Genomic DNA, 57671 nt, shown 5'->3' on the forward strand with positions numbered 1-57671 from the left:
ACTTTGGGCAGCTTCAGGTCCAGCAGCATCACTGCCGGATTACCGGCGACACGGTCGTGGTGATGGTTGCGGCGCAGCAGGTAATCAAGCGCCTCGGCACCGTCACGCAGCACGATCACTTCATTGGCCAACTGGCTACGTTCAAGGGCGACAAGGGTCAGCTCCAGATCGTTTGGATTATCTTCCACCAGAAGAATGGGTTTCAGCACTGGGCGTCTCCTTCGACACTCAAAGAGTAACGGTCAACCGCGCTTGGGCAGCGCAAAGTAAAAAGTGGCGCCATGGCCCAACTGGCTATGGGCCCAGACGGTGCCGTCATGGCGTTCGATGATCCGTCGGACACTGGCCAGGCCAATGCCGGTGCCTTCGAATTCTTCCATGCGGTGCAGGCGCTGGAACACGCCAAACAGCTTGCCGGCGTAGGCCATGTCGAAGCCTACGCCGTTGTCGCGGATGTACACCACGACCTTGCCGTCTTCCTCGTAACTGCCCACCTCGATCACTGCCGGGTTCTGGTTGCGGGTGTACTTGATCGCGTTGGACAGCAGGTTGCGCATCGCCAGGTGCAGGAACGCCGCGTCGGCAATGACCACGGGCAACGGCTGGGAGACTTTCCACTCCAGCGCGCGGCTTTCGTAATCGGGCAGCATTTCCCGGCGTATCGATTCGACCATGGCGTTGAGGTCAACATCAGAGAAACGCATCGCCGAACGGCCCATCTGCGAAAAGCTCAGCAGGTTGTCGACCAGCGTGCCGGCAAAGCGCGCCGACTCGCTGATGTTTTCCAGAAAGCGCACCCCCCGGTCGGACAACTTGCTGCCTTCAATGTCGCTCAACAACTCAGCGTAGCCGGCAATGTGTCGCAACGGCGCGCGCAGATCGTGGGACACGCTGTAGGAAAATGCTTCAAGCTCTTTGTTGGATTTCTTCAATTCATCGGCCAGTGCGGCCATTTCTTCAGCCTTGCGCAGGACGATGCCCAGCACGGCCGCACGCAGCTCGACCACCGCTTCGCAGTCCATGTCGTCCCAGGGTCTGGAGAACCCGCGCACGGTCTCCTCCCATAAGGCGAAGCTGTTGCGCGGGCTCAGCGAGCCGCTCGGGCTGACACTTTTCTCGGGTTTGCCGGCCCAGTTGACCACGCGGGTCTGCTCGGGCCGGAACCAGATGATGAAGTTGGAATGCAGTTCGGAGATCGCCGTCGCCAGCACGCCGCTGACCGAGCTGGCCAGCAAGGGCAGCTCTGGGATGTCGCGACTGATGTTGTCGGAGCGGAAGACCTCGTGGGGATCGCGGCCGCTCAACCAGTCGGCGAGCTTGACGATCTGCTCGCGTTCGGGGGTTTCGCCGTAGACATCGACGCTGGCGCCGGAAATCACTGCCGCGCCAGTGGCACCGACAAAACCCAGCAACACTTCGGGCATCGTGCGCAGGCCACCGGTGACGCTGTCGAGGTCAGCCATGGCTGCGAGCATCTGCACGATCTGCCGGCGCAGGCTCAGCATGCGCTGGTTGGCGGCATGGGCTTCCTTGCTCTCGATCTGCAGCGACAACACGCTGCCCAACAGTTCACAGGCAGTGCGGGACTGGAAGGTGACCCTGCGTGGCGTGGCGTGGTGGCAGGAAATCAGGCCCCATAACTGCCCGCGCACCACGATGGAGATCGACATCGAGGCCAGCGTCTGCATGTTGCGCATGTACTGCAGATGCACGGGCGACACGCTGCGCAAGGTGGCAAAAGTCAGGTCCAGGGGCGCGCCGGTCATGGGGTTGTTGCCGGGTACCAGCGGCGATGGCTGGTAATTGGCGTTTTCGATGACGCGAATGCGGTTGGCCAAGTACAGCGCCCGGGCCTGGGCAGGCACGTCAGACGCCGGGAAGCTCAGGCCGAGCAGGCTTTCGTAATCTTCATCCAGTGCTTCGGCGCTGACCAGCCCGTTGCCATCGGCATCGAAGTGATACGCCTTGACCCGGCCGAAACCGGTGATGCGCTTGACCTCGGCCACCGAGCGCTGACACAGCGCTTCGATGCTTTCTTCCACATTCATCTGGCTGATGAAGCCGCGCATCAGCGGGTAGACGTTGCCGTACGCGCCACTCATGTCCCCGGCCGGCTCGAACTCGGCGATCAGCACCTGATCGTGACGATGGACCATCATGGTCATCGGCTGGCCGGCACTCGAACCTGGCAGAAAACGCACCTCACCGATGTGAAAAGGATTTTGTTCTTCGTCAGGCAAAGCGTGCACGCGCTGGAGCAGGCGCTCAGGCTCGGCGAACACACTGGACAGGGTTGCGCCGATCAGCGCCTGCGGATCCAGCCCAAGCCAGTCGCTGACGTTGGCGCTGACTTGAATGACCGTAGAAGCGGCTTCGTCGATGACCAGCAGAAATCCCTGGGGCTGAATGCTGCCGGGGATCTGAATCGGTTCACGCGCGCAGTGCTCGATCGCGCCCTTGAGGGCGTCGTCGCTAAGGGTCAAGGTCTTGCTCCTTTACCTTCAACGTTTGGGCAAACGGCGTCGGCAATGTGTGCCGCAAAAGCGGCACGGATGGGAATGCCGCACACGTTAACAAAAACCGTCCTGCTCAAATACTCCGAACTCACTGATTGGCGAGAAAAAAACCATCCATTCGCATCAGCTGTCGAGCATGGCCCTCACCTTCGACAGAAATTCAACCAACTGGAAGGGCTTCAGGATCATGTCCATCCGTTCGCCCAGAAAATCCTGTCGGTTGAGCGCGTTCTCCGCGTAGCCGGTCATGAACAGCACTGGCAGGTCGGGCCGCCACCCTCGGCCGCGCTGGGCAACTTCGCGGCCGTTCATTTCCGGCATGCCCACGTCGGTGAGCAACAGGTCAATGGTGCCGTCATGCTCCAGGCACGACAGCGCCGTGCCGACATCGGCCACCTGGGTGCAGCGGTAACCGGCATCGGTGAGGACCTCATTGACGAACATGCGCACCGACGCCGTGTCTTCGACGATCAACACGTGCTCCCCCGCGCCCTGCGCGGCGACGGCGGAAGGCTGCGGCGGCTCGACACTCTGCTCGTCCGCCGCCGGCAACAGCAGCGTGACCTCGGTGCCGTGACCGACCACGCTGCGAATCTGCACGTCGCCGCCCGACTGCCGGGCGAAACCGTAGATCGTCGACAGGCCCAGGCCGGTGCCCTGGCCGATCGGCTTGGTGGTGAAGAACGGGTCGAATACCTTGTCGATCAAGTGGTGTTCGATGCCGACGCCGTCATCGCGCACGGTCAGGGCGATGTACGCGCCATCTGCCATGCGTGAGTGGCCCTGGGAGTAGGTCTCGAAGGTGCTGATCCAGATATTGCCGCCCGATGGCAATGCGTCCCGGGCATTGATCACCAGATTGAGCACGGCGCTTTCGAGCTGGCCGGCGTCGACCATCGCCACGGCACTGCGTGAAGTCAGCTCCAGCGTCAGGCAAATGCCTTTGCCGATGGTGCGACCCAGCAGGTCCTCAAGGGAACGCACGTACTGATTGACGTCGGATGCGCGGGTATCGAGGGGCTGCTGGCGGGCGAAGGCCAACAGACGATGGGTCAGTGCCGACGCGCTCTTCGCCGACGCCAACGCGGCATCGGCATACACCATGACTTTTTCAGGGCGGCCGTCTTCGGTGCGTTTCTTGACCAGCTCAAGCCCGGTGACGATACCCGTCAGCAGGTTGTTGAAATCGTGGGCGATGCCGCCGGTGAGCTTGCCGATAGCGTCCATCTTCTGCGCTTGCAACAGCTGTTCTTCGGTCCGGGCGCGCTCGGCGACTTCATGGGCGAGCCGGCTGTTGACCGAGTCCAGTTGCTGCAGATGCGACTGTTCGCGACGGCGGTGCTCGGTGACGTCTTCGATGAACACCAGGCTCATGCCGCTCTCCCGGTACGGCGAAACCTGCCATTCGGTTTCGCGCAGTTCACCCTTGACCCGCATGCTCAGCGTGCCCATCCAGCGCTCCCCTGCGCCCAGCGCTTCGCGCAGGCCGTCGAGGGCCGAGCCCTGATCTTCGCTGAAGCTGCGCAGCACCGCCCCCTCATCGGCGCCTTGACCCAGCAGTTGGGCAAAGGCGTGGTTGGCTTCGTGAACGTTCAGGCTGCCGTCCATGACCGCAATCGGCGCCGAGACGTTGGCAAAAATTTCGCGGAAACGCTCTTCGCTGTCACGCAATGCGTATTCGGTATCACGCACCCGCAACAGCGTGCGCAGCGTGGCAAGCAGCACGTCGGGGTCGACCGGGTGCACCAGATAGGCGTCCGCACCTGCTTCCAGGCCGGTGACGATGTCGCCGGTCTGGATCGACGCCGCCGACACGTGCACCACTGGCAACAGCGCCGTGCGGGGCGCAGCGCGCAGCTGACGAACGATGTCGAAGCCGCTCATGTCGGGCAGATTGACGTCGAGAATCAGCGCGTCGGGCAAGCGCTCGGCAATCAGCGCCAGACCTTCGGTGCCGGTGCCGGCCTCCGCCACCTTGAACCCCTGGCGCTCCATCCGACGCCGCAAGGCGTACCGGGTCGCGGCATTGTCGTCGACGATCAGCAGCCGGGTTTCAGGCTTCATTGGCAGGCTCCTGGGCCAGCGCCAACGGGATCACCACGTAGAACGTCGAGCCTACGCCGGGTTCGCTCTCCACGCCGACATGCCCGCCCAGCAATTCGGCAAAACGCTTGCACAGCGACAGGCCAAGACCGGTGCCGCGCAAGCGTTTCTGCAGGGGCGAATCGACCTGAGTGAAGTCCTCGAACAGCGCACCATGAAGCTCCTGGGGAATGCCAATACCGGTGTCGGTCACTGCAAAGCGAACCGAGTCCTCGGATTCCAGCCGTGCCGAGACGCGCACTTCACCGCGCTGGGTGAATTTCAGCGAGTTGGAGATAAAGTTGCGCAGAATCTGCCCCAGTTTTTGATCGTCGGTGTACAGCCGGGGCAAGCCGACGGGCGCTTCGAAGATCAGGTCGACGGTGGAGGCATCGACGATGGGACGGAACATGCCCCGTAGTGCCGAAAACAGATCGAACATGTCAAACCATGCCGGCGAGATGCTGATGCGGCCGGCTTCGATCTTCGCCAGGTCCAGCAGGTCGTCGACCATGTCGCTCAACTCCCGCGCGGCGGTGCTGACAAATGCGACCTGCTTGTGCTGTTCCTCGCTCAGGGGACCGTCCAGTTCATCGGTCAGCAGACTGGCGATGCTGAGGATCGACCCCAGCGGCGTGCGAAATTCATGGCTCATGTAGGACAGGAAACGGCTCTTGAGGTCGGAAGCCTGACGCAATTGGTCGGCTTGATTCTCAAGTTCGGCGTACAGCGCGAGAACGCCCTGGTTGGTCTCGTCAAGCTCGGTGCGCAGGGCAACGGCTTCGGCGCGCGAGCGTTCCAGCTCAAGTTCAATAGACCCCTGAGGCGTTACGCGGGCGTTGTGGTCAGTCATCGAGCGTCTCCAGAGCCATCACCAATACCGTTACATCGTCCCTGCCCCGGCAATAATCGCGGTGCAAGACCGCTGCGATGATTGCCGGATGTCGGTATACCAGGCCAGGGCAATCGCGAAGATTCCATCGCGATTGCAGGCCATCGCTGAACATGATCAACAACTGCCCGGTGCAATCGTCATAGTCCATCGGCGGTATTTTGCGGTACTGCAGGCCGACGATGCCGGGGTGCGAAGGAATGCCGCGGGTTTTCTCGTCGCCAATCAGCGTCGCGCCGATGTTACCGATGCCAATGAAACGCAGCTTGCCTGTCGCGCCGTCGAACCGCACCAGTGCTGCCGCGCCGCCGCGGCTGCCTTGCATGTCGACGTGCAGGTCCTCCAGCAACACGCCCGGATCGGCGAACGGATTGCGAATGAACGCACGTGCGCCGGCCATTCCCGCCGCTTCGGCTTCAGGGCCGTGACCGAGGCCGTCGATCATCATGATCGACATCTGCTGCCCCTTGACCGCGACTTCCCACACATCGCCGCAGGCCGGGTCATCGTGCAGCGAATGCTGGGTGATGCCCATGCGCAGGTCTTTGACCGTGGCTTTGCGCGGGAAGAAACGCGCCAGTAACACACTGCCGCGCGCGTCGCTGTGCACATCGAAGACTTGCGCCTGGCGCAGCACGGCGCCCAGGCCGATGCCTTGGGTACCGCGGGTGGAAAAACCATCGGCCATGCAGCTTTGCACGTCGAACCCCTTGCCCCGGTCGATCGCGATGATCTCGACGCCCGGCGCTGAACGCGAGGCATCGCCCGAGGCATCACCCGGCAGCGCGCGAACATGCAACTCGCCGCTTTGCGCATGTTTGAGAATATTGCTGGCCAGTTCGGTGACGACCAGGGCCACACGGCCGCAATCGGCCTCGTCAAACCCCGCCTGTTCGGCCAGTCGTTGCACCGTGCGCCGTGCGTGCCCGACCTGACTGATGTCTTCGATCGACAACACCTGGGTCAGATGACTGTGCAGATTCACGTCCATTTGCAGATCATCACGCGCGTACCTGCGCCGGGTGCGGTGTCCAGCTCGAAGTCGTCCACCAGGCGCTTGGCGCCCGTCAGGCCAAGACCGAGGCCGCCTCCGGACGTCCAGCCGTCGGTCATCGCCAGCTTGAGGTCGGGAATGCCCGGGCCTTCGTCGCGAAAGGTCAGGCGCACGCCGACGCGCAGGCCGTCTTCGACAATCTGCCAGTCCATGTCACCGCCGCCGCCATAGACCATCGTGTTGCGCGCCAGCTCGCTGACCGCCGTGACCAGCTTGGTCAGGTCGATCAGGCGCATGCCGCAGTCCTGCGCCAGCTTGCGCGCGGTCTGCCGCGCCAGCACGACATCTTGCTCGATGCGAATGGGCTGAGTGCCGCTGCTGCGCTCGTTCATTGAGAATAGGCCCGCTCGCGCAACAGCTTCATGCCCCGTTCAACGTTCAGCGCGGTGCTCACGCCGGGCAGGGTCATGCCCAGTTCCACCAGGGTAATGGCGACGGCAGGCTGCATGCCGACCAACACGGTTTCGGCGTCCATGATTCGCGACAGGCCGGAGATCATGCCGATCATCCGACCGATGAACGAATCGACCATGTCCAGCGCGGAGATGTCGATGAGCACGCCGCGCGCCGACGTGCGACTGATGCGTTCGGACAGGTCATCCTGCAGCGTCAGCGCCAGTTGGTCGTGCATGTCTACCTGAATGGTCACGAGCAGAAAGTCGCCCATCTGCAGAATCGGAATGCGCTCCATGGCTCATACCGCCTTGGTGAGGGTGACGCCCAGACGGCGCAGCGCCAATGCCAGCGCATCGGCCAGATTGGCTTTGGTCACCACGCCTTGCAGGTCCAGACCCAGGTGCACGATGGTCTGGGCAATCTGCGGACGCACGCCGCTGATGATGCAATCGGCGCCCATCAGGCGGATCGCTGTCACGGTCTTGAGCAGGTGTTGGGCCACCAGGGTGTCGACGGTCGGCACGCCAGTGATGTCGATGATGGCGATTTCCGCGCCGGTGTCGACGATGCGTTGCAACAGCGACTCCATGACCACCTGGGTGCGCTGCGAATCCAGCGTGCCGATCATCGGCAGTGCCAGGACGCCATCCCACAATTTGACCACCGGCGTGGACAGCTCAAGCAGTTCTTCCTGCTGACGCTTGATCACCGCTTCACGGGATTTCTGGTAGGTGCGGATCGTGTGCAGACCCAGACCGTCGAGCAGCTCCGACATCTGCAGCACCTGTTCGGCGATCAGCAACGGCTGGTCAGCGAAAGCGTTTTGCAGTTGGGTGAACAGCGGGCCCTTGAGGGCGAAGATGAAACTGGCCGTTTGCTGAGAATCCTGACCGGCCAGAGCGCGCTGGCTGGACAGTTTTTCGAGGAAGTGACGAACGTCGTCCCATTCGGCGGTGGTGATGTTGGCAGAGCCGCCCTTCTCCAGCGTCAACGTCAAAAGGCGCAGAAAATCGGCTACCTGCTGCCGGATTTCCTCAGGCTTGAGGTTACGCGTCGCGCCGCTGGCTTCCAGATCAGCGTGCCATTGGGCAGCCAGTTGCGATTCGGAGCGTTTAAGGGCGTCAACGGTGATTTGTTGTAATGCTGCCATGAGGTGGCTCCAGTGAGTGCAGGTCGAGGATTGGAATGGGTCGACGTAAGCAGGCCTGTGAAATATGCGAAAGGGTCAAAAAAACAGCGCGGGGCGTTGCGCGGCAGGTTGCTGCAAGGTGTGGACCAGGAAGCTATCGGGTCCACGAGGGCACCGCGGCTGCAACCAGCGTGACCGCGCACACGAAATACGCCTGCCGCCGGTAGGTGTCAAGGTAACATCACCCGGTTTTCATTGTTTATTTATCAATGGAGTCGTCGCCGGCTTAAAACACGCTGTCGACCAACTGAACATAGATGGAAAACGCGCCCAGCAAAAACCAGAACGCCGTAAACAGCCACGGTGTGCGCATTGAAAACATCAGCGACTTGCGGTAGCCCTTTTCGCTGGATTCGTGCTCGCTGAACAACGGCGAATCGTCATAGGCCAGGCCCATGGCCGGTTGACTGCTCAGCAACTGGGCCTGTTTGAAATGCCAGTGGTCGATGATTTCGTACGCCGCGCGGATGCCCGGCCAGGCGTGCATGGAGCTGATCAGTCCGAGCAATGTCAGAAAAGGCGGCACCACCAGCGTGAACATCTTGCCCCATTCGGGATTGAGGTTGGCCATCGACGAGGCGAAGGCGATCACCAGAAAAGACTGCGCGGACAAATAGGCGTTGGTGCGGTTGGACAGGATCGCTGTCTCGTACTGGATCTCCTTGCGGTAGAAGTCCAGCCGGTCCTTCGGCGACCCGAACAGCATGGCGTCTGCCACTTGAGCGTTAGCGGACTGCTCCGCGGCGATCGGATTGCTGCTGGTAATGATGGTGGGTGTTTCCATGTCACGACTCACAAGCGGGGCTCCTGCCTATAAAACGGCGGCGCAGTCGGTCCTGCGTCACCCATCGATATTTGATTGAAGGATCTGGGTCGGGTGCCCGCAAGCGGACGAACGGCGTTCAGTTTCAGCAGGAAGCAAGGCAGCGGCGAAGACACGCTCACTTCAGTGAGCCCGACGCCCTCGACATGCAGCGTACGCGCCGCTCTTCCACCCGCTGGGCAAACCAGGCGGTGGTCAGCTTGCGGGTGATTTTCGGGCTTTCCAGCACGATGCCCGGCAGGATTGCCCTCGGCAGCGGTTTACCGGCGGCCTTGTCGGCCATGGCGAAGATCTTCGCGTACAGCTCGGTGTCTTCGAAGGCCAGCGTTTCGCCCTTCTCCAGCTGGCTGCGGATGGTCGTATTACGCATGTCCAGCTGAGGGTAGAGGCTGCGCACGGCCAGTTCGGTCTGCCCCAGCGCCGGGCCGAACCCGTAGCTGATCAGGTCGCCGTCCAGCGCCAGACGCTTGCCGGACACCCGCGCCACTGCGCTCTGAAATGCTGCATTGCGGCTGGCGTACCAGCCAGCGTTGAAGTCGGCGAAGCGGTACAGCGGTGTGTCGTAGCTCACCGGATAACCGAGCAGATGGGCGATGCCGAAGTACATGCCGCCACGGCGGCCGAATACCTCATGGCGAATCGAACCCTCGACCGGATAGGGATAATCCCGGGCCTGCCGCTCGGCGAACTCAATACTGACCTGCATGGGCCCGGCGGTGTGCACTGGATTAAAGTTGCCGAACAACGTGCGGCCCAGGGGGACCATGCCGATGAAGTCATCGAAAATCGCGCTCAGGTCTTTTTCAGTCCGCGCGGCGCTGAGGCGTTCGCTGTAGGTCTTGCCGGTCGAAGAGCGGATGTCCAGCGCGCTGCGCACCAGCAGATTGGGGATGTGCGCCTTGCTGGCTCGACGGTCGATTTCGTCCTGGGCGATCTTGCCCATGCCGGGAACGGCCGGGTCGACCTGAAAGTTTGATTCCTGCTCGGTCACCGCCAGCACGGAACAGAGGTTTTCCAGGCTGGGGTCGATTTTCTGCACTTCGAACGCGCGTTGAATGTCCTGGGCCCAACCCTGGCGGTCGGCGACATTGGCAGGCAACAACCGCACAATCTCACTGCGGACCACTGAGGGCTCCGGCGCGGGTTCCTGGCTGCGTTGCGAGCTGCAACCCGCGAGCAGCGTCAGCAGGATGAGGCTGGCCAGGGTGTGCAGGTGGCGACTGATTCCATTCACGGGCATGACTTCTCGCTGGTTACTTCAAACGGGGTGGCGGGCTATGGACAGCGGAGGACGCAGCTGATTCAAAAAGCGCCGGATACGGTCTTCATAGTGGGATTGGCTTTAGCCGGGAAAGCGTCGGACGTCACGCCGCAAAATCGATGTTGTACGCACTGGCCCCTTCCCGGCTGAAGCCGGTCCCACACTCACACCGCGCGCCCGGTAGGACCGGCTTTAGCCGGGAAGACGCCGCTTGGGCGCTCGACGCTGTCGTTGCTCGCCACTCCATTCAGGTGGTAATACTCTGCCCACATCCGACAACCTATGAACAAGGAAGGCCCATGCCCACCACAGCGCTCATCGTAGTCGATATTCAGAACGACTATTTCCCCGGCGGCAAATGGCCCCTCGCAGGTGCGGATGCCGCCGCCGAGAACGCCGCCAGGGTCATTCAGGCCACTCGGGACGCCGGGGATCTGGTCGTGTATATCCGCCATGAATCAGGCGCCGATGCCCCCTTCTTCACCCCCGGGTCCGATGGCGCCAAATTGCACCCCAAGGTCCTGAATCTGGAAAGCGAACCGGTGGTGCTCAAGCACTTCCCCAACTCGTTTCGTGAAACCGGGCTGCAGGCGCTGCTCGAAGACAAGGGCATCAAACACTTGGTGATCATCGGTTCCATGAGCCACATGTGCATCGACGCCACCACCCGGGCTGCGGCGGACATGGGCTACACCGTCAAAGTCATCCACGACGCCTGCGCCAGCCGCGACCTGGAATTCGAAGGCACCGTGGTGCCTGCCGCTCAGGTCCACGCCGCCTTCATGTCAGCCCTGGGCTTTGCCTATGCCGAGGTGCTGAGTACCGACACGTATCTGGTTTGAACAAGGAGAAAACAATGAGCGAGCAAAAAACCGACATTCTGGTCTGGGGCCCGATGCATGCATCGCTGATGCAAAATCTAGAGCGCGATTACAGCGTGCACAAACTCGCCGCCATTAACGACATCGAGGCCTGGGCCGACCAGCACGGGACCCGGGTGCGCGGCGTCGTCACCAGCGGTGTGTTCGGCACCGACAATGCCATTCTTGACCAGCTGCCGAATCTGGAAGTGGTCAACAGCTTCGGCGTCGGCTACGACGCGGTCGACACCCAATACCTGTCGCGCAGGGGCATCAAGCTGAGCAACACCCCAGACGTGCTCAACAACGCCGTCGCGGAAACCGCCATGGCGCTGATGCTGTGCGTCTCCCGACGCATCAGCGAAGCCGAACGCTTCGTGCGTGCGGGCCAGTGGCCCAACGGCAAATTCCCCCTCGGCAACGACCTGTGCGGCAAGACCTGCGGCATCGTCGGCCTGGGCAAGATCGGCAAGACCATCGCCAAACGCGCCGCCGCGTTCGAGATGAACATCGCCTACTTCCGCCGTGGCCGCCCCTACGACGATGTGTCCTACCGGCATTACGGTGACCTTCGGGAACTGGCGCAGGACTCGGACTACCTGATCGTCATCGTCCCCGGTGGCCCGGACACCCAGCACCTGATCGACGCCGACGTGCTTCGGGCCCTCGGACCCAAGTCATTTCTGATCAACGTTGCGCGCGGCACCGTTGTCGATGAAAAGGCACTGGTGGCCTCGTTGCTGGCCTCGGAAATCGCCGGCGCAGGTCTTGATGTGTTCGACGACGAGCCCAATGTGCCCGCCGAACTGTTGAAGCTGGACAACGTGGTACTCACGCCGCACATCGGCTCGGGGACCTACGAAACGCGCCAGGCCATGGCCGACCTGGTCTTCGCCAACGTCAAGGGATACTTCGATAAGGGTACGCTGGTCACGCCGGTCGAGTTGTAACCGGCGCTTCACGTGCAGGTCTGACGATGAAGCCGTCGGCCTGCTCGCAATGACGTTCAAACGCCTGTCGGCCGGAGCATGGACTGAAGAGGCCGTACCGTAAGTCAGTGCTCGAACATTGATGCCAACTTTTCAGGATAATGCCGGTCGAAGTGCCCCTACCCGGATTCCAGACATCTGCACATGCATTCCGATCAAGCAACCTGATCGAGAAAAGAAGGAGAACCCTGTTTGAATATTGCCGGTGTCATTTTTGACTGCGACGGAACCCTGGTTGACAGCGAACGGCTGGCCGCCGGGTTGCTGCGAGAGATCCTTCACCAGCATCAGGTGTTGCTGAGCGTCGAGGAGGTGCTGCAACGCTTTCGTGGCGTGCAGTTTGCGCTATGCCTGGAAGGCCTCTGCCGCGATTATCCATGGCTGCCGAGCGACGAGATCGAAACCGAATTCCGAGCGCGCACTCTGCCGCTGCTGCGGGAGCGACTGGAAGAAATGCCCGGCGCGGTCGACTTCGTGCGCAATCTGGCGCTGCCCAAGTGCGTAGCGTCCAACGGCCCGCGCAACAAGATCGAAACGTGCCTGAGCACGGTCGGCTTGCTTGACGTGTTCCACGGCTTGATCGTCAGCGCTTATGAAGTGCAGTCGTGGAAACCGTCCCCGGTGCTGATCGAACACGCCGCAGAATTGCTGGGCCTGCCGCCCACTCAGTGTCTGCTGGTGGAAGACAGCGTTCCGGGCGTTGAAGCCGGGCTCGGTGCCGGTGCGCAAGTGGCGGGCTACGGCGACACCGATTTCTCGGCCTTCGTGGGCAATGCCAACTTCCATCGCGTCAAGGATTTCGGCGAATTGAAGGAATTGGTACAGCGCATCAGTTGATCGACCGGCCATCCATCCGATCGGCCCTTGTTCATCCCCGACCAACTCGATACTGTACATAAAAACAGTATCGAGAAAATCCATGCAGCTGATCGACAAGCTGAGCATCCTCGCCGACGCCGCCAAGTACGACGCCTCCTGCGCCAGCAGCGCCGCCCCCAAACGCAGTTCCGAGGGCAAATCCGGCCTTGGTTCAAGCACCGGCATGGGCATCTGCCACAGCTATACCCCCGATGGGCGCTGCGTCTCGCTGCTGAAAATTCTGCTGACCAACTTCTGTCTGTACGACTGCCAGTACTGCGTGAACCGCCGGTCCAGCGACGTGCCCCGCGCACGATTCAGTCCGGAGGAAGTGGTGACGTTGACCATGGATTTCTACCGTCGCAACTGCGTCAGCGGCCTGTTTCTCAGCTCCGGGATCATCCGCTCGGCGGACTACACCATGGAACAGCTGATTCGCGTGGCCAAACTGCTCCGTGAAGACCACGAATTCCGTGGCTACATCCACCTCAAGACCATCCCCGAAGCGGACCCCGCGCTGATCGAAGAGGCCGGCCGTTACGCCGATCGCCTGAGCGTCAATATCGAATTGCCGACCCAGCTGGGCCTGCAGACCCTGGCCCCGGAAAAAGAAATGGGTTCGATTAAGCAGGCCATGCAGACCATCTACACCGGTCAGCAAACCGTGCTGAATGAACCGCGTGCGCCAAAATTTACCCCGGCCGGGCAAAGCACGCAGATGATTGTCGGTGCTGACGAAACCGATGACAGCACCATCCTGCACACCGCCGAATCGTTGTACGGCGATTTCCGCCTCAAGCGTGTCTACTACTCGGCGTTCAGCCCGATTCCCAACAGCCCGAAAAGCGTGCCCCATGCCGCGCCGCCGCTGATGCGCGAGCACCGCTTGTACCAGGCAGACTTTCTGCTGCGCAGTTACGGCTACAGTGCCAACGAATTGCTGCAAGGCCCGGGGCATCTGGCCCTGGACATCGACCCCAAGCTGGCCTGGGCGCTGGAGCATCGCGACATCTTCCCGCTGGACCTCAACCGCGCGGAGCCGGCCATGATCGCGCGGATCCCCGGCATCGGCATTCGCACCACCAAGCGCCTGGTCGAACTGCGCCGCCAGCGCCGCATTCGTTATGAAGACCTGACCCGACTGCGCTGCGTACTGGCAAAGGCCAAGCCGTTCATCATTACCAGCGACTACCATCCGCGCCAGGCCGACAGCTCAAGCATCGATCTGCGCGAGCAACTGCGCGACAAACCGCAGCCGCAGCAAATGGCACTGTGGGGATGATCATTCTCGATTGCGCCGACGCCTTCGATACCTGGCGGCAGCAGGCGCGCTGGCTGCTGAGCCATCAGATCAACCCGGATCAGGTGAGCTGGAGCGTGCAGCAGGACGCTGACCTGTTCGCCAGTGACACCGACTACCCGGACGAGCCCGGCCCGTTCCGCGCGCGCATACCCCTCGAATTGCTGGAACTGCTGCAGAACGCCGCGCAGTTCTGCGGCGACCAACGCTGGACGCTGTTGTATGAAGTGCTCTGGCGCGTCAGCCACGGTGATCGCACGGCGATGTTGGCCGGGGACAAACTGGGCAGCGAACTGCACAGGCGCCTGAAACAGGTCAGCCGCGAAGCTCATCACCTGCATGCGTTTCTGCGCTTCGTGGCCTTGCCGGTGCTCGACAATGCCGAAGACGTCGCCGCCAAAGCAGCGTTACTGGAAATGTCCTGCCTGCCGGAATACGTTGCATGGCACGAGCCGGCGCACGATATTTTGCGCACCGCCAGCGAGCACTTCATCGGGCGCATGGGCCGACACCGCTGGATGATCGCGACGCCCAAAGACGGCGTGTTTTATGACGGCAAGCAGCTGATTCATCAGCCGGTGTGCCCGGAGGCGTGGCAGTCACTGGCGCGCAATGCCGACGATCCCCATGGCAATTTGTGGCTGACCTATTACAGCCACATCTTCAATCCGGCCCGGCTGAATCCGAAAGTCATGCAGGGTCATCTGCCGGCACGGTTCTGGAAGAATCTGCCAGAGGGGCCGTTGATTCCGGCATTGATCAGCGAGGCCCGTACCGGTGGCCAGCGTGATGGTCAGGCGCGGGAGATTGCCGAGCGGCGCGGCAAAGTGATTCGTGGCAAACCGGCGGTGCCCTCACCCGCAGCGGACACAAATCAGGCTCAGTAAGAGCACCAGAAGTTTCTATGCACCGCTACTGATCGAGGCTGCCGACTGAATCAAATTCATGGTGGGCGGCGGTCTGCATGCCGGCAGTGCTGATGGGCGTGCCGAGTGCAGTACCGAAAAAGCGCACGGCCTCGCTGCTCAGGTCGCGGTGAATGCTTTCACGGTTGACGCCAATGGCGTCGGTGCACAAGCCAGGCTGGGTGGCGCGTTGCTCGTCATCGCAGGGCGCCATGAACACGAAATGCCCCGCCCCGGCGAACAGTTTGAAATCCGAGACATCGGGCAGCTTGCGCGCCAGCGCTTCGGCGTTCTTGTCGATGGCGAGCAGTTCATCGCCGTCACCGCTGTAAAGCAGTACCGGCACGTGCACATCCGCCAGCGTCTGCCGACCGAACATCAAACCCAGCGGTGCCATCAGCATCAACGCGCCTACGCGGGGATCGGCTTGGGCGTGCAGGTCTTCACGGTCTGCCACCAGTTCGCCCTGGGTTTTACAGGCGTCATGGTCCTGGGGCCGCTCGGTGCAGTAATGGCGCAGCCGCTGGAGATCAGGCTGGGCACCCGCCAGAATCAGCGCTGTCTCGCCACCCGCCGAATAACCGATCACCCCGACCCGGCGCGCGCTGATGTACGGCGAGAGCATCGGATCGATCAAAGCGGCACTGATGGCTTCGGAGATTTGCAGGGGGCGGCCGTAGAGATTGCTCAGGCTGCCCAGACGGCTGTGGTCCATGTAGTTGTCGCCCGGGTGGAACACCGCCACCACGACAAAACCCTTGCGTGCCAATGACGTCGCCAGGTCGTGCTGCGCGAGCGGTGTGCCGGTGTTGCCGTGGGACAGCATCAGCAGGGGGAAGCGGCCCATGGCAATGGTGGCGTCTTCCGACGCTTCAATGGGATACCCCTGAACGCGGGTGATGTGTTCATCGTCGGTGGAGGGGTAAAAGGCGTAGGCGTGCATGGGCCGGGAATCCAGGGGATCGAGAAACGTCAGCTCGTGAAAGCCCACGCTCCAGCTCTGCAGCTCGCTGGCTTGCACCGAAATCAGGCTGCCCAGCAGGCTGATCATCATCACTGCACAAAGACGCATCATTGCAATGCCCCTCACCTTATCAATCCATCCCTGCCGATTCAGACGTTCAAGGCCCGAGGGCCCGTAAACACGGCGTCTGTCGCTATCTGACCCCCGGGGTTCGATAACATTCCGAAACGTTTGAGGATCAATGGTGCACAAGGCGGGCCAAGCTCGACTGATTAAAGAGAATGGCCACTGCTTGACGCAGAACGGACCGAAGAGGCCGGCATTCTACGGTGCTGCAAGGAGATTACGCGCAAAGATGTCATAAAGGCTGTCGTTGGGCTGAATGACAGGACGCAAAAGCCGAGGGGACTGATTTATTTACAGCGCTTCACCGTAAATTAATCTGTCCCCTCGGCTGCTGAGGGCTTATCTCACCGGGGACCGTCGAATGTATCCCTGCGAGTGCCCGGGCTTAGGCGAACAGCGTTTCGCTAATGTTTTTCTGCGCAGCGGCCATGGCGGCGGCACGCGGCTCGTCGCCATAAGCGAGGCCTTCGGCCACGACGAACTGCAGATCGGTGACGCCGATGAAACCGAATACGACCTTGAGCAAATCATCATGGCCCGCGCCACTCGGCAGGCCCTGATGCAGACCGCCCGTCGTCGAAACGACGATCACTTTCTTGCCCTTGCACAGACCTTCCGGGCCCGCTTCGGTGTAACGGAAGGTGCGGCCGGCTACACAGATCCGGTCGATCCACGCCTTCAACTGGCTCGGGATGCTGAAGTTGTACATCGGCGCACCGATGACCACCACGTCAGCCGACAGGAACTCTTCAAGCGTGGCTTCGTTCGTCTCCACTTCCAGCTTCTGTGACGCATCACGACCTTCCACCGGCGTACCGGCAGCGGCCAGTGTCGCACCGGAGAAATGACTGAGCGGCTCATTCGCCAGGTCGCGGTAAACCACCTGAGTATCCGGGGTGATGGCGGTAAATGACTGAACAACACTGCGGCTCAACTGACGCGAAGCGGAGTGATCGCCGAGGATGCTGGAATCGATGTGCAAGAGTTTCATAAGGTGCTCCCCAAGGTGAGAATCGCCGCCTGGCGATCAAGTGGCGTCATCCTACCGTGCGAACCAATGCGTGATTAGAGGGGGTAAATGCGATAGATCGTCCCACATGCAGGACAATAAAAAGATGAAGCGCCGACGCTATTTGAGGGATCCTCGAAAACCCTGACATTCACGGCCTCCACACTGGCCCCTTCCCGGCTAAAGCCGGTCCCACTAAAAAGCAACGCGGACACCCTGTGGGACCGGCGGTGTCTCTCGTAGGACCGGCTTCAGCCGGGAAGCTGTTGCTTTGCTTTTGATCTTGATCTTGATCTTCAAACACATAACTCCCAGACGACACAAATCGCGACTTGGGTGCAGGCTGAACGCAGGTCTCGCTCCGTGGGCCGAGCCGCATGGATGCGGCGAGAGCGCCGTCAGGACATGGATGTCCGTTCGGCGCGGGCCCACGGAGCGAGACCGGAGTGAAGGAACCCTGACGAAGGAAGGGCCCAACCAGGAGCAGGCACTTTTGCTTACTTTTGGTGCTTTTCAAAAGTAAGTCGCCGAAGGCGAAACAGTCTGCCCCCAGGCAGACGCCCTTGACCTTAAAGACGTTGATCTGGATCTGGATCTTCAAAGAGCTCAAAGATGCCCCGCCAACTCACATGCCTCCCGATCCGCCTTCGCATTCACCCCAAAATCCTCCGCCAGCAAATCCACCAACCCCCGCACCGACGGCAACAACCCCCGCCGCGACGGGAACACCGCATGAATCAACCCGCTCGGCGGCCGAAACCCCGGCAACACCTCAACCAGCCGCCCCTCATGCAACGAATGCCGAATCATGATCTCCGGCATCTGCACCACCCCCACCCCCTCAACCGCCGCCCGGTGCAACGCATCCAGATCAGACGTCACAAAGCGCGGCTGATGGGGCACCTCAACCCGCTTATCGTCCGGCCCGATCAACGCCCAGCGGTGATCCCGGTTTGCCGGGGCCAGATCCATACTCGGCAGCCCCAGCAAATCCTGCGGCGTACGCAGCGACAAACCCTCCACCAACGACGGTCGCGCCACCAGCTTCTGGACACTCTCGCCCAACACCTTCATCACCAGATTCTCATCGTCCAGCGGCGGAAACCGCACCCTCAGCGCGATGTCATAGCCCTCCCCCAACACATCTACCCGACGGTTGGTGCTCTCCACCTGAACCTGCACTTTCGGGTGCAGCACCAGAAACCTGGCGATCGTGTCGCTCACCCCCATGGCCCCCAGTGCCGGCGGGCAACTGATGCGCACGATGCCCTGGGGTTCGGACCGCGATTGCTCGACCACCTTCTCGGCGGCATCGGCCTCCACCAGCATCGCCACACAGTGCCGGTAATAATCCAGCCCCACCTCGGTCACGGTGAACTTGCGCGTGGTGCGCTGGATCAGCCGCACACCCAGGCGATCCTCCAGTTGCCCGATGCGCCGACTGAGCTTGGTCTTCGGCACCTCGATCTTGCGCGCGGCGGCGGCGAACCCCTTGTTCTCGACCACCTGCACGAAGTAGTACAAATCGTTGAAGTCGTACACGGTATGCCGCTCGCCTGGCCAAAAGGGCTGAGATTGTCGCAGGTTGCAAATGGGCTGTCCTGCATGCCCCGGGCAAACGATCCGCCAGAAAAAAACCATCACGGCACGCCCCTTGACCTTGCCAGAAGGGCAAGGTTGATCCTTACTGCCATTCGACTCACCGGAGTGTCCACGATGCCCAGTCCCGCCACATTCGATCTGCCCATTACCGGCATGACCTGCGCCAGCTGCGCAGGCCGGGTCGAGCGCGCCCTGCGCAAAGTGCCGGGCGTTCAAGTCGCCACGGTCAACCTCGCCAACGAGCGCGCCCACGTCGAGGTCAGCGGGCAGATCGATCCCGCCGTGCTGTTAGCCGCCGTCGACAAGGCGGGCTACGGCGCCAGCCTCGTTCAGGATTCAGCCGTCCAGCAGGCCGACCAGCGCCAACGTCACGACACCGAGCGCTGGCAGTTGGTCGTGGCCATTATTCTCGCGCTGCCATTGGTGCTGCCGATGATCCTGCAACTGTTCGGCGTCCACGGGATGCTCCCGGCATGGCTGCAGTTCGCCCTGGCAACGCCGGTGCAATTTCTCCTCGGCGCGCGCTTTTACATAGCCGCGTGGAAAGCCGTGCGCGCCGGCGCCGGCAACATGGATTTGCTCGTCGCGCTGGGCACCAGCGCCGGTTACGGGTTGAGCGTTTACCAGTGGCTAAGCGCTGCGCCCGGTACGATGCCGCACCTGTACTTCGAGGCGTCGGCGGTGGTCATCGCCCTGGTCCTGCTCGGCAAATACCTGGAGAGCAGCGCCAAGCGCCAGACCGCCAGCGCGATTCGGGCGCTGGAAGCCTTGCGCCCCGACCGCGCGATCCGGCTGGTGAACGGGCAGGAAGTGGACGTCGCCATCAGCGAATTGAGCGTCGGCGATACGGTGGTAGTAAAACCCGGCGAGCGCTTTCCGGTGGATGGCGAGGTGATCGAAGGCCAGAGCCACGCCGATGAAGCCCTAATCAGCGGCGAGAGCCTGCCGGTGCCGAAACAGCCCGGCGACAGGGTCACTGGCGGCGCGATCAATGGCGAAGGTCGGCTGCTGATCAGCACCCGGGCGCTGGGCGCGGAAACCGTACTGGCCCGCATCATCCGTCTGGTGGAAGCCGCGCAGTCTGCCAAGGCGCCGATTCAGAAGCTGGTCGACAAAGTCAGTCAGGTGTTCGTGCCGGTGGTCTTGTTGATAGCGATCGCCACACTGGCCGGCTGGCTGATGGCCGGTGCCTCGCTGGAGAGCGCATTGATCAACGCCGTCACCGTGCTGGTCATCGCCTGCCCCTGCGCGCTGGGGCTGGCCACGCCCACCGCTATCATGGCCGGCACCGGCGTGGCCGCACGCCACGGCATCCTCATCAAGGACGCCGAAGCCCTGGAACGCGCCCATGAAGTCACCACGGTGGTGTTCGACAAGACCGGCACGCTGACCTCCGGCACGCCGCGCATTGCCCACATGGTCGCGCTCGACGGTGATGAAAACAACGTGCTCGAACTGGCCGGTGCGCTGCAGCGTGGCAGCGAACACCCATTGGCCAAAGCGGTGCTGGACGTGACCACAGAGCGCGGCCTGCAGCTGGAGACCGTCAGCAACAGCCGCGCGCTGGCCGGGCGCGGGATCGCTGGCACCCTGGGTGGCCGCGAACTGGCGCTGGGCAATCAGCGCCTGCTGCAGGAAAGCGGCTTGCTGCCAGAAAGCGGCCTGACCGGAGACGCCCTGCACGAGCGCGCTCTGGCCTGGGAGGCGGAAGGCCGCACGCTGTCCTGGCTCATCGAATTGAGCCCGCAGCGTCAGGTGCTGGGCCTGTTTGCCTTCGGCGACACGCTCAAGACCGGCGCCGTTGAGGCCATCGCGCAACTGAACGCCCGGCACATCAGCAGCCACTTGCTGACGGGTGACAATCGCGGCAGTGCGAGAATCGTCGCGCAGGCTCTGGGCATCAGCGACATGCACGCCGAGGTCTTGCCTGCCGACAAAGCCGCGACCGTCGTGTCCCTGAAGAAAACCGGCGTGGTGGCGATGGTCGGTGACGGCATCAACGACGCCCCCGCCCTGGCCGCTGCCGACATTGGCATCGCCATGGGCGGCGGCACGGACGTCGCCATGCATGCCGCCGGCATCACCCTGATGCGCGGCGACCCACGGCTGATTCCCGCCGCCCTCGACATCAGCCGCAAGACCTACGCGAAGATCCGCCAGAATCTGTTCTGGGCCTTCTTCTATAACCTGATCGGCATTCCGCTGGCCGCGTTCGGCCTGCTCAATCCGGTGCTGGCCGGCGCGGCCATGGCCTTGTCGAGTGTCAGCGTCGTGAGCAACGCCCTGCTGTTGAAAACCTGGACACCCAAAGACGACCCCAAAGACAAGCCCAACCACACGGGAGACGCGTCATGAACATCGGACAAGCCGCCAAACGCAGTGGCCTAAGCGCCAAGATGATTCGTTATTACGAATCCATCGGCCTGCTGCCTGCCGCTGCCCGCACCGACAGCGGTTACCGCCTGTACGGCCCGGACGAGTTGCACACCCTGGCGTTCATCAAACGCTCGCGGGATCTGGGGTTTTCCCTGGAAGCGGTCGGCAAACTGCTGACCCTGTGGCAGGACCGCGGCCGCGCCAGCGCCGACGTCAAGGCGCTGGCCCACCAGCACATAGCCGAACTCAATCAGAAAATCGAGGAATTGGCCGGGCTGCGCGACACGCTGCAGAACCTGGTCAGCCACTGCCAGGGCGACCGCCGCCCGGACTGCCCGATTCTGGCGGACCTGGCGTCCAATGGCGCTCGCATCCATCAGCCCGTGTAACGCCTGAAGGCCCGCGCGCCGCCGGATCATTTCGCCCCGTGCAATGCTGGATTGCGGGATTGGGTCATTCCGCTGCCTTTCAGATCGCGGGATGATCGGCGTGCGGCGATAGATCAGCTCTGAAGTCCTGCCCCCACCGCCGAAGCGCCATTCAACGCTGCGTTCACCTTTGTCTACCCACGGGAGAATCTGTGATGACCCGGAACATGCGTTTTGCCTCGGTGACCGCCAGCGCGCTCTCCGCATTGATCGGTCTTACATGGCTCGGGCTTTCGGAGTTCGGGCTGTCATCCGATGCGCGGGCTGAATCACCCCAGGACGCGCCACCCGACGCCTCGCCGGTGTTTGGCGTAACGCTGCCACCGGGGTACCGCGACTGGCCGTTCGTGAGCATCGCCCATGAAGCCGGGGACAAACAGGACATCCGGGTCATCCTCGGCAACGACATCGCCATGCAAGCCTTCAGAGACGGCACCCGGCCATTTCCGGACGGCGCGATCATTGCCCGCCTTGCCTACAACTACGAGGTGTCGGCACAGAACAACGCGGTCTTCGGTCGTGAGCAATCGTTCGTCGCGGGGGACCCGACCAACGTGCAGATTGAAATCAAGGATTCGAAACGCTTTGCCAGCACCGGCGGCTGGGGTTATGGGCAATTCGAAGAGGGCAAAGCCAACCCCAGCGAGAAACTCGCCAACACCTGCTTCGCCTGTCACAACAAACTGCCGGCCGCGGCCGACCTTATCTTCACCCGTTATTCCCGCTGATGCCTGGGCGGGAAAGGAGCAGCTTCGACTGCGATACACTCGCCAATCCGTGCGTGAATGCACCCTTTGAAACCGGACACAGCCGATGGAAATTGAAGACGTCGCCGCGTTCTGCCTGAATCTTCCGGGCGCGCGAGAGGATTACAAATGGGGCGGCATCAGGGTGTTCTCCGTCGCAGACACCAAAATGTTCGCCGTGATGGGCCTGGCGGGCAACGACCTGTCGTTCAAGGTCGGCACCGAGCTGTTCCTCGGCTACGTCGACCGTCCGGGCGTGCGACCTGCGCCGTACCTCGCCCGCGCCCACTGGATCACCCTCACCTATCCGTTCGCCATGGGCGAAGACGAGTTGAAGGAATTGCTGACCCGCTCCCACCAGTTAGTGGTCGGCAAACTGTCGAAGCGCCGGCAGGTGGCACTGAAGCTGTGACCGCGCCCGTCCAGAGTCGTAGGTGATTCGTTTAAAACAGGTGGCGCGAGATCAGGCGACCGCCGAACAGCAGACGGTCGATCCAGAATAATTCATGCAGCAGCACAATCAGCCAGAACACCAATTGGTAGGAAAACTTGCGGGTCTTGTGGCGGAACACCTGCTGGGCCAGCAGTGCGCCGGGCCAGCCACCGAGCAGTTCCATCCCGTGCAGCAGCTTTTCCGGCGTACGCTGGCCGCCGTGCCGGGCCTGCTGCTTGTCGTAGCCGTACAAGGCAAAGGCAATAACGCTCATCAGCGCGTAGATCGCCGCCGGCAGCCAGCTGCCGCCGCGCGTCCAATACGTCACGACCCCGTAAACCGGCAAGCCGCACAGCAACAAGAGCGCCAGGAGCTTGAGTTTCAAGAAGCGCACCGCAACAGGCTTGCCAGCAGCCGGTCGACCCGGGTTTTGCGGTTCAAAGCGTTGAGTCATTGAAAGATCAGCCCTGCACGCTGGACCAGTCGACCCAGCCGAATTGCCAGGTCGCCAGAATCAGCAAACCGAAGGCGATGCGGTACCAGGCGAACACGTCGTAGCTGTGGGTGGCGATGAACTTAAGCAAGCCGCGCACGGCGATCATCGCGAAGATGAACGCGGCGATGAAGCCGATGGCGAACACTGGCAAATCGTCGGGCTGGAACAGGTCTCGGTATTTGTAACCGGAGTACACCGAAGCCGCGATCATGGTCGGCATCGCCAGAAAGAACGAAAACTCGGTAGCGGTTTTGCGCGACAGGCCGAACAGCAGCCCGCCGATGATGGTCGAGCCCGACCGCGAGGTGCCGGGGATCATCGCCAGGCATTGCGCGAAGCCGACCTTCAAAGCATCCACCCTCGTCATCTCATCCACGGTTTCGGCGTGAATCGCATGCTCGCGGCGCTCGGCCCAGAGCATGATGAAGCCGCCGACCACCAGCGCAACGGCCACGGTGACCGGGTTGAACAGGTATTCGTGGATCAGGTCGGAAAACAGCACCCCGAGCACCATGGCCGGCAGCACGCCGATGATCAGGTTGAGGGTGAATCGGCGCGCCTCGGGCCGCGTCGGCAAACCGCTGACGACGTCGAGGATCTTGCGGCGAAACTCCCACATCACTGCGAGGATCGCCCCCAGTTGAATGATGATATTGAACGCCATCGCGCGCTCGCCGCCAAAGCCGATCAGATCAGCGACGATGATCTGATGGCCCGTGCTGGAGATCGGCAGAAATTCCGTCAGCCCTTCTACAACCCCAAGTATCAGCGCCTGTGCAGCGGTCCAAAGATCCATCATTCCCCCGGCTGGAACCTGCTCATGGCAAGGCTCTCTTGATTTGTATTACAAACTGTTGCGCGAACGATAAACGGTCGCGCGTAAAAAAAGCATGAACGCTGAAGCGGTCTGGCTCGGGCATGAGCGCGGCGATGCTAGCAGACCTTTCTGACGAACGCGCTAGCATCAATACTGGCGCGAAGCCTTTGACGTTCGCCCCGTGCCCGTTACATTTTCTCTATGAGCGCCACTGGATGCCCTGACGCTTTTCCGCTGCCTTTTCAGACGCTTCCGACGCATCATCGCCCCCCACCTCGGGCGATAAAGCGCCTACAATCGCCGACCCGTTTTCCACCGTCTCTTCAGGAGTTGCCATGTCTGGGCTTGAGCTGTTCGCCGCTGCACTCGGTGTCATTGCCGTCTGGCTGACAGTCAAACAGAACCCGTGGTGCTGGCCGATCGGCCTGGTCATGGTGCTGCTCTACACCTGGATCTTCTTTGACGTGAAGCTTTACTCCGACATGCTGCTGCAGGTGGTCTACGCCGGGCTGCAGCTGTACGGCTGGTGGCAGTGGACCCGACGGGGCGCGGCAGACACCGGCCGCCTCGTAACCTCGCTGGGCAGCGGCAGTCTGTTGCTCAGTCTGGCCGCCGGCGCGGTAGTCAGCCTCGTGCTTGGCGCGGCCATGGCCCACTTCACCGACGCTGCGCAACCCTGGCTTGACGCCACACTGACCGGCTACAGCCTGGTGGCGCAGGTCTGGATGGCGCAAAAGCGCGTGCAGTGCTGGCCGCTGTGGATCCTCCTCGACGTCATCTTTGTTGGTCTGTTTCTCTACAAGGCGCTGTACCTCACCGCCGGCCTCTATGCCCTGTTCACCCTGCTCGCCGTGCAAGGCTGGCGTGACTGGCGCGCCGACCCTGCGCTGGCGCGTTGACCGGGATGAAAGTGCTGGTACTGACAGGGCCCGAATCCAGCGGCAAGAGCTGGCTGGCGGAAGAGATCCAACGACAGTTCGGTGGCGTGCTGGTGGGCGAATACGTCCGCCAATACATCGATGAGGTGCAGCGGGACACCGTTTACGCCGACATCGATGTCATCGCTCACGAGCAACTGGCACGGGAAGACGCCGCCCGCGCAGTCAAGCCGGCACTGCTGATCCTCGACACCCATTTACTCAGCAACATCCTCTGGAGTCGTACGCTGTTCAACGACTGCCCGGCCTGGCTCGAAGCCGCCCTCGTCGAGCGCCAGTACGATCTGCACCTGTTGCTATCGCCCGACGGCGTCGAATGGGTCGGAGACGGTCAGCGCTGCCAGCCGGATCTGGGCGAACGCCAGGCATTCTTCGAGGCCAGCCGGCAATGGCTGGTGGCCCACGGGCAGCCTTTCGCTGTGATTGAAGGAAGCTGGAGCGACCGCAACGAACATGTGCTGCAGCGGGTCGCCCGGTTGATCAACGGCTGAATGCAAAACAGCCGGAAGGTGGGCGTCGGGGCATAAATCGCCCGACGCCAGATCAACGAATCTGATGTTTGTGCAGCAAGCGATAGAACGTGGGCCGCGAAATGCCCAGCACTTTGGCCGCTACGCTGAGGTTGTCGCTGTGACGGGTCAACACATCACACAGCGCTTGCCGTTCCGCCCGGGACTTGTACTCATCCAGGGTGGCCATGCTGGAGCTGATTTCCTCTTCACCCAGTAAGCCGAGGTCAAACGCTTCGATCTGCCGCCCCTCTGCGAGCACCAGCCCGCGACGCACCCGGTTTTCGAGCTCCCGCACGTTGCCGGGCCAGTCGTGCTTGCCCATGGCGACCAGCGCGTCCTGACTGAAATTGCGCGCCCGCCGGCCGGTCTCCCGGCTGTAGAACTGAGCGAAGTGATTGGCCAGCAACGCCAGATCGCCGTGCCGTTCACGCAAAGGTGCGGTGCTCACTTGCAACACATTGAGCCGGTAATACAGGTCTTCACGAAAACGCTTCATGCGAATCGCCGCTTCCAGGTCGACGTGGGTCGCCGCCAGGACCCGTACATCGACCGGGATGCGATCGCCGGCCACCTGGATGTGCCGATCCTGCAAAAACCGCAGCAGGTTGGCCTGCACGTCCAGGGGCAGATCGCCAATTTCGTCGAGAAACAAAGTGCCGCCGTTGGCTTCTTCGATGCGCCCCGGCTTGCGCTGGCGTGATGCGTCGGCTGTCTCCCCTGCGTCGCCGAAGAGCTCTTCCTGCAGCAAACCGTTCGAAGCCGCCCCGCAGTTGACCGAAATAAAGGGCTGCTCGCGGCGCTGGGATTGTCCATGCAACGTGCGCGCGATCAATTCCTTGCCTGTCCCGCCTTCGCCTCGAATCAGCACTGGCGATTCAGTGGGCGCCAGCTTGCCCAGCAGACGCCGCAACTCGCGCATCGGCCGGCTTTCCCCCAGAAGTTGCTGCCCCGGGTTCTCGCCAACAGGGAAACCATTGGAATGGCTGGCGTCTTTGGCTCGCAGTCGCGCCATCCCGTAGGCGCGGCCCAACGTGACCTGCACCCGCGCGACATCGAAGGGCAAGGTATGGAAATCGAAGAACCATTCGCAGACGAAATCACCGATGTGCTCGCGGCGCAGGTCCTCGCTGGTCAGCACGGCGATCCATTCGGTGTTGCTTCGGGAAATAAGGGATTTGACCACTTCGGGGTGGGCGAAATGCTCGGGCAGCAGGCGGATAAGGCCTACGTCGCAGGGACGCAACGCCGCCTCTTGCAGGGTGCAGCTGTCGACATCCCAACCCGCGATACGCAAGCCGGGGACCAGCTGCAGACATTCCTCGCACGGTTCGACGATCAGCAGGCGGCGGATGGAGGCCAGATCATGCATGTTTGATTCCTTGGCGCCGGGGTCGCGTAGTGATCCATGGAGAAAACGTTCTTATAAACAGTGGCTTGTGAAGGCCGATTGACACCATAGCAAGATTTTTGACACGCCCTTGGATCGATTCTCTATAAGCCTAAGATCGAAACGTGCTTAGCAGCAGCGTGCGAGATCGAGCGTCGCTGGGCATGAAAACCCCGGCGCCGGAACAGCTCACCCAGGCGCGGGAAGGAAGCGCGACCTAACCTTCGTTCAAAATAAATCAGGAAATTTCAGGAATGGGTGTGACTCAGTCGTGGGGGACGGTCATCAGTACAGGTAGCGACACCAGTCACCACCGAGCGAAACGCCCGCCGCCGGTGCACCACGGATACGGGCACTTTGAGGACAGTCCATGAACGCCCCCTTGCGCTTCAACGATGCTTTGCTGATTGCCGGTCACGCCTTTGAACCCTTCCAGTGCGTGGCCTGGGCCCCACAGGATGGCAACGGCGAGCTGAGCCTGACGGTCGTCGACCGCACCAGCACCCGCATTGGCCGCAAGCAGATCCCCAGCAGCGCCTACTCCGATCCGAAGCAACTGGCGCAGTTTCTTGAACAGGCCCGTGCGGAGATCAGCGGTGAAGGCTACAGCCTTGAGCCGTGGACCATGCCGGCCTGAGACCTGCTGATCACACACCTGCCGGCGACGCGCGCTCAGCACTCGTCGATGTGGCGGTAGTCAGCGTCTAGTTGCGCGGCGATGTCCCGGGCGCGGCCCAGTCGGATGGGCCCGCGCTCGATGTCGATCAGCAGCACGGGGCCGCTGAACAACGGAAGCGGCTGCGCCGGTCGTGCGGATAGCACCGGCATGTCCTTGACCCGCCCGTCCGTGAGAATCAGCACCCGTTGCTGTTCCGCCGGGCAGCGCTTCTGCCGCTTGGCTGACCAGGCCGCGGCTTGGTTGATCGCATCAAACAGCGGCGTGCCGCCCCCAGCGCCTAATGCATCCAGCCAGGGCTGCAACGTAGCGCTGGCCTTCAGGCCCTGATGCTGCCAGCGGGCGCCCGTGCCGCTGGCGGTGAGCAACGCCAGTCTGGCGCGCTGCCGATAGGCACCGTCGAACACCCCTGCCAATAACCCCTTCGCCTGACTCAACGCCTGATTGCGTCGGGTCGATGCCGACGTGTCGACGATCACCAGCCAGAGCTGTTCCGGCCGGCGACTGCGGGGTTGATGCACCAGATCGGCACGAACCCGAGGGCGGCCGCGCAGCAACGTCGGCAGCCAGGCAATGGCGCCGTCTGCACCTGAGCGTGCGGCGCCATTTTTACCGCCACCCGCTGCGCCCGGTCGAGGGCTGGCATTCGCCCCCTTCGACAGGCGGGGGCGAATGCCTAGGGCTTTTTTGGCCAGCGGGGCACTTCTTTGCGATTACCGGTTTGCACGCTGCGAGCGGGTAGCTCGCCCCAATTGCCCTCGCCTGATTCTGGCGCGTCATGTTGCGGCCGAGCACCGTCATCGGGTGTCGGCGGGTTTTGCTCTGACGGCGCAGGCGGCTGAGGCTGGGAGTGATGGGGGGGTTGCGGCTCGCGCCGACGGTGGCGCAGGGCGAAATCAGCCACGGCGTCGATGTCCGCTTCAGTGATATTGGCTCCGCCACGCCAGGCCGCATGGGCACGGGCCGCGCGCAACCAGACCAGATCCGCCCGCAAACCGTCGACCCCGGCGGCAAAACAACGCTCGGTGATCAGGCCCAGACTGACGTCATCCAGCTCGATGCTCGGCAATAGTTCACGGGCGGTTTCACAACGGGCCTTCAATGCCTGCTGTTGCGGGGCCCATTGCGCGCAGAACGCTTCAGGGTCGGCGTCGAAATCCAGCCGGCGGCGAATGATCTGCCCGCGCTGGTGCGGCACTGTCTGCCCGCTCAACGCCACGTTCAGGCCGAAACGGTCGAGCAATTGCGGCCGCAGCTCGCCCTCTTCGGGGTTCATGGTGCCGATCAGCACGAAGCGCGCCGCGTGGCGATGGGAGATGCCGTCGCGCTCCACCAGATTAACGCCGCTGGCGGCCACATCCAGCAGCAGATCGACCAGATGGTCGGGCAGCAGATTAACCTCATCGACGTACAGCACGCCGCCGTCCGCCTTCGCCAGAACCCCAGGGGAGAAAGCCGCGCGGCCCTCGCCCAGTGCCGCGTCAAGGTCCAGCGTACCGACCAGCCGCTCTTCGGTGGCACCCAGCGGCAGCGTGACGAACTGACCGCTGGCCAGCAGATCCGCCAGCCCTCGAGCCAGGGTCGATTTGGCCATGCCGCGGGGCCCTTCGATCAGCACGCCGCCGATTTTCGGGTCGATGGCGGTCAGGCACAAGGCGAGCTTCAGGTCATCGGCACCGACGACGGCGGCCAAGGGAAAATGTGGGGTGTCGGTCATGTTCGATTCTCGTCAAGCCGCAGGTCAGTCACGTTGTTCAAGCCCGTCAGGTGGCTGTGCGCACTGCCGGGCATGCACTCATCCAGGCTCATGACTCTTCGATGTCCAGCAACAGATTCTCCAGCGCCTCGCGGTACTCGCCCGGCTCCTGCCACAAGCCGCGCTGCTGGGCTTCGAGCATGCGCTCGGTCATGTCCCGCAATGCGTCGGGGTTGTGCTGCTGGATGAAATCGCGGGTGGAGGCGTCCAGCAGATAGGCGTCGGCGAGCAGCGCGTATTGGTGGTCGTCGATCAGTTCGGTGGTGGCGTCGAAGGCGAACAGGAAATCCACCGTCGCCGCCATCTCGAACGCGCCCTTGTAGCCGTGGCGCTTGACCCCTTCGATCCACTTCGGATTGGCCGCCCGCGAGCGCACCACCCGGTTGAGTTCTTCCTTCAACGTGCGGATTTTCGGCAGATCGGGCTGGCTGTGGTCGCCGTGATAACTGGCGACCTTTTCGCCGGACAGGCTTTCCACCGCCGCCAGCATGCCGCCCTGGAACTGGTAGTAGTCGTTGGAATCCAGGAGGTCGTGTTCGCGGTTGTCCTGATTCTGCAGCACCGCCTGAACCTGGCTCAGCCGCTTGGCAAATCCGTCACGGGCCGGCGTGCCCTCGTCGCTGCCGCCATAGGCGTAGCCGCCCCAGTTCAGGTAGACCTCGGCGAGGTCGTCGCGGCTTTGCCACAAGCGTCCGTCTATGGCGTTCTGCACCCCCGCGCCATACGCCCCCGGTTTGGCGCCGAAGATGCGCCAGCCGGCCTGCTTCGCCGCTTGATCGGCATCCAGACCGTCGCGCAGGAGTTGCTCGCGCTCCTGGCGCACGCGCGCCGCCAGAGGGTTCATGTCGTCGGGCTCGTCCAGCGCGGCGACGGCCTGCACCGCCGCATCGAACAGGCGGATCAGGTTGGCGAACGCGTCGCGGAAAAAACCGGACACCCGCAGGGTCACATCGACCCGAGGCCGATCTAGCAGGCTCAAGGGCAGGATTTCGAAATCATCCACGCGCTGACTGCCCGTCGCCCACACCGGACGCACCCCCATCAACGCCATGGCCTGAGCGATGTCATCGCCGCCTGTGCGCATGGTTGCCGTGCCCCACACCGAAAGACCCAGCTGACGGAGGTAATCACCATGGTCCTGTAAGTGCCTCTCCAGCAACAGATTCGCCGACTGGAAACCAATGCGCCACGCGGTCATGGTCGGCAGGTTTCTTACGTCCACCGAGAAGAAGTTGCGCCCGGTGGGCAACACGTCCAGCCGTCCGCGACTGGGGGCGCCGCTTGGCCCGGCCGGGACGAAACGCCCACTTAGCGCGCCGAGCAGGTTGGACATCTCTGCAGGACCACAGGCGTCGAGGCGCGGGATCACGACTTCATGCAGAGAATCAACAACTTCGGATAAACCTTTGTTTTCAAAGCGATTACTCACCTCGATTCCAAAGGCGATCTGCTCAATCATCTGCGCGGCCAGCAGCTCCAGCCGCTCGCGGGTGTCACCCGTGGTGCGCCACGGTTCAGCGCTGACCTCATGTAATACCTGAGGTTTATCGCCGGTCCACGGCGCGCCGAGGTCACAGTCCAAAGGGTCGAAATCCAGTGCCAGCGCCTGACTCAAAACGCGCAACAGGCTCGCCTGACCGCCGCGACCATCGCCGCGAGGCACGCGCACCATCGCCAGCAGCGTGTCGATGCGCAGCCGTCCAGTGGGCGACTCGCCGAACACGTGCAGGCCGTCGCGGATCTGCGATTCCTTGAGGTCACACAAATAGGTGTCCAGGCGCGGCAACCACACGGCGGCATCGGCCTCGCTGCTGGCGTCCCCGTCCATCGCCAGTTCGCGGTCGATATGGGTTTCGCGCACAAGCCTGAGAATGTCCTTTTGCAGCTCCCGGGCACGGCGCGGGTCAAGCAGCTGCGCTTCGTAATATTCGTCGGCCAGCAGTTCAAGGTCGCGCAACGGGCCGTAGGTTTCGGCGCGGGTCAGCGGCGGCATCAAGTGGTCGATGATCACCGCCTGGGTGCGGCGCTTGGCCTGTGCGCCCTCGCCCGGATCGTTGACGATGAACGGGTAGATATTCGGCATTGGGCCAAGGATCGCGTCGGGCCAGCAGTGCTCGGACAAACCGACCCCTTTGCCTGGCAGCCACTCCAGATTGCCGTGCTTGCCGACGTGGATGACGGCGTGGGCGCCATAGCGTTTGCGCAGCCAGAAGTAGAACGCCAGGTAACCGTGGGGCGGCACCAGATCAGGATCGTGATACACCGCGCTGTGATCGACGTTGTAGCCCCGCGCCGGTTGAATGCCGACGAAGGTCATGCCGAAACGCAGGCCGGCGATCATCATCCTCCCGTCGCGACACATGGGATCGGTCTGCGGCGCGCCCCACCGAGCCATCACGGCGTCGCGATTGGCCTCAGGCAACGCCTGAAAAGCAGCCAGGTACTCGTCCATGGCCATGCTCTGATGGCACGGCCGCTGATCGAGGCTGTCCGGGTCATTGGTGACACCGCCGAGCAGCGCGTGAATCAATGCGGTGCCGGTCTCGGGCAACTCCTCGACCGGGTATCCCTCGGCCTGCATGCCCTTGAGGATGTTCAGCGCGGCCGCCGGCGTGTCGAGGCCGACGCCGTTGCCGATGCGCCCGTCGCGGGTCGGGTAGTTGGCGAGAATCAGCGCCACGCGCTTGTCGGCGTTGGCCGTGCGGGCCAGCAACACCCAGCGCCGGGCCAGTTCGGCGACGAAATCCATGCGCCCCGGCTGGGCGCGGTAGCAGACCACGTCGGACTGGCTGCGCTCGCTGTGCCAGGCCAGGTCCTTAAAGCTGATCGGCCGACTGATGATGCGACCGTCCAGTTCCGGCAGCGCGATGTGCATCGCCAGGTCGCGGGGGCCCAGCCCTTGGGCGCTGGCCTGCCAGGCCGGTTCGTTGTCCTGGGCACAGATGGCCTGGATGACCGGGATGTCCCGGCGAAACGGCCGCACATCCGGCGCTTCCGGGTTCGATTGAGCAAACCCGGTGGTGTTGATAATGACCTCGCAGTCCACTTCGTCGAGCCAGTCCTGTATCGCGCTCATGCAGCCGGCTTCCTTCAGGCTGGCAACAGCGATCGGCAACGGGTTCAGGCCCTGTGCCGACAAGCGCTCGCAGAACACATCGATGAAGCCGGTGTTGGCCGCCTGCAGGTGGGAGCGATAAAACAGCACGGCGGCGACCGGCTGATCCTCGCGCCAGTCGGCCTGCCAGCGGGCCAAATCGGCGTTGGTGTTCCGCGGGTGGTAAATGACGGTGCGCAGCAGGGTTTGCGGCTCGACCCAGGGATAGTCGCCGCCCAGCCAGCGTGTGGCGATGAAGTTGAACAGCGCCAGCGCGTTGTGCTTGCCGCCCTGACGCAGGTAATGCCAGAGCCGATCACGGTCTTCGGCAGATTCCGTGCTCAGGCCGCTCAGCTCAGGGTCTGGCCGATCACAGCCCGGGACCAGAATCAGCTTCACCCCTTTGGCCGCCAGCTCCACCAGCCGCTCGACGCCGTAACGCCAATAGCCGATGCCGCCGTGCAGGGAAATCAGGATGACTTTGGCGTGGCGCAGCACCTCGTCCACGTACAAATCCACCGATGCATGATTCTGCACCTGCATCGGGTTGGCCAGGCGCAGGCTCGGGTAGTCACCCGGCAGTTGATGCGCGGTTTCAGCCAGCAGGGCCAGATTCGAGTCGGCGCTGCACAGGATCACCAGCTCGGCGGGGGTCTGGCCCAGGTCAGCGATGCTGTCGTCGGGAACGAAGCCGCCGGGCTGAGTGCGCAGCAGGTGCATGGTTAGCCTTTGGTCCCTGAGAGTGCAGCGCGCAATTGCGCTTCGAGGACGCCGGCGTCCAGTTCCTGGCCGATCAGCACCAAGTGGGTTTCCCGGGCTTCGTCAGGCTTCCAGGCGCGGTCGAAATGCTTGTCGAAGCGCGTGCCGACGCCTTGCACCAGCAGGCGCATGGGTTTGCCGGGAATTGCAGCGAAGCCTTTGACGCGCAGGATGCCGTGCTGGACGACGGCCTGGGTCAGCGCGTCGAGCAACAGCGATTCATCCGCCTGGGGCAGCGTAATGGAGATGGAGTCGAAGGCGTCATGGTCGTGATCATCGTGATCGTCGCCTTCGTGGTGATCGTGATGGGTCTTGCGGCCATCAATGTGCAGCTCGGATTCGGCGCCGAGCCCCAGCAACACGCTGATCGGCAGCTGGCCTCGGTTCGCTTCGACGATTTTTACTGCTGGCGGCAATTCTTCGGCAACTTCCGCGCGCACCGCTGCCAGCGCATCGGCGTCGAGCATGTCGGCCTTGTTCAGCACGACCAGATCGGCGCTGGCCAGTTGGTCGGCGAACAGCTCGTGCAGCGGCGATTCGTGGTCCAGGTTCGGGTCGAGCTTGCGCTGAGCGTCGACCTGATCCGGGAACGCGGCGAAGGTGCCGGCGATCACGGCCGGGCTGTCGACCACGGTGATCACCGCGTCGACGGTGCAGGCGTTGCGAATTTCCGGCCACTGAAAGGCTTGCACCAGCGGCTTCGGCAGGGCCAGGCCCGAGGTTTCGATGAGGATGTGATCGAGATCGCCGCGGCGGGCGACCAGCTCCTGCATCACCGGGAAGAACTCTTCCTGAACGGTGCAGCACAGGCAGCCGTTGGCCAGTTCGTAGACGCGACCGACGGCCTCTTCTTCGGTGCAGCCGATGGTGCACTGCTTGAGGATGTCGCCGTCGATGCCCAACTCGCCGAATTCATTGACGATGACGGCGATGCGTCGGCCTTCGGCGTTGTCGAGCATGTGCCGCAGCAAGGTGGTTTTGCCCGAGCCGAGAAAGCCGGTGACGATGGTGACGGGAAGTTTGGCCAGTGTTTTCATCGGTTGCCCTCAGGCGTGCGGCGGGGCAACGAGGACGAAAACAGCGCAGGCCGGCGGAAGCAGGCGCGCGGTTCGATTCGCCACCGGATCACCCCGCCCGGTTGTAGTGGAATGCCTCGGCCGCTTGCAAGCGGTCCGATTCGAGGCAGGTCTCCTGGCTCACGGCGGCCGGTTGCTGACAGGCATCGTCAGGCGACTGGCATTCATCGCGCCTTCCCGCTCGCGCAGTGGCTGTGCAATGAACCTGTCCGTTTACAGTTGCGGGGGCAGCTGCGGCTTGAAACCGCATTCCCTTCTTAGCGCCGGTGGCCTTGATACATGAAAAGGCGGCCGGCGAACCTCAAGTGCGCAAGGCTACGCAGTGACCGCAGGCCGGTCAATCGCGCCGTTGCAGTGATTGCCGCGCCGATTGACGCAGCGAATGACCCCACGATTGACGACACGAACCGTGCGTGGTCTTCTACACACCTTGTTACGGGTGCCCTTCACAGGGTGAAACGGGAAACCGGTGCGTGCAGACCTTCGGGTGTGCATCAGTCCGGTGCTGCCCCCGCAACGGTAAGCGAGTGAAGAGTCAGATCCACTGTGTCGGCATCGATATGGGAAGGCGATTCTTGAAGGCACGATGGCTGTAACGGCTGATGCATGTGCCCCTCGCGAGCCCGGAGACCGGCCCGACAACACACCATAACAACCCGCGGTGGGCGGGCGCTGTTGAGCACTGCCGGCATTCGCCTGCGGTGCCCTTGCGCCTTTCCGTCCGCTGAAACCACTTCAGAGGGAAGCGCCATGTCCATCAGCACACCCCGCCAGACGTCCGGCACCGCCGGCAACACCACAACGGCCGTGACTGCCACGCAAAGCCAGCGCCTTGTTGCCGCCGTCAGCGCGATGTTTCTCGGCGCATTTCTGGTGTACTTCGCCGGTTTCTCCCACATCGATGCGGTGCACAACGCGGCACACGACACCCGTCACAGCTCCGCCTTCCCTTGCCATTGAGACCTGCCGCCATGTTCAAGCGAATTGCGCAAACGGCCGGGTTCACCGGACTGCTCGCCGCCCTGTTGTTGACACTGCTGCAGAGCTTCTCGGTGGCGCCACTGATCCTGCAGGCGGAGACCTACGAAAAGGCCCCGGCTACTGAGATGCACGAGCACGGCGACGGTGCGATAGCCGGCCACGTCCATGACGCCGAAGCCTGGGAGCCGGAAGACGGCTGGCAGCGCGTGCTGTCCACCACCGGCGGTAATCTGGTGGTCGCGGTCGGGTTCGCCTTGATGCTGGCGGCGCTGTACACCCTGCGTACGCCGACCAGTGCCCGCGAAGGCGTGATGTGGGGATTGGCCGGTTATGCGGTATTCGTGCTGGCGCCCACTCTTGGTTTGCCGCCCGAACTGCCCGGCACCGTCGCGGCGGACCTGACCCAACGGCAGATCTGGTGGGTGGGCACTGCTGCCTCCACGGCTGCAGGGTTGGCGTTGTTGGTGTTTGCCCGGCACTGGCTTTTGAAGGTTGTGGGCGCAATGATTCTGGTGGTGCCGCATATCGTCGGCGCCCCTCAGCCGGCGGTGCATTCGGCACTCGCCCCGGAAGCCCTTGAAGCGCAATTCAAGATTGCGTCGCTGCTGACCAATGCGGTTTTCTGGATTGCCCTGGGCTGGATCAGCGCCTGGCTGTTTCGTCGCAGTGACACGCCCGCGACGCAAGCCGGTTTGAACCCTGCTCTGTGAACGAGTTGCGCGAACGGCCGCTGTGGGTGGTCGGTCTGGGCTGCCAGCGCGGCTGTTCGGCGCTGGAGCTTCGGCAGTTGATGGAGGATGGTTTGCGCGAATGTCAGCTTGAGCTAAAGGACGTTGCCGGCCTCGCCTCCATTGACGGCAAGTCGGCTGAGGCGGGATTGCTGGCACTGGGTCATGAGCTGGAGCTGACGATCGGGTTTTTCAGCGCGGGGGATCTGGCGGCTTACGAGGCACAGCTGACGTACCGTTCGGACATCGCCTTTGAACGCACCGGCTGCTACGGCGTGGCGGAAAGCGCGGCGCTGGCGATGGCGACCCGGTTAACCGGCGCGCCCGTGACCCTGGCCATCCCCCGCCGAAAAAGCCCCCATGCGACATTTGCGCTGGCAACCGCAATCTTGTAGGACCGGCCAACCCTTGTAGGACCGGCTCAAACTGTAGGACCGGCTTTAGCCGGGAAGGCGTCAGTGGTCACACCGCAGATTTTGATGGTGTGCCCGAGGGCCCCTTCCCGGCTAAAGCGAGTCCTACAAAGTCAGACCGAGTGCGCTCAGGGATAATGCATTCGACGAGTCAGTGCTCCAATGAATTCCAATCAGGACACCCCATGACTGTTTATTTCATCGGCGCCGGGCCGGGAGATCCGGATCTGATCACTGTTAAAGGTCAGCGGCTGATCCGCAATTGCCCGGTGATCATTTACGCCGGCTCCCTGGTGCCTGAAGCGGTGCTGGAAGGGCATCAGGCGGTTCAGGTCGCCAATAGCGCTTCGTTGCACCTTGAGCAGATCATCGATCTGATGAAATCCGCTCATGCGCAAGGCCAGGATGTGGCGCGTGTTCACTCGGGCGATCCGAGCCTGTATGGCGCCATCGGCGAGCAGATCCGCTGCCTGCGCGAGCTGCAGATCCCCTTCGAAATCATTCCCGGCGTCACTGCCACCGCGGCGTGCGCTGCATTGCTTGGCACGGAGCTGACGCTGCCGGACATTTCCCAGAGCGTGATCCTGACCCGCTACGCCGACAAAACCGACATGCCAGAAGGCGAAGCCCTCGGTGATCTGGCGCAGCATCAGGCGACCATGGCGATTCACTTGGGAGTGAATAATCTGGGCAAGATCGTCGCCGAGCTGACCCCACACTACGGCGCCGATTGCCCGATTGCCGTGGTGCATCGGGCCAGCTGGCCGGATCAGGACTGGGTCACCGGCACGCTGGCGGACATCGAGGAAAAGGTGCGGATCAAGGGGTTCCGCCGCACCGCGCTGATTTTGGTGGGACGGGTGCTGGGCAACGATGTGTTTAGCGAATCATCGCTGTATCGCGCGGGCCACGCCCATGTGTTCAGGCCCTAGCGTGCGCTTCTAGACCTTGGCGAGCGCCCACAAAAAAGCCCCGAACCAGTCGGGGCTTGCTTGCCACGCCATCACTTCTCAGTAATACGCGTTTTCTTTCTGGGTGTGGTCAGTCACGTCACGCACACCGGTCAGCTCGGGGATGCGTTCCAGCAGGGTGCGCTCGATGCCTTCCTTGAGCGTCACATCCGCTTGGCCGCAACCCTGGCAACCACCGCCGAACTGCAGAATGGCGACATTGGCCGCGTCCTCTTCCACAACCTCGATCAAAGTCACCTGACCGCCATGGCTGGCGAGCCCTGGGTTGATCTCGGTCTGCAGGTAGTAATTAATGCGTTCGTTGATCGGGCTGTCGGCGTTAACCATCGGCACCTTGGCGTTCGGCGCCTTGATGGTCAGCTGTCCGCCCATGCGGTCGGTGGCGTAATCGACCACGGCATCGTCCAGAAACGCTTCGCTGAATGCGTCGATCCAGGCGGTGAAGCTTTTCAGGCCAATGGCCGTGTCTTCGGGTTTCTCTTCGCCTGGCTTGCAATAGGCAATGCAGGTTTCAGCGTATTGGGTGCCAGGCTGGGTAATAAACACGCGGATGCCGATGCCGGGCGTGTTCTGCTTTTCCAGCAGATCAGCCAGGTAATCGTGGGCGGCATCGGTAATCGTAATAGCGGTCATGAAAATTCCTCGCAGACGTGGGGCGCAGTTTACGCCAATCAACTGCGCCTGACAAAGCCCTAGTAAATTAGTCGGGTAAGCGACCCATCGACTGCCCGGCGCCTGTCACGACAGCGCCGCCTCCTTGCTCGCCCTTCTCTGGTCCAGCCAGCCCTTCATGCGCCGGTACAGCCCCTTCTCGATCCACTCATAACTGAGCCACGCCCCGAGCGCGATGACTGGCACGCAGACGGCGAAGACCAGATAGGGGTTAACGCCGTAGCGCTCGCTCACCAGCCATCCCGCATAGAGCACCAGCACGTGGAGCAGGTAAACCGAGTACGAACAGTCGCCCATGGTTTTCAGCAGGCGGTAATTGCGCAGATAGGGTTCGAGGGAGATGCAGGCGACGACGATCACCGCGCTCGGCAGGCCCCAATTGATGATGCGTGGCGCCGGTTGCAGGTGGTCGATGGTGAACAGCGCAGCGCCGATTGCGATCAAGGGCAACCACAGCCTTTCGCTGATCCAGCCCCGGCGGTAGATCACACCCACGAAGATGCCAAGCAGGAATTCATACACGATGTCATTGGCATAGAACCGGCTGACCAGCCCGGAGCGACCCAGCACGTCGGTAATGGCAAACAATGCCGCTGCCAGGATCAGCGGGCGCAGCCGTTGCTGAAACAGGAAGACCATCGAGAACAGCACGTAAAACAACATTTCGTAATTCAGCGTCCAGCCCACGTTCAGGGTGGGATAGAGGCCGTAACCGCCAGGGTTTTCCGAAGGGATAAACAACAGCGATAAGACGAAGCTCTGCCAGTCGACCACCTGATGGGGCAACAGCGGCTGTGCGACGACCACGAGCAGGCCCATCACCAGGGTGTACAGCCAATACGCGGGGACGATGCGAATCACCCGATTGAGCATGAAGCGGCCGGCAGGAATGTCCTTGTCCACGGTCGAAAGGTAAATGACCAGACCGCTGATAACGAAGAAGACGTCGACGCCGACAGCACCTTTTTCAGTGAAAAAACGGCCGACCGGCCCACTCGGATGGAAGTCGAAAAAAATCTGCATGAAGTGGTGACACACAACAGCCCACGCGGCGAGTGCCCGCAGGGCCTGAACCGAAATCAACATCTGCAACCTCTTGCTTCGTCTGGATTGACCTTCAATCCCACACTCAAAAAGAGCGGGTGCCGAAGAGCGACTCCCAACGTCCGACTTCAGACGTTGCAAAAAGGTTCGGCTTCACTGACGGGCTGCATAATGGCTGCGCGCCATGTTTTATAAGGGTTTCAGCGTTTGAGGCAGTGTCAGCGGGGCTATTCCGCGCTAACGATGGAGTTGCACGCAGGACGCGATTGCAGGTCCGACGACGGCCTCCAACATGAACATAATTCATGTAAATCCCGGAATGATTTAAATCCGCGCAGGTTTGCTATTATTTCGCACCTTTCAGCGCCATCTTATTTCGTACTTTTTCATCCGGGTAACCTCATGTCAGATCGCAGCGCGCGTCTTCAAGCACTCCAGCAGGCTCTTCAACAGCGAATCCTGATCCTCGATGGCGGCATGGGCACGATGATCCAGAGCTATCGACTGGAGGAAGAAGACTACCGCGGCAAGCGCTTTGCCGACTGGCCGAGCGACGTCAAGGGCAACAACGACCTGCTGATCCTGACCCGGCCCGACGTGATTGGCGCGATCGAGAAGGAATACCTCGACGCCGGCGCGGACATACTCGAAACCAACACCTTCAACGCCACCCAGGTGTCCCAGGCCGACTACGGCATGGAAGCGCTGGTCTACGAACTGAACGTGGAAGGCGCGCGCCTGGCCCGCCAGGTTGCCGACGCCAAGACTCTCGAAACCCCCGACAAGCCGCGCTTCGTCGCCGGCGTGCTCGGCCCGACCAGCCGCACCTGCTCGCTGTCGCCGGACGTCAACAACCCCGGCTACCGCAACGTGACCTTCGACGAACTGGTGGAGAACTACACCGAGGCGACCAAAGGCCTGATCGAAGGCGGTGCGGACATGATCCTCATCGAAACCATCTTCGACACCCTCAACGCCAAAGCGGCGATTTTTGCCGTTCAGGGCGTGTTCGACGAGCTGGGCTTCGAGCTGCCGATCATGATTTCCGGGACCATCACCGACGCTTCCGGCCGCACCCTCTCCGGACAGACCACCGAAGCGTTCTGGAACTCCGTGCGTCACGCCAAGCCGATCTCCGTGGGCCTCAACTGCGCGCTGGGCGCCAGCGAACTGCGGCCGTACCTGGAAGAGCTGTCCAATAAAGCGGAAACCCATGTGTCGGCGCACCCGAACGCCGGCCTGCCCAACGAATTCGGCGAGTACGACGAAGCCCCGGCCGAAATGGCCAAAGTGGTCGAAGAGTTCGCTCAGAGCGGCTTCCTGAACATCGTCGGCGGTTGCTGCGGCACCACGCCGGCGCACATCAAGGCCATCGCCAACGCCGTTGCGCCCTATGCGCCGCGCCCGATTCCGGAGATCCCGAAGGCTTGCCGCCTGTCCGGTCTGGAGCCGTTTACCATTGATCGCAGCTCGCTGTTCGTCAACGTCGGCGAGCGCACCAACATCACCGGTTCTGCCCGCTTCGCCCGCCTGATCCGTGAAGACAACTACACCGAGGCGCTGGAAGTCGCCCTGCAGCAGGTCGAAGCCGGCGCCCAAGTGATCGACATCAACATGGACGAGGGCATGCTGGACTCGAAGAAGGCCATGGTGACCTTCCTCAACCTGATTGCCGGCGAGCCTGACATCTCTCGCGTGCCAATCATGATCGACTCCTCGAAATGGGAAGTCATCGAAGCCGGCCTCAAGTGCATCCAGGGCAAGGGCATCGTCAACTCGATCAGCATGAAAGAAGGCGTCGAGCAGTTCATCCATCACGCCAAGTTGTGCAAGCGCTACGGCGCGGCGGTGGTGGTCATGGCTTTCGACGAAGCCGGCCAGGCGGACACCGAGGCGCGCAAGAAGGAAATCTGCAAGCGCTCCTACGACATTCTGGTGAACGAAGTCGGCTTCCCGCCGGAAGACATCATTTTCGACCCGAACATCTTCGCCATCGCCACCGGCATCGAAGAGCACAACAACTACGCCGTGGACTTCATCAACGCCTGTGCCTACATCCGCGATGAGCTGCCGTATGCACTGACCTCGGGTGGCGTGTCCAACGTGTCGTTTTCGTTCCGTGGCAACAACCCGGTGCGCGAGGCGATCCACTCGGTGTTCCTGCTGCACGCGATTCGCAACGGCCTGACCATGGGCATCGTCAACGCCGGCCAGCTGGAGATCTACGACCAGATTCCGGCTGAACTGCGTGACGCGGTGGAAGACGTGGTGCTCAACCGCAACCCGGAAGGCACCGACGCGCTGCTGGCCCTCGCCGACAAATACAAGGGCGACGGCTCGGTCAAGGAAGCGGAAACCGAAGAATGGCGCGGCTGGGAGGTCAACGAGCGCCTCAAGCACGCGCTGGTCAAGGGCATCACCACGCACATCGTTGAAGACACCGAGCTCTCGCGCCAGTCATTCAAGCGCCCTATCGAGGTCATCGAAGGCCCGCTGATGGCCGGCATGAACGTGGTCGGCGACCTGTTCGGCTCGGGCAAGATGTTCTTGCCGCAAGTGGTTAAATCCGCCCGCGTGATGAAACAGGCCGTGGCGCATTTGATCCCTTTCATTGAAGAGGAGAAAGGCGACAAGCCCGAAGCCAAGGGCAAGATCCTCATGGCGACGGTCAAGGGCGACGTCCACGACATCGGCAAGAACATCGTCGGCGTGGTGCTGGGCTGCAACGGCTACGACATCGTCGACCTCGGCGTGATGGTGCCAGCGGAGAAAATCCTGCAGGTGGCCCGCGAACAGAAGTGCGACATCATCGGGTTGTCGGGCCTGATTACGCCGTCGCTGGACGAAATGGTTCACGTCGCCCGCGAGATGCAGCGTCAGGATTTCCACCTGCCGCTGATGATCGGCGGCGCGACCACGTCCAAAGCGCACACGGCGGTGAAGATCGAGCCCAAGTACAGCAACGACGCGGTGATCTACGTCACCGACGCTTCCCGTGCCGTAGGCGTGGCGACGCAGTTGCTGTCCAAGGAGCTGAAAGCCGGCTTCATCGAGAAGACCCGCGCCGAATACATCGAAGTGCGCGAGCGCACGTCCGCCCGCAGCGCCCGCACCGAGCGCCTGAGCTACGGCGCGGCCATCGCCAAGAAGCCGCAGTTCGACTGGGCCGCCTACCAGCCTGTGAAGCCGACGTTCACCGGGGTCAAGGTGCTGGAAGACATCGACCTGAACGTGCTGGTGGATTACATCGACTGGACGCCGTTCTTTATTTCCTGGGACCTGGCCGGCAAGTACCCGCGCATTCTGACCGACGAAGTGGTGGGCGAAGCGGCCACCTCGCTGTTCAAGGACGCCCAGGAGCTGCTGCGTAAACTGATCGACGAAAAGCTGATCCGCAGCCGCGCCGTGTTCGGCTTCTGGCCGGCCAATCAGGTCGATCACGACGACATTCAACTGCTCGACGACAACGGCGCGCCACTGGCCAAGCTCCATCACCTGCGTCAGCAGATCATCAAGACCGACGGCAAGCCGAACTTCTCCCTGGCCGACTTCGTGGCGCCCCAGGGCAGCGGCGTGACCGATTACGTCGGGGGCTTCATCACCACCGCCGGCATCGGCGCGGAAGAAGTGTCGAAGGCATATCAGGACAAGGGCGACGATTACAACGCGATCATGGTCAAGGCGTTGGCGGATCGTCTGGCCGAGGCCTGCGCCGAGTGGCTGCACCAGCAGGTGCGCAAAGAATATTGGGGCTACGCCCGTGACGAGCAGTTGGGCAACGACGAACTGATCAAAGAGCAATACACCGGCATCCGCCCTGCCCCCGGCTACCCGGCCTGCCCGGACCATACCGAGAAAGGCGTGCTGTTCGACCTCCTCGACCCGGCCCAGGGCGACGGCAAACCCGGCGTCAGCGGCGTGTTCCTCACCGAGCACTATGCGATGTTCCCGGCGGCGGCGGTCAGCGGCTGGTACTTCGCCCACCCGCAGGCCCAGTATTTTGCCGTCGGCAAGGTGGACAAAGATCAAGTGGAAAGCTATACGGCGCGTAAACAGCAGGATTTGAGCGTGACCGAACGCTGGCTGGCGCCGAACCTGGGGTATGACGAGTAATCACGGCAGAGGTGTTATGCCGACTTGATCATTCGGGCATTACACAACCTGTGGGAGCGAGCTTGCTCGCGAATACGGCATTCCAGGCGCTGAAATAGTCAGCGGATTTGCCGGCCTCCATTGCAAGCCAGCTCGCTCCCACTGGGTTAAGTGCGCTCCGCGGCAGCCTAGTGCCTTAATGCAAGGCAATCTGCGGCGGCGCTTGCGAATTGACGGCTCACCCAGGCACTCGCTGGCTATGATTCTCACTCCAACGCAGATGTTTATCCTGCGGTTGCAGGATCAACGTCAATTGGTTGAACAGATGAATGTCGGCGTACTGCGCAAAGAAGCGACTGACCAGTTCACCAAACAGGCAAATGTCCCCTTCCCCCGCGAAATTGCCTGCCTCCAGCGTGACTTCAATGTCCACACCGCGCAGCAGAAAACCGCCCTCAAAACGTTGGATCAGATGATGACGAACCTCGATGATCGACTGTAACCGGCGCCGGTTCAGCGAACTGTCGGTCCAGTCGTAAAGCGCCAGCGTATTGCGCAAGACCTCGGCGTTGTCGAGCAGCGGCAGAAAACTCGAGCCCAGGTGACTGAGAACACGCCAATGAAAACGGTCTTTGTCAGGGGCGTAACAGGGCATCGTCGGCGCGCACAGGTTGCGCACCGTCAATGTCCGCCGACTCGACTGCGCAGGCTGGTCCAGCACCGTCTCGGCCAGCGCCATTCGCGGCAGCCGCCCGTTGGTGCCCGTCAACTGCAGCGTCAGGCGGTGTGCCGGGTTCAAGCGGTCCTGTTCGAAACCGTCGCCGCCCAGAACCAGCCATGTGTCGTGGGACCCATCTGGCGCGGGTTTGAGCCGGGTATGGAAATAGCGCTCCGGAGCGTCATCACGCAGCATGCCGCCCCTGTGCTGAAAATGGGTGAAGGGCACATACTCGTGCCGCGCAGCACGCTTGCCCGCGATAACGCTGTCCACGGAATAGATTTCCGTGTCGGCATCCTCCACATGCGCCGGCCGCACGCGGTAATCGGTCTGCAAAGGGTCGAGGGCCAGAGGGTCTGCCTCCAGGGCAAACAGGTTAATGACCGGCACGGCGTGAAGACGAACATGCTCGGCACTGAGCGCAAACCCGCGGGGCCAGGGTTGACCCAGCACCACCTCAAGCTCGAACGCCTTTGTGTTGGCGTCCAGTTTCACCTGCTCCAGGCCCTTGATCGTGAGGAACATGAATTTCTCGGGGAAGCTGAAATACTCCAGCAATAACGGGCAGCCGCTGGAACGGTCATCGGCGTGAGGCCAGAGTCGATCTTCGTCACCGAAACCCTTGGGGCTGAATTTGACAGCGACCTCCTCGCGTTCCGAACTTTCCTTGCGCAGGTAGACCTTGCGGGCATTGAGCGCCAGCGCCTGGTGCAAGGCGCTGGCCACGGGCGCGCTGGCGTTCAGGTACAACGGCAGGCTGCTCAAGTCCATCGTGTCCGCCAGCACCAACTTCCCCAGGGAGAACCGCAGCCTGATCACGGAGCGGCCATCCGCCTGCTGCCCGACCTCCACGCCATCGAGCGACAGCGCGCGCAATGTCAGGTCCTGCGTGGTGGTGTAACGGCAGCGAGTACCCTCTGGGCCGACAGGTCGTGAGCGCACCTCGAAGCCTTTGCGGATCGTCTCGCTGGTCTTCATCTCATGGATGTCAGGCGAGAACTCGACGATCGACAGCGACGGAATCATCCGCAGGTACTGCGGCCTGACCAGCCCGACCAAGCCCTCAGTCAACTCCGGCAGGTCGTCGTCGAGCTTTTCCCGCAGTCGGCCCATCAGGAACGCAAAACCCTGGAACAGCTGTTCGACAGCGGGATCCTGAGCCCCGGGCTTGTCCAGGTTCAATGCGCTGGCGCGGTCGGGAAATGCCTCGGCATACTCTTTAGCGGCTTCGCGCAGGTAGCGCATCTCGGCATCGAAGTACGCCAGCGTCGGGTTGTCCTTGTTCATGACAGATGTCCTTGTCTTGGGTGTCTCGGGTGTTGAAAAACATCATGCTTCGTCAGCCGGCGCTGGCTTCCGGCAGCGAGGTGATCAATGCGCAGCCACACTCACAGAGGTCGCCGTGGAACGCGATCGGCACGCCGTCATCGCTGCAGCCCGAGTTGCCCTGGGCAATGCGGGTGGTGCCATGGCCTGGCAATGGGCAAAGGACGATGTCGCCTACGCGCGCTGCGCCAATGCCTTCGAAGATCATTGCGTCCGAGCCGGTTTTGACGATGCCGCCGCCGGTGGTGCTGTCGCCGATGCGGATGATGCCTTTCATAAGGGATACCTTTTGATTGAAATTCATGGGTAATGCATCGAGCCAAATAAGCAAGCCAGATGAGATTCCTATTTTTTTTAAAAAATAAAACCATACAGACAATTACGCCAGCGCATTAGTTGGTTCACTTTCTGCTCAATATAAGCGTCGCAAAGTTGCTCCGCCCCAACAACATTCTAAAGTTTGTACCGCCGCTATTCATGTACAACATTCCATTGCGCTCAAACACGAAGTAGTCAGTCAAGGCCGCACCTATAAACTTACTTACTCCATAACGATGAAAATAGAAAACGTCCTTGCCCGATTGTGCCGCTACCCCCTTGTCGATGGCGGAATCCGAAATCTTCTTCAATGACCAGCACGCCCCCCTTACACCTTTCTCCGACATTTCGCAGGGGGCCAACACGTTCAGACTATGAGAAACAGCCAGTCCACAGTTAGCTACCCCATTGAATGAACTGCCATCTTCAGCCTGAAGAGGCTCAGCCAGCGTATTCGCCCCACAACCAGCGGGAACGCTTGGACCTTTAACAGGTGGGAGCAAATGATATAAAGCTGGATCGACGTTCCCCAAGCTTTTCCCGCTCACAAAGGTAAGACTTCCAGCACGGGAGACGTTGAAAAAGCTCCACACCTCAGAATCGCCCAGCGGGAAGATAACCGAGAAGTTTTTGGGGTCGGCCCCTTCCAACAACCGTCCTTCGAAATACACACCCTGTTCGCCTACGGCATATTTGTTGAATTGCTTTTTTTGCCAGTCCAACAGTCCGGATTCTGTGCCTTCTAAAACCCTGAACGCAGGCGACAGCTTTTCTAGCTTGGTTAACGTTCGATGCTCTACTGTTCGAATGTATCCCTTCATCTCCAACAAACACTTAAAACTAGTTATATTTGCAAGTATCGAAAAATATCCAAATCCGCAGTTTTTTTCAGGTGCATATTCTCGGTCTTCCCAATACACCAGGCCTTTTCTGATCCTGTAGTCACCTGCAAGTACCTGATCATAGGGCAGACAACTATTGTTCAGCGCGCCCCGCCCGTTTTCCAGCTCTTGGCAGACTGGCATTTTGCTGTAGAGCTCAAACAACCCTGTGGTCAGCAGCATTGTTGCGGACAGCAGGAAGAACGCTTTCAGAAACCACTTCTTCATGCCAGCCTCCACCAGACCCGCACCGGGCCTTCATGTTGGCTCTTGGGCAGCGGCCAAATTCGGTCACGGTAATAGCGCATGCGCTCGACAGGGAAAACGTCTCCTTGCTCGAAGTGACGAACAATCGGCTGGCCGTCGGGGGTGTGCAGCTCCCGGTGAACGACCACCTGCCACCAACCGCTGACCGGGCACTTGGTCCCGTCGACGCATTGGTCGGCCGACAGGTCTGCCTGGCTGAAGCCCTTGGCGCCCGGCATCGGTCTGCCGGTGGCGGGGTCAAGTTTCAGGTCCTGAGTCAGACGCTGAATTAACTCCGGCGATGGTTTTTCAGGCGGGACATTGGCTTCGCGGGCTTCCAGCCACTGTAGCTTGCCGTCCCACGGCGGCAGCTTGGCCGGGGGCAGAGGGAGGATTTCGTTGATTTCGGGGACTTTGGGGTGGGCATAGGAATAATCGGCGAGGATGCTCCAGATTTTGTCGTAGCGGTCAGCGCGTTCGAGGTCTGTCTCCTGAGCGAGGTAGTACAGTTCGTTGGTGGGTTCTGGCCCTCGAAAACCGTGGCGCAAAAAACTCGCAGAGCTTTCATTGCCTGCGGCGACACCAAGTTGATAAGCCTCAACCGCATCTCGGTACTGCTTATCCAGTTGTAGGTCGACGGCCAGGGCCAGTGCGGCCGATCCTTGACCTTGCTCAGCTGCACATCGCCGCATCTGTCGCGCGACATCCGGCGCCCTGTCGCTCGGCGCCAGCGCATCGCCGATTTCGTATTGGGCTTGGGCACTTCCCTCATCGGCAGCCTTGCGCAGATAGCGCAGCGACATCTCCATGTCCGCTTTCAGGTCGGCAATGCCGCTTTTCACCATGAGCGAAACGAAATAGTAACCCGTGGCCACGTTGGCATCGATCAGGTCTTGACTGAAGCGCAGGTGTTCGTGGCCCCGCAGCTTGAACTTTCCGCGCAGGCTGCCGCTCTGGAGGTTTATGTTGGATTTGTAATGGCCATTTTCGGCAGCAATACGGTAAAGCCGCTCGATTTCAACGTCGGTACTTGGCTCCTGCTTCAGCTGATTGTTTTTCTGCAGCCAGCGGGCATATTGGAACAGCACATCACTGTCGGCACTGGCCTGAGGAAGCGTTTCATGTTTGCAAGTAAAGGCTAGGTTGTCCTTGATGGCAGCGAGGGATTTCATCGGGATGTCCTTGTCCAGTGGTGGTCGTAACCCGTTGCCGTTATCACAGGCGGTCAGGATAAGGCAGGCGAGAAGTAGTAAGCGGCGCATCAGTCGAGATTCACCAGGTTGGCGGGGCAGTAAAGAAACTCGACAAGGGCCGCATGGGGAGAGGATTTCTTCTTATCCTTCAGGCCTTTGTTTATCGTGATGATGTCTTGCCAAGCCTCAAACGCCATCTTCGGATCATCCTGCACCCCCTTCCCCGCCGTATGCAGATCCCACAGCCTTCTCCTCAACGCCTGAGTCTCACTGGCCCACTCATGGGCAATGTTCAATTCGCTGTCCACCTGCATGCTGCGGGTGTTGATGTTGGCGGAGCCATGGGTGGTAAACACGTCGTCGACGATCATCAACTTGGAATGGATGTACACCGGCATCCATTTGCCGGCAGGTGAGTCGGGCGCCACCAGCGAGCAGATGTGCACTTTCAGATTGGGAATTTCCTCGGGCTTGAACACTTCTTGCTGGATGGCCTTGATCTGGTCTTCGAGCACAGCCATCCGGAAGGCCGCCGCGCTTTCGGCGTCGCGTCGCTTTTCGCGGGCCTTCTCGCTGATCGCGCTGTCGCCCCCGGTCAGCAGGGTCGTCGAGAGGGACAACAGCTCGGTAGCGAGGGTTGTCGCCTGGTCTGCGATCAATTCGCTCAGGTCCGGCTCTTGCGCAGCGGCCTGTGCCTTGGCTGCCTCGATGCGTTGCAGTCGGGTGATCTCCGGCATGGTGTCGGCGCGCCCCAGGCTGTCGAGCATACGGTGGGTGTTGACCGTGCCTTTGCCGATGCCGTCATCGGTCACGTTGGTGATCACGAACAGGTGCAATGCGCCGTGCTTGCCGGGGTCGCGTCCGCCCTGGGTCTGGGCGAGGGCGGCCTTCTTGATTATTTCGGCCAGCGGCGGCCAGCGAAAATACTGGTTTTCGATGTAGATGAAGCCCGTGGCGTTGTTCACCGCTTGCAGGTAAAGCGTCTCGATGTCGCGTCGGCCTTCCTGGGCCTGGGTGCGCAGGATCTGGGCGAAATGCCGCTGCTCGTTTGGCGGGCATTTCAAGCGTTTGCCCAGGGCCATGGCGTCGCGAGTGGTCATCAGGTCTTCGCCCGTCGCGTCGAACCAGGCGGTGGCGAAGTTGTGATGCAGGTGTTCCAGAATCGGCCCGGCCACCTGGCTGGAAATGTCCTGACGCGGCGTGTCACCCCGAGGCCCGGCATTGGGCGCGAGTTTACTGGCTTTGTCGCGCTTGAGCGCCGAATGAGCGTCGGTGTCCCAATATTCGTCGAGGGTGTTGTGACCCATGACGAAACCCACCGCCTGTTCGGGGGCTTCATAGTCCACAAGCACGGTTTTCTGATGGTGGGTGGCGGCAATACCGAGGGCTGCGAACGTGATGGCGCTCAGGTTCGGATCGGCGCTGTGATACCGGGCCTGGTGAATGATCTCGGCGCGGTCGAACAGGCTGAAGCCGCGGCTGGCGAAGGCAGGCCTATCCAGATCACGCCATAACGGCATAGGAATGCCTGAGATGGAGCACATCGCGAACCACTTGCGGTCATAGGCGTACTGATCGTCGGTAGAGCTCTGCATCTTGCGATCGTCAATGGGTACCCGGCCTTTGCCGGGCAGATTGGCTTCGCCGCCGACGCCTGCGGTGTTGAATGGTAACTCCCAACCCAGCACGCGTACTTTTACGCCCTGCCTGGCCTTTTGCATGAGCAGTTCGCCGATGCACGGCTCATGGCATGCCACCCAATCCTTGCTGGACGGCATCGGCACTTCGGCAGAACAAACCGGATTGGATTGCTGACGAATGAAATACATCGACGGCTGAAAGCCCCAACAAATGATATCAACCGAACGTGTCGCGCTTGCAATGGCACGGTGCACGGCACCAAAGGTCTCTTCGCCGTTTACCAGCGGCATGTACGTCGTCAAAGCTGGCGGGTACTCAGAGTCCTGCACGAACCAGGGGGGCGTCAGAGTCACGGTGTCGGTTTCTTGAAACGATACGGGCGCGACGATTTCGGGCTGCGTCATGGAGCCTCCTCTTCCTGATCGGCGGTGTTATTCAGCACGGCGGCATACTGCGTGCGGTGGTCGGTGTGTGCAGCCGGCTGATTGACCGGGGTGTCGGGCGCAGAACGGTGGTGGTGCAGGCCCTGATTGGCCAGCCTTCCCTGCTCGGGATGGCGGTAAGTGGTCACGGCGGGAATGCGGTAGCTGACGCCGTTGGCCATTTCCAGCCGGTATTCCTGCGTCGTCGGCTGATGATCAACCTCGACGTGCCCGCTGCCGTCCATGACGCCCTCGCTGATCAGCCCGCCATCGGCATAAAGCTTGTAGGGCATGTGAGTCCAGCTGCCGCCAAGGTTGGGCGTTGCAGCCAACTTCAGGCGCAGGGGCTGACGGGTCAGCTGTTTCGGGGAATCGGGATGGTCGGCAGCCATGGTCGCGCCGCCCTTGAGGAACTGAAAAGTCGCGGCCTTGAGGAGATGGTCGCCCGCCGTCCCGGATTCGATGAGACCCTGCTCCAGCGTCAGGTAACTGCCTGCAGCGTTGAGCACGATCTTCTTCTTGGCGACAATGTGGATCTCGTCTTCGGTGCTGGTGATGCTAAGGCCTTGCCGGGCCAGCAGCTCCAGCGTGTCGTTCTGCGCCTGCACGGTGACCGGCCCTTGATTGGCGATCAGCTTGATGCCCAACTGGCGCACGAACAAGCTCAAGCCTTTGCCGACGCCGATGAACATCCGCTTGACCACGCCGATGTCGGCTTCGCCGCCAGCGTTGAGCATCAGGTTGTCGTGTGCCGCCAGTTGCAGGTGCTTGCCGCTGGTGAGGGCAATGCCTTGGGGGGCGCTGAGCAACAGCACGGCGGATTTGAGCTGTTCGAGGTTCTGTTCAAGCAGGTCCATTTGCGCCTGAACCCCGGCGGGCTCGGCCCTGCTCGCCTGGGCATCCTGAGACAGCCCTTGCAGTTGCTCCACCGCATGCTGCAGGTGAGCAATCGCCGCTGCCATCTCAAGTTGCTGCCCCTGGGCGCCGGCCTGTTCATCGGCGCTGATGAACAGCCCTTTGCCGCTGCGGATTGCCCCCCAGCCATCGGTGCGCAGTTCGAAGCCTTCGCCGCGCTTCTGCTTGCTGGCGTCCACCAGATGCCCCAGATTCAGCTGACTCTTGCCGCTGTGGTCGGTGCTGAGCTTGACGTGCTCCTTGCCGCGCTCGTCTTCCATGCGCAGTTTGTTGTTGGCCGGCGTGCGCAGCACGTTGCGGGTGAAGTCCCGGTCTGCCAGGGTCACCGGGTCCGGGTGCCGGTCGTCGTGCAAGGCATGGGCGATGTAGGGCCGGTCGGGGTCGCCGTGCTCAAAGGCCACGGCCACCTCGGTGCCGGCAATCAGTGGCAGATGCAGGCCGTGGGTGTCGCCGGCGTAGGCGCGGGCCAGCCGCAGCCACGCGCTTTCTTCACCGGTTTCCCAGCTGTCCCGGTCGAACAGAAAGTTAACCTTGTAGCGACCTTCCTTATCGATGTGGCTGTAGGGGTCATTGGCGATGACGCTGGTCACACGGGCGGCAACGGTGCCGGCAAGCTGTGGCTTGCGCGGCACCGGGGGCCGGAAGCAAACGCTCTCGCTGTAGGGAATGGCGACGAAGCTGACTTCGAAACTGCGGTCCCGGGCAGCGTGCAGACTCAGGCCGGTGATCACCGCACCGGGTTCGAACGCATGGGGGGGATCGCCGGTGACGCTGAGCATCTGCCCCAGCGCCAGGGTCGCACTGCTGCTGACGCCGCTGAGTCGCGTCTGGGCATTGAGATAACGTTCGTGGCGCAACCGCGCATAGAAAAAACCGCTTTCGCTCTCAAGGTCCTCGTCCAGATCCCGTGCGTCGCCGAGCACGGTGTAGGGCTCGGCGTAGTGATAGGCCTCGCCATAGGTAGTGGTGGCGCGGCGGCTCTGGTCGACTTCGCCGTCGAGCCAGGCGTTGGCATCCCGTGGGTCATAGGCACGAAAGTGAATGTGCTTTTCCACCACGCAATGATCGGATTGCAACTGCCACACGGCGTCCTGATCCTGGCTGTCCAGCCCCGATGGCGAGCGATACGGCACCTTGATTTGAGGCCATTGGTAGTGGCGCTGGTCGTCGTGAAACTCGATCACATCAATATCGAGACGGGCGTCGTGGGCGAACCGAAACCAGATGCCCACCTCGGCCAGCAGCCGTGCAATGAACGCCAGATCGTTTTCACCGAACTGCATCACTTGCTCTCGGCGAGGGTAGTCACGAACGAGGTTGAACCGGAAATCCTGCCCCTCCATGCCGTGGCGACTGCGCAGAATACTCTCGACAATCTCCGGCACCGACCTTTGTTGGTAGATCCGGTACTGATGGCCGCGGGACAGCAACGCCATGCGCGGTTCCAGCGTGACTTCATAGCGTGCCTCGTCTCTGGAGGCTGACAGGCACTTGAAACCCGTGACCACGCCGCAAACAGTGCGCAGCGGCTCGGTGGATGGCAGCGGCAACCCGCGCGCCGCACCGGGCAGCAGATGCGCCGCGGTGTGCAGCGTGAACTGCGCCTCTTTGCCAAGCATGTGCCCGGCGCCTATATCCTGAACCGTCGAGGTGAACTCGATGACGTAGGTGAACGGCTGGCTGAGCTGTTCTTCGCCCGTGAACGTCAGCACGTCGAGGTCGGCATCCAGTTCATCGACGCGCAGGGTGTGACGGCTGTGGTCAAAAAAGGCCGGGAGTGAGTCCGTCATGGTCAGACGCCCCTCACGACAAGCTCGTCGACCATGTTGGTGAGCGTACGATTCAGGAACCACCACAGGACGACCAGCGCCAGCCCCGCGATTGCCAGGTGCAGGCGTGGAGAACGTAGCCACCAGGGGAATGTGCGGACAGGCCCTCTGGCGTCTATCCAGGTCGGCCGCACCGGGAACAGGTGCGGCCCTGCCAGTGCGTCCAGCCGGTTTTTCAGGACCAGGCGTTCTTGGTCATCCAGCGATCGATAACCGCCCAGAAAGCCCAACATCATCACCCGCTGGAACAGGGTCACGACGTGCATGTCCGGCGCAGGCTCGCGCAGCACTTCCCGCATTTGCTCATGCAGAATTTCACCCGCTCGGTGATGCCCGCAGAACCGCGCCTGCAAGGATTCAGTGATCCATAGCTCTCGGACCCCGTCCCCGACATTGGCCAAAACGGATTCGTCGAGCAGCGCGCATTGCGCATGGGTGATCAAGTCGACACTGCGTGAGTCCATGCCCGCCTGCTGCAATGCTTCACGCGCGTTTTCGACTTGCGCAATACAGGTCTGACGCAATGTCTTGCTGTCGGTCATTACCGGACCATGATGCAGCTCAACGGCCAGCAAATAGGTGTCCTGGAATATTAGATCTATATCAATCGCGGCAACACCGGATCGCTCATGATTAACTGAAGTCATAGGAAACACCGCGAGCAGTTGAATAATTAGGTTATTGAAGAGCTACCCCATGGGACGCGGCTGCGAGATATATTCAAAACATCCGTCGCAATTCGTGATGGGACTCAAGTTTATTGGCGCGTGTGACGATCATCGCCGGGGTGAGCCCGGCATGGGAGGGAAAGGCTAATCACTGAAAAATTAAAATACTACCCTCGTTTTCATATCAGGAAACTTCTTACAAATATCAGGAGGCTTCTGACAGATGGGTCCGACAGGCTACGCGATAGGCATCCGAAGCCAAATTCAAAGACATTTAAACCTGACGCCAGAGGTTTTATTGATGCACCGTGACAACACCTGGCGAATAGCAAAACGCGCCAATAAACATACTGTTTACTGACGCGTTTAATATTCAAGTTAATTGCCCTGTGATGAGATCGCCTGGGGCAGATCAAAGGCTCATCCCGTTACGCGTTGGCTCAGCGCCCCCACCACCCCTGCCACAATCCTGTCGACATCCGTTGCATCAATCACCAACGGCGGCAACAGCCGAATCGTCTGCCCGCGAGTGACGTTGATAAGCACGCCATATTCCCGCGCCGCCACCAGGCACACTTCCCGAATCGGCCGCGTCAATTCAATCCCGATCATCAACCCCATGCCCCGCACCTGTGCCACATCGGGATGTCCCGCCAGCGCAGTGCGCAGTCCCGCCAACAGCCGCTCGCCCTGCACTGCCGCATTGTGCAAAAGCCCCTCCCCCTCAACGATATCCAGCACCGTGCAGCCGACCCGGCACGCCAGCGGATTACCGCCAAACGTACTGCCATGACTGCCCGGCGTGAACAACCGCGCCACCGCCGCCGTTGCCAGACACGCACCAATGGGAATGCCATTGCCCAGCGCCTTCGCCAGGGTCATCACATCAGGCACGATCCCTTCGTGCTGAAACGCAAACCAGCGCCCCGTCCGACCGATGCCGGTCTGGATCTCGTCGAGCATCATCAGCCAGCCATTCTGCGTGCAATGCCCGCGCAGTGCTTTCAGGTACCCCGGTGGAGGCAACGCCACCCCACCCTCGCCCTGAACCGGCTCGACCAGCACCGCGACGATGCGCTCGCCATACACCCGCGTCGCCTGCTTAATCGCGACGATGTCACCAAACGCCACCTTGACGAACTCAGCCGACATGGGTTGATAACCCAGCCGCGCGGTGCCGTTGTCGCTGGCCGACAACGTACCCAGAGTGCGGCCGTGAAAGGCGTTGTCCATCACCAGCACCAGCGGATGCTCGATGCCCTTCGCCCAGCCATACAAACGCGCCAGCTTGAGCGCGGTTTCATTGGCCTCGGCGCCGGAATTATTGAAAAACACCTGTTCCAGACCGGACAGCTGCGTCAACCGTTGCGCCAGCTTCTGCTGCCAGTCGATGCGGTAATGGTTGGAGGTATGCAGGAGCATTCCGGCCTGCTCGCTGATCGCCGCGACAATCTTGGGATGGCTGTGGCCGACGTTGGTCACGGCGACACCCGCGACAGCGTCCAGGTACTGACGGCCACTGTCATCCCACAGCCGCGCGCCTTCGCCACGAATGAAGCTCAAGGGCATCGGTTTGTAGGTATTCATCAGGCAAGCGGCGGTCATGTCGGTAGCTCCATCACGGGTCAGTGAGGCCAGTATCGTTAGCCCGTTCTGATGTATAAAGACCGCCATCCTTCAGTGACTTTAAAGCAGGGCTTGATAATGGACGTGTTTCTGGCGATGACGGTTTTCGTCAAAGTGGTGGAAGGCGGCAGCATGACCGCGGCTGCGCGCCAGTGCGAAATGTCGACGACCATGGTCGGCAATCACTTGAAAGCTTTGGAGCAACGCTTGGGGGTAAGCCTGTTGCAGCGCACCACCCGCCGGCAAAACCTCACTGAATTTGGCGTCGAATACTACCGGCGTTGCGTCGAAGTGCTGGGGCTGGTCAACGATTCCGAACGCATGGCCGAACAGGCACAGACCGAACCCAGCGGCACCTTGCGCGTCACCGCGCCGCCAGCCTTCGGCGCCGAACGCCTGTCCCCGATGCTGAGCGATTTTGTTCAGCGCTACCCGCAGATCAAGGTCGAGGTGGTGCTCAGCAATCAGACGATGGACCTGATCGAGCACGGCTTCGACGCCGCCATCCGCCTTGGCACCCCGGAATCATCGGCGTTGATCGCCCGACCGCTGCAGGACTACACCTTGACCATCTGCGCCGCGCCCGCGTACTTGAAACGCCGAGGGACGCCGCAGACCGCCGATGACCTGAGGGATCACGACTGCCTGGCGTTCGCCTACCCGGCCGGTGACGACTGGCGTGCCGCCGACAAGTTATGGCGACTGACCGGCCCCGACGGCGTGATGGAAGTGCCGGTATCAGGCTCGATGATCGTCAACAGCACGCCGGCGCTGCGCCAGGCCGTGCTCGCCGGGATGGGCGTGTCGATGCTGCCCGACGTGCTGATCAGCGAGGACATCGCCAGCGGAAGACTCGTGCCGTTGCTGCAGGATTACCAGCCGCCCAGCCGCACGCTGTGGCTGATGTACCCCCAGGACCGCTATCGCCTGCCCAAGGTGCGCCAGTTTGTCGAACAGGCGTTGCGGGCCTGGGGCAAATAAGCGCTCACGTCAGCCAAGTCGTCAACGCGAATTGATAGCAGGCATGTCGGGTATCGACCGACAGAAATAGTGCCCCGTGGTCCCCGTCGATACAGTCGTTGCAACACTCAACGACAGGCATCGAGGTCGACAATGTCACGCGCCATCAAATTTCATCGCTTCGGCAAAGCCGATGTGCTCAGTTGCGAGGAGCAGCCTGACCGGTCCCCCGGCCCACAGGAAGTGCTGGTTCGTGCCGAAGCCATCGGCATCAGCTGGGACGACGTGTTGTGGCGGCAGAACCTGTCACTGGCACCGGTGCAGTTGCCGGCGGGGCTGGGCAGCGAAATGGCCGGCGTCGTCGAAGCCGTGGGCGCCGGCGTGACCGACTTGCAAGTGGGCGACAAAGTGGCGAGCTTCAAAGCCATGAGCGCCAACCAGTATCCGGTGTGTGGCGATCATGTCATGGTGCCGCGCAATGCGCTGACCCGCTACCCGGACGCACTGACGCCGGTGCAAGCCAGCGTTCACTACACGCCGATGCTGCTGGCCTGGTTTGCCTTCGTCGACCTGGCCAATGTGCAACCCGGCCAGACCGTGCTCATCACCGACGCGGCATACAGCCCCGGGATTGCCTTTGTGCAGTTGGGCAAAGCGTTGGGCCTGCGGGTCATCGCCGCGACGGCCCATGGGGAAGACCGGGAATACCTGATGGCGAACGGCGCCGAACGAGTGATCGTCACCGACGAGGACGACATCTGCCTGCGCATCGAATCCCTGACCCACGGCCACGGTATCGAAGCGGTGTTCGACGGCCTGGGCGGGATGCAGATGTCGATGCTCGGCGACGTGCTGGCCCCGCGCGGCAGTCTGGTGCTGTACGGCCTGCGGGGCGGCAACAAAACGCCTTTCCCGGCGCAGCAGGCATTCCGCAAAAACATGCGTTTTCACGTGCATTGCCTGGAAAACTTCACCGGAAAACCGGAGCTGGGCATCGAGCAGAATGGCCCCGCGCTGGAGCGTGCACTGGACGCGATCAACGCGCTGACCGCCAAGGGCCTGCTCAAGCCGGACATTCACCGCACCTGGCCGTTCGAGCAGTTCGGCAAGGCGCACAACCACCTCGACGAACACCCGGTGCGCGGGCGGGTGGTGCTCAAAGTCAAATGAGCGACGTGCAGAGCAACCCTGCGCCGGGCAACGCTGCCCGACGCGCGGCTGCAGGGCGACTTGACGCCTGCGTTCGAGCCGCCCCTCACATCAAGCAACAGTCGGGCTGCGACTGTTAGTTGACGCCCGCGAGGCGGCAGCCAGACTTTAGAAAAGAAATTGCGAGCGAATGACCGCTCACCCGCTCCGCCCTCGGAGCTTCATGACACGTCAAGGAATGACTGTATGCCCCCTATCGCACCCGCTTCACCCCGTCCGCCCCATCTCGACTGGATGGCGCACATCCCCGAACTCGCCCAGTTGCGCATCGACCAACTCATCCTGCCCGGCGCCCACAATGCCGGCAGCGACAAGCTATCACCCAACTTCGCGGTCCCCCAGGAGATGGCCCAGGACGTCGCGCCCCTGGAGCAACTTCGCCAGGGAGTGCGCGCGCTGGATTTGCGCGTGGCGTTTTATTCGAAGTATGAAAAGGGTGACCCGCGGCGTTTCCAGCTGTTTCATCTGACCTCGTCAGGACGCACGGTCGCCGGAGAC

Annotated in this window: 50 protein-coding genes and 2 riboswitches (2 of these 52 cut by a window edge); of the genes, 20 read left to right on the forward strand and 30 right to left on the reverse strand. The window is 61.8% G+C overall.

The window, feature by feature from the left end; genetic code table 11:
- From AC0Z8Z_RS12560 to AC0Z8Z_RS12605, 10 genes are all read right to left on the reverse strand, one after another.
- Positions 1-209, reverse strand: the 5' portion of a protein-coding gene (locus tag AC0Z8Z_RS12560) for a response regulator (RefSeq protein ID WP_122538564.1). 253 nt of this gene lie to the left of the window's left edge; 209 of the gene's 462 nt are visible here — the first part of the coding sequence; it begins with the start codon at positions 207-209; its stop codon lies beyond the left edge, outside the window.
- A 33-nt stretch (positions 210-242) separates the two neighbouring features.
- Positions 243-2483, reverse strand: coding sequence for an ATP-binding protein (locus AC0Z8Z_RS12565; protein ID WP_485619323.1), 2241 nt, complete (start codon positions 2481-2483; stop codon positions 243-245).
- Positions 2484-2639: 156 nt separating this feature from the next.
- A complete protein-coding gene (locus tag AC0Z8Z_RS12570) occupies positions 2640-4580 on the reverse strand; it encodes a response regulator (protein WP_485619324.1) in 1941 nt (646 codons plus the stop codon).
- Positions 4570-5451 carry a sensor histidine kinase gene (locus AC0Z8Z_RS12575; protein ID WP_485619325.1) on the reverse strand — a complete coding sequence of 294 codons (882 nt, stop codon included), beginning with the start codon at positions 5449-5451 and terminating at the stop codon, positions 4570-4572. The genes AC0Z8Z_RS12570 and AC0Z8Z_RS12575 overlap by 11 nt, the downstream gene beginning before the upstream one ends.
- Positions 5444-6481, reverse strand: coding sequence for an ATP-binding protein (locus AC0Z8Z_RS12580; RefSeq protein ID WP_485619326.1), 1038 nt, complete (start codon positions 6479-6481; stop codon positions 5444-5446). Before AC0Z8Z_RS12580 ends, AC0Z8Z_RS12575 begins: the two co-directional genes overlap by 8 nt.
- Positions 6472-6876 (reverse strand): anti-sigma regulatory factor, encoded by a 405-nt coding sequence (locus AC0Z8Z_RS12585; protein WP_122624707.1) that lies wholly within the window; start codon positions 6874-6876, stop codon positions 6472-6474. The genes AC0Z8Z_RS12580 and AC0Z8Z_RS12585 overlap by 10 nt, the downstream gene beginning before the upstream one ends.
- A complete protein-coding gene (locus tag AC0Z8Z_RS12590) occupies positions 6873-7235 on the reverse strand; it encodes an STAS domain-containing protein (protein WP_037010489.1) in 363 nt (120 codons plus the stop codon). Before AC0Z8Z_RS12590 ends, AC0Z8Z_RS12585 begins: the two co-directional genes overlap by 4 nt.
- A 3-nt stretch (positions 7236-7238) precedes the next feature.
- Entirely contained in the window at positions 7239-8090 is an 852-nt protein-coding gene (locus AC0Z8Z_RS12595) for an STAS domain-containing protein (RefSeq protein WP_122538555.1), read from the reverse strand.
- Between the two features lie 265 nt (positions 8091-8355).
- Positions 8356-8835, reverse strand: coding sequence for a hypothetical protein (locus AC0Z8Z_RS12600; RefSeq protein ID WP_122538719.1), 480 nt, complete (start codon positions 8833-8835; stop codon positions 8356-8358).
- Positions 8836-9070: 235 nt separating this feature from the next.
- A complete protein-coding gene (locus AC0Z8Z_RS12605; RefSeq protein ID WP_485619327.1) occupies positions 9071-10192 on the reverse strand; it encodes a DUF1615 domain-containing protein in 1122 nt (373 codons plus the stop codon).
- A gap of 320 nt (positions 10193-10512) precedes the next feature.
- Here AC0Z8Z_RS12605 and AC0Z8Z_RS12610 point away from each other — a divergent pair, with 320 nt between their 5' ends.
- From AC0Z8Z_RS12610 to AC0Z8Z_RS12630, 5 genes are all read left to right on the forward strand, one after another.
- Positions 10513-11055, forward strand: coding sequence for a cysteine hydrolase family protein (locus tag AC0Z8Z_RS12610; protein ID WP_485619328.1), 543 nt, complete (start codon positions 10513-10515; stop codon positions 11053-11055).
- Between the two features lie 14 nt (positions 11056-11069).
- Positions 11070-12023: a 2-hydroxyacid dehydrogenase gene (locus AC0Z8Z_RS12615; protein ID WP_485619329.1), complete on the forward strand. Its 954-nt coding sequence runs from the start codon at positions 11070-11072 to the stop codon at positions 12021-12023.
- 231 nt (positions 12024-12254) lie between these two features.
- A complete protein-coding gene (locus tag AC0Z8Z_RS12620; protein WP_485619330.1) occupies positions 12255-12899 on the forward strand; it encodes an HAD family hydrolase in 645 nt (214 codons plus the stop codon).
- An 82-nt stretch (positions 12900-12981) separates the two neighbouring features.
- On the forward strand, positions 12982-14202 hold the full coding sequence (locus AC0Z8Z_RS12625) for a putative DNA modification/repair radical SAM protein (protein ID WP_122538546.1): 1221 nt from the start codon (positions 12982-12984) through the stop codon (positions 14200-14202).
- On the forward strand, positions 14199-15107 hold the full coding sequence (locus AC0Z8Z_RS12630) for a TIGR03915 family putative DNA repair protein (RefSeq protein WP_485619331.1): 909 nt from the start codon (positions 14199-14201) through the stop codon (positions 15105-15107). Before AC0Z8Z_RS12625 ends, AC0Z8Z_RS12630 begins: the two co-directional genes overlap by 4 nt.
- A gap of 25 nt (positions 15108-15132) precedes the next feature.
- Here the strand turns inward: AC0Z8Z_RS12630 and AC0Z8Z_RS12635 are convergent, their stop codons facing one another.
- From AC0Z8Z_RS12635 to AC0Z8Z_RS12645, 3 genes are all read right to left on the reverse strand, one after another.
- Positions 15133-16200: an alpha/beta hydrolase family protein gene (locus AC0Z8Z_RS12635; protein ID WP_485619332.1), complete on the reverse strand. Its 1068-nt coding sequence runs from the start codon at positions 16198-16200 to the stop codon at positions 15133-15135.
- 400 nt (positions 16201-16600) lie between these two features.
- On the reverse strand, positions 16601-17206 hold the full coding sequence (locus AC0Z8Z_RS12640) for an FMN-dependent NADH-azoreductase (protein ID WP_172612506.1): 606 nt from the start codon (positions 17204-17206) through the stop codon (positions 16601-16603).
- 624 nt (positions 17207-17830) lie between these two features.
- Positions 17831-18766, reverse strand: coding sequence for a LysR substrate-binding domain-containing protein (locus AC0Z8Z_RS12645; RefSeq protein WP_485619333.1), 936 nt, complete (start codon positions 18764-18766; stop codon positions 17831-17833).
- 174 nt (positions 18767-18940) lie between these two features.
- Here AC0Z8Z_RS12645 and AC0Z8Z_RS12650 point away from each other — a divergent pair, with 174 nt between their 5' ends.
- The 4 genes from AC0Z8Z_RS12650 (at position 18941) to AC0Z8Z_RS12665 (ending at position 22788) form a co-directional block, all read left to right on the forward strand.
- Entirely contained in the window at positions 18941-21181 is a 2241-nt protein-coding gene (locus AC0Z8Z_RS12650) for a heavy metal translocating P-type ATPase (RefSeq protein WP_485619334.1), read from the forward strand.
- Entirely contained in the window at positions 21178-21591 is a 414-nt protein-coding gene (gene cueR, locus AC0Z8Z_RS12655) for a Cu(I)-responsive transcriptional regulator (protein ID WP_122538532.1), read from the forward strand. Before AC0Z8Z_RS12650 ends, cueR begins: the two co-directional genes overlap by 4 nt.
- Before the next feature lie 194 nt (positions 21592-21785).
- Entirely contained in the window at positions 21786-22358 is a 573-nt protein-coding gene (locus tag AC0Z8Z_RS12660; RefSeq protein ID WP_485619335.1) for a cytochrome P460 family protein, read from the forward strand.
- Positions 22359-22443: 85 nt separating this feature from the next.
- Entirely contained in the window at positions 22444-22788 is a 345-nt protein-coding gene (locus tag AC0Z8Z_RS12665) for an MmcQ/YjbR family DNA-binding protein (protein ID WP_485619336.1), read from the forward strand.
- A gap of 31 nt (positions 22789-22819) precedes the next feature.
- Here the strand turns inward: AC0Z8Z_RS12665 and AC0Z8Z_RS12670 are convergent, their stop codons facing one another.
- Complete coding sequence (locus AC0Z8Z_RS12670) at positions 22820-23263, reverse strand: DUF1294 domain-containing protein (protein WP_485619337.1); 444 nt, start codon at positions 23261-23263, stop codon at positions 22820-22822.
- Positions 23264-23270: 7 nt separating this feature from the next.
- On the reverse strand, positions 23271-24101 hold the full coding sequence (locus tag AC0Z8Z_RS12675) for an undecaprenyl-diphosphate phosphatase (protein WP_485619453.1): 831 nt from the start codon (positions 24099-24101) through the stop codon (positions 23271-23273).
- Positions 24102-24457: 356 nt separating this feature from the next.
- Between AC0Z8Z_RS12675 and pnuC the strand changes: the two genes are divergently transcribed.
- Positions 24458-25021, forward strand: coding sequence for a nicotinamide riboside transporter PnuC (gene pnuC / locus AC0Z8Z_RS12680; protein ID WP_205483069.1), 564 nt, complete (start codon positions 24458-24460; stop codon positions 25019-25021).
- A 5-nt stretch (positions 25022-25026) separates the two neighbouring features.
- Positions 25027-25551 carry an AAA family ATPase gene (locus tag AC0Z8Z_RS12685; RefSeq protein ID WP_205483068.1) on the forward strand — a complete coding sequence of 175 codons (525 nt, stop codon included), beginning with the start codon at positions 25027-25029 and terminating at the stop codon, positions 25549-25551.
- Positions 25552-25603: 52 nt separating this feature from the next.
- Here the strand turns inward: AC0Z8Z_RS12685 and AC0Z8Z_RS12690 are convergent, their stop codons facing one another.
- Positions 25604-26941 carry a sigma-54 dependent transcriptional regulator gene (locus AC0Z8Z_RS12690; RefSeq protein WP_485619338.1) on the reverse strand — a complete coding sequence of 446 codons (1338 nt, stop codon included), beginning with the start codon at positions 26939-26941 and terminating at the stop codon, positions 25604-25606.
- Positions 26942-27329: 388 nt separating this feature from the next.
- Between AC0Z8Z_RS12690 and AC0Z8Z_RS12695 the strand changes: the two genes are divergently transcribed.
- On the forward strand, positions 27330-27596 hold the full coding sequence (locus tag AC0Z8Z_RS12695; protein WP_062381945.1) for a hypothetical protein: 267 nt from the start codon (positions 27330-27332) through the stop codon (positions 27594-27596).
- Positions 27597-27631: 35 nt separating this feature from the next.
- Here AC0Z8Z_RS12695 and AC0Z8Z_RS12700 read toward each other — a convergent pair whose 3' ends face one another.
- The 4 genes from AC0Z8Z_RS12700 to cobW form a co-directional block, all read right to left on the reverse strand.
- A complete protein-coding gene (locus AC0Z8Z_RS12700; RefSeq protein ID WP_485619454.1) occupies positions 27632-28210 on the reverse strand; it encodes a vWA domain-containing protein in 579 nt (192 codons plus the stop codon).
- Positions 28211-28311: 101 nt separating this feature from the next.
- On the reverse strand, positions 28312-29352 hold the full coding sequence (locus tag AC0Z8Z_RS12705) for a magnesium chelatase ATPase subunit I (RefSeq protein ID WP_485619339.1): 1041 nt from the start codon (positions 29350-29352) through the stop codon (positions 28312-28314).
- 88 nt (positions 29353-29440) lie between these two features.
- Positions 29441-33205 carry a cobaltochelatase subunit CobN gene (gene cobN, locus AC0Z8Z_RS12710; RefSeq protein WP_485619340.1) on the reverse strand — a complete coding sequence of 1255 codons (3765 nt, stop codon included), beginning with the start codon at positions 33203-33205 and terminating at the stop codon, positions 29441-29443.
- 2 nt (positions 33206-33207) lie between these two features.
- Entirely contained in the window at positions 33208-34281 is a 1074-nt protein-coding gene (cobW, locus tag AC0Z8Z_RS12715; RefSeq protein WP_485619341.1) for a cobalamin biosynthesis protein CobW, read from the reverse strand.
- A 127-nt stretch (positions 34282-34408) separates the two neighbouring features.
- Positions 34409-34639, reverse strand: a riboswitch (cobalamin riboswitch).
- A gap of 101 nt (positions 34640-34740) precedes the next feature.
- Positions 34741-34973, forward strand: a riboswitch (cobalamin riboswitch).
- A gap of 97 nt (positions 34974-35070) precedes the next feature.
- On the opposite strand from cobW, the gene AC0Z8Z_RS12720 reads away from it, so the two are divergent.
- The 4 genes from AC0Z8Z_RS12720 to cobM all read left to right on the forward strand — a co-directional run bounded on the left by AC0Z8Z_RS12720 (position 35071) and on the right by cobM (position 37374).
- Positions 35071-35280: a CbtB domain-containing protein gene (locus AC0Z8Z_RS12720; protein WP_485619342.1), complete on the forward strand. Its 210-nt coding sequence runs from the start codon at positions 35071-35073 to the stop codon at positions 35278-35280.
- Between the two features lie 11 nt (positions 35281-35291).
- Positions 35292-36011, forward strand: coding sequence for a CbtA family protein (locus AC0Z8Z_RS12725; protein ID WP_485619343.1), 720 nt, complete (start codon positions 35292-35294; stop codon positions 36009-36011).
- The gene (locus AC0Z8Z_RS12730; protein WP_485619344.1) at positions 36008-36424 is read left to right on the forward strand and encodes a cobalamin biosynthesis protein; all 417 of its coding nucleotides are present in this window, start codon (positions 36008-36010) and stop codon (positions 36422-36424) included. The genes AC0Z8Z_RS12725 and AC0Z8Z_RS12730 overlap by 4 nt, the downstream gene beginning before the upstream one ends.
- 203 nt (positions 36425-36627) lie before the next feature.
- Positions 36628-37374 carry a precorrin-4 C(11)-methyltransferase gene (gene cobM, locus AC0Z8Z_RS12735; protein WP_485619345.1) on the forward strand — a complete coding sequence of 249 codons (747 nt, stop codon included), beginning with the start codon at positions 36628-36630 and terminating at the stop codon, positions 37372-37374.
- Positions 37375-37452: 78 nt separating this feature from the next.
- Here the strand turns inward: cobM and nfuA are convergent, their stop codons facing one another.
- Positions 37453-38046, reverse strand: a complete 594-nt coding sequence (nfuA, locus tag AC0Z8Z_RS12740) for a Fe-S biogenesis protein NfuA (RefSeq protein WP_122538502.1) — start codon at positions 38044-38046, stop codon at positions 37453-37455.
- A gap of 105 nt (positions 38047-38151) precedes the next feature.
- Positions 38152-39171: an acyltransferase family protein gene (locus AC0Z8Z_RS12745; RefSeq protein WP_485619346.1), complete on the reverse strand. Its 1020-nt coding sequence runs from the start codon at positions 39169-39171 to the stop codon at positions 38152-38154.
- 360 nt (positions 39172-39531) lie between these two features.
- On the opposite strand from AC0Z8Z_RS12745, the gene metH reads away from it, so the two are divergent.
- Positions 39532-43242 (forward strand): methionine synthase, encoded by a 3711-nt coding sequence (metH, locus tag AC0Z8Z_RS12750; RefSeq protein WP_485619347.1) that lies wholly within the window; start codon positions 39532-39534, stop codon positions 43240-43242.
- Between the two features lie 217 nt (positions 43243-43459).
- Here the strand turns inward: metH and tssF are convergent, their stop codons facing one another.
- From tssF to AC0Z8Z_RS12790, 8 genes are all read right to left on the reverse strand, one after another.
- Entirely contained in the window at positions 43460-45226 is a 1767-nt protein-coding gene (tssF, locus tag AC0Z8Z_RS12755) for a type VI secretion system baseplate subunit TssF (RefSeq protein ID WP_485619348.1), read from the reverse strand.
- A gap of 52 nt (positions 45227-45278) precedes the next feature.
- Positions 45279-45542 (reverse strand): PAAR domain-containing protein, encoded by a 264-nt coding sequence (locus tag AC0Z8Z_RS12760; RefSeq protein ID WP_205483060.1) that lies wholly within the window; start codon positions 45540-45542, stop codon positions 45279-45281.
- A gap of 124 nt (positions 45543-45666) precedes the next feature.
- Positions 45667-46692 carry a hypothetical protein gene (locus AC0Z8Z_RS12765; protein ID WP_485619349.1) on the reverse strand — a complete coding sequence of 342 codons (1026 nt, stop codon included), beginning with the start codon at positions 46690-46692 and terminating at the stop codon, positions 45667-45669.
- Positions 46689-47882 (reverse strand): DUF6396 domain-containing protein, encoded by a 1194-nt coding sequence (locus tag AC0Z8Z_RS12770; protein ID WP_485619350.1) that lies wholly within the window; start codon positions 47880-47882, stop codon positions 46689-46691. The genes AC0Z8Z_RS12765 and AC0Z8Z_RS12770 overlap by 4 nt, the downstream gene beginning before the upstream one ends.
- A gap of 89 nt (positions 47883-47971) precedes the next feature.
- Positions 47972-49948 carry a phospholipase gene (locus AC0Z8Z_RS12775; protein ID WP_485619351.1) on the reverse strand — a complete coding sequence of 659 codons (1977 nt, stop codon included), beginning with the start codon at positions 49946-49948 and terminating at the stop codon, positions 47972-47974.
- Complete coding sequence (locus tag AC0Z8Z_RS12780) at positions 49945-52671, reverse strand: type VI secretion system Vgr family protein (protein WP_485619352.1); 2727 nt, start codon at positions 52669-52671, stop codon at positions 49945-49947. Before AC0Z8Z_RS12780 ends, AC0Z8Z_RS12775 begins: the two co-directional genes overlap by 4 nt.
- A gap of 2 nt (positions 52672-52673) precedes the next feature.
- A complete protein-coding gene (gene tssL, locus AC0Z8Z_RS12785) occupies positions 52674-53357 on the reverse strand; it encodes a type VI secretion system protein TssL, short form (protein WP_485619353.1) in 684 nt (227 codons plus the stop codon).
- A 441-nt stretch (positions 53358-53798) separates the two neighbouring features.
- Complete coding sequence (locus tag AC0Z8Z_RS12790; RefSeq protein ID WP_485619354.1) at positions 53799-54983, reverse strand: acetylornithine/succinylornithine family transaminase; 1185 nt, start codon at positions 54981-54983, stop codon at positions 53799-53801.
- A 99-nt stretch (positions 54984-55082) separates the two neighbouring features.
- On the opposite strand from AC0Z8Z_RS12790, the gene AC0Z8Z_RS12795 reads away from it, so the two are divergent.
- The 3 genes from AC0Z8Z_RS12795 to AC0Z8Z_RS12805 all read left to right on the forward strand — a co-directional run.
- Positions 55083-55985, forward strand: coding sequence for a LysR family transcriptional regulator (locus tag AC0Z8Z_RS12795; RefSeq protein WP_485619355.1), 903 nt, complete (start codon positions 55083-55085; stop codon positions 55983-55985).
- 132 nt (positions 55986-56117) lie between these two features.
- The gene (locus AC0Z8Z_RS12800; RefSeq protein WP_485619356.1) at positions 56118-57134 is read left to right on the forward strand and encodes a zinc-dependent alcohol dehydrogenase family protein; all 1017 of its coding nucleotides are present in this window, start codon (positions 56118-56120) and stop codon (positions 57132-57134) included.
- A gap of 225 nt (positions 57135-57359) precedes the next feature.
- Positions 57360-57671, forward strand: partial view of a PI-PLC domain-containing protein gene (locus AC0Z8Z_RS12805; protein WP_485619357.1) — the start only. 627 nt of this gene lie beyond the right edge of the window; 312 of the gene's 939 nt are visible here — the first part of the coding sequence; it begins with the start codon at positions 57360-57362; its stop codon lies off the right edge, out of view.

Source organism: Pseudomonas sp. 1L-C-7-B-C1 (assembly GCF_057291635.1).

Bases quoted from the DNA above. Each gene is read 5' to 3' on its own strand.
- AC0Z8Z_RS12570 (WP_485619324.1), bottom strand. From the start codon at position 4,580: ATGAAGCCTGAAACCCGGCTGCTGATCGTCGACGACAATGCCGCGACC.
- AC0Z8Z_RS12575 (WP_485619325.1), bottom strand. From the start codon at position 5,451: ATGACTGACCACAACGCCCGCGTAACGCCTCAGGGGTCTATTGAACTT.
- AC0Z8Z_RS12580 (WP_485619326.1), bottom strand. From the start codon at position 6,481: ATGGACGTGAATCTGCACAGTCATCTGACCCAGGTGTTGTCGATCGAA.
- AC0Z8Z_RS12585 (WP_122624707.1), bottom strand. From the start codon at position 6,876: ATGAACGAGCGCAGCAGCGGCACTCAGCCCATTCGCATCGAGCAAGAT.
- AC0Z8Z_RS12590 (WP_037010489.1), bottom strand. From the start codon at position 7,235: ATGGAGCGCATTCCGATTCTGCAGATGGGCGACTTTCTGCTCGTGACC.
- AC0Z8Z_RS12595 (WP_122538555.1), bottom strand. From the start codon at position 8,090: ATGGCAGCATTACAACAAATCACCGTTGACGCCCTTAAACGCTCCGAA.
- AC0Z8Z_RS12600 (WP_122538719.1), bottom strand. From the start codon at position 8,835: ATGCTGTTCGGGTCGCCGAAGGACCGGCTGGACTTCTACCGCAAGGAG.
- AC0Z8Z_RS12605 (WP_485619327.1), bottom strand. From the start codon at position 10,192: ATGCCCGTGAATGGAATCAGTCGCCACCTGCACACCCTGGCCAGCCTC.
- AC0Z8Z_RS12610 (WP_485619328.1), top strand. From the start codon at position 10,513: ATGCCCACCACAGCGCTCATCGTAGTCGATATTCAGAACGACTATTTC.
- AC0Z8Z_RS12615 (WP_485619329.1), top strand. From the start codon at position 11,070: ATGAGCGAGCAAAAAACCGACATTCTGGTCTGGGGCCCGATGCATGCA.
- AC0Z8Z_RS12625 (WP_122538546.1), top strand. From the start codon at position 12,982: ATGCAGCTGATCGACAAGCTGAGCATCCTCGCCGACGCCGCCAAGTAC.
- AC0Z8Z_RS12630 (WP_485619331.1), top strand. From the start codon at position 14,199: ATGATCATTCTCGATTGCGCCGACGCCTTCGATACCTGGCGGCAGCAG.
- AC0Z8Z_RS12635 (WP_485619332.1), bottom strand. From the start codon at position 16,200: ATGATGCGTCTTTGTGCAGTGATGATGATCAGCCTGCTGGGCAGCCTG.
- AC0Z8Z_RS12640 (WP_172612506.1), bottom strand. From the start codon at position 17,206: ATGAAACTCTTGCACATCGATTCCAGCATCCTCGGCGATCACTCCGCT.
- AC0Z8Z_RS12650 (WP_485619334.1), top strand. From the start codon at position 18,941: ATGCCCAGTCCCGCCACATTCGATCTGCCCATTACCGGCATGACCTGC.
- cueR (WP_122538532.1), top strand. From the start codon at position 21,178: ATGAACATCGGACAAGCCGCCAAACGCAGTGGCCTAAGCGCCAAGATG.
- AC0Z8Z_RS12660 (WP_485619335.1), top strand. From the start codon at position 21,786: ATGACCCGGAACATGCGTTTTGCCTCGGTGACCGCCAGCGCGCTCTCC.
- AC0Z8Z_RS12665 (WP_485619336.1), top strand. From the start codon at position 22,444: ATGGAAATTGAAGACGTCGCCGCGTTCTGCCTGAATCTTCCGGGCGCG.
- AC0Z8Z_RS12670 (WP_485619337.1), bottom strand. From the start codon at position 23,263: ATGACTCAACGCTTTGAACCGCAAAACCCGGGTCGACCGGCTGCTGGC.
- AC0Z8Z_RS12675 (WP_485619453.1), bottom strand. From the start codon at position 24,101: ATGGATCTTTGGACCGCTGCACAGGCGCTGATACTTGGGGTTGTAGAA.
- pnuC (WP_205483069.1), top strand. From the start codon at position 24,458: ATGTCTGGGCTTGAGCTGTTCGCCGCTGCACTCGGTGTCATTGCCGTC.
- AC0Z8Z_RS12685 (WP_205483068.1), top strand. From the start codon at position 25,027: ATGAAAGTGCTGGTACTGACAGGGCCCGAATCCAGCGGCAAGAGCTGG.
- AC0Z8Z_RS12690 (WP_485619338.1), bottom strand. From the start codon at position 26,941: ATGCATGATCTGGCCTCCATCCGCCGCCTGCTGATCGTCGAACCGTGC.
- AC0Z8Z_RS12695 (WP_062381945.1), top strand. From the start codon at position 27,330: ATGAACGCCCCCTTGCGCTTCAACGATGCTTTGCTGATTGCCGGTCAC.
- AC0Z8Z_RS12705 (WP_485619339.1), bottom strand. From the start codon at position 29,352: ATGACCGACACCCCACATTTTCCCTTGGCCGCCGTCGTCGGTGCCGAT.
- cobN (WP_485619340.1), bottom strand. From the start codon at position 33,205: ATGCACCTGCTGCGCACTCAGCCCGGCGGCTTCGTTCCCGACGACAGC.
- cobW (WP_485619341.1), bottom strand. From the start codon at position 34,281: ATGAAAACACTGGCCAAACTTCCCGTCACCATCGTCACCGGCTTTCTC.
- AC0Z8Z_RS12720 (WP_485619342.1), top strand. From the start codon at position 35,071: ATGTCCATCAGCACACCCCGCCAGACGTCCGGCACCGCCGGCAACACC.
- AC0Z8Z_RS12725 (WP_485619343.1), top strand. From the start codon at position 35,292: ATGTTCAAGCGAATTGCGCAAACGGCCGGGTTCACCGGACTGCTCGCC.
- cobM (WP_485619345.1), top strand. From the start codon at position 36,628: ATGACTGTTTATTTCATCGGCGCCGGGCCGGGAGATCCGGATCTGATC.
- nfuA (WP_122538502.1), bottom strand. From the start codon at position 38,046: ATGACCGCTATTACGATTACCGATGCCGCCCACGATTACCTGGCTGAT.
- AC0Z8Z_RS12745 (WP_485619346.1), bottom strand. From the start codon at position 39,171: ATGTTGATTTCGGTTCAGGCCCTGCGGGCACTCGCCGCGTGGGCTGTT.
- metH (WP_485619347.1), top strand. From the start codon at position 39,532: ATGTCAGATCGCAGCGCGCGTCTTCAAGCACTCCAGCAGGCTCTTCAA.
- tssF (WP_485619348.1), bottom strand. From the start codon at position 45,226: ATGAACAAGGACAACCCGACGCTGGCGTACTTCGATGCCGAGATGCGC.
- AC0Z8Z_RS12760 (WP_205483060.1), bottom strand. From the start codon at position 45,542: ATGAAAGGCATCATCCGCATCGGCGACAGCACCACCGGCGGCGGCATC.
- AC0Z8Z_RS12765 (WP_485619349.1), bottom strand. From the start codon at position 46,692: ATGAAGAAGTGGTTTCTGAAAGCGTTCTTCCTGCTGTCCGCAACAATG.
- AC0Z8Z_RS12770 (WP_485619350.1), bottom strand. From the start codon at position 47,882: ATGAAATCCCTCGCTGCCATCAAGGACAACCTAGCCTTTACTTGCAAA.
- AC0Z8Z_RS12775 (WP_485619351.1), bottom strand. From the start codon at position 49,948: ATGACGCAGCCCGAAATCGTCGCGCCCGTATCGTTTCAAGAAACCGAC.
- AC0Z8Z_RS12780 (WP_485619352.1), bottom strand. From the start codon at position 52,671: ATGACGGACTCACTCCCGGCCTTTTTTGACCACAGCCGTCACACCCTG.
- tssL (WP_485619353.1), bottom strand. From the start codon at position 53,357: ATGACTTCAGTTAATCATGAGCGATCCGGTGTTGCCGCGATTGATATA.
- AC0Z8Z_RS12790 (WP_485619354.1), bottom strand. From the start codon at position 54,983: ATGACCGCCGCTTGCCTGATGAATACCTACAAACCGATGCCCTTGAGC.
- AC0Z8Z_RS12795 (WP_485619355.1), top strand. From the start codon at position 55,083: ATGGACGTGTTTCTGGCGATGACGGTTTTCGTCAAAGTGGTGGAAGGC.
- AC0Z8Z_RS12800 (WP_485619356.1), top strand. From the start codon at position 56,118: ATGTCACGCGCCATCAAATTTCATCGCTTCGGCAAAGCCGATGTGCTC.